The organism is Variovorax flavidus (genome assembly GCF_030317145.1).
In the GTDB taxonomy this organism is placed as follows: Bacteria; Pseudomonadota; Gammaproteobacteria; order Burkholderiales; family Burkholderiaceae_C; genus Variovorax; species Variovorax flavidus.
Genome location: NZ_JASZYE010000001.1, coordinates 56840 through 111335, shown reverse-complemented (window position 1 = coordinate 111335; position 54496 = coordinate 56840). Strand labels below are relative to the sequence as shown.

The following is a 54496-nucleotide window of genomic DNA, read 5'->3' as shown; positions in this document are numbered from 1 at the left end:
CCGGCCACTACGCCATTCAATTCGAGCCCGCCGATGCCCAGGGCAGCGGCTACACTTTGACCGCCATCCCCCAAGGCGACCAGGCCGCCGACCGATGCGGCGGCTTCACGCTCGGCCAGACGGGCCTTCGGGGACTTGCATCCGCCAGCGCTTCGGACGATCTCAAGGCAGAGTGCTGGAACCGCTGAAAGTCAGACCCTGAGTACGACCCCATCCGTGTCCCCCAGCCCGACCATTTCCGCCAATGAGGCGATGACCCTCGCCTTGTCACTCGCCCGCGCGGCCAGTACGACGGCGCCTCCGAATCCGGCGGTCGGCTGCGTGATCCTCGCGTCGGACGGCCGCGTCCTTGGCACCGGCCAGACGCAACGCGCGGGTGGCGCGCATGCCGAAGTCATGGCCTTGCGTGACGCCGCGGCGCACGGAGCGCCGGTGACTGGTGCGACAGCTTTCGTCACCCTGGAGCCCTGCTCGCACCACGGCCGCACCGGCCCCTGTTGCGATGCGCTGATCGCGGCCGGGATCTGGAAGGTCGTGGCGTCGATCGCGGACCCGAATCCGCTGGTCGGCGGCCAGGGCTTCGAGCGCCTGCGCGCAGCCGGCGTCGAAGTCGAGATCGGGCCCGGCGCTGACGAAGCGCGCCAGGTCAACATCGGCTTCTTCAGCCGAATGATCCGCAAGACGCCCTGGGTGCGCCTGAAGGCTGCGGCGTCTCTCGACGGCAAGACCGCCCTCGAGAACGGCACCAGCCAATGGATCACCTCCGAAGCTGCGCGTACCGACGGGCACGCCTGGCGGGCACGCGCCGGCGCGATCCTGACCGGCGTCGGCACGGTTATCGAGGACAACCCGCGCCTGGACGTGCGGCTCGTCGAAACACAGCGTCAGCCGCCCCTGGTGATCGTCGACAGCCATCTGCAGACACCGCCGGACGCACGCCTTTTCGACATCGACCGCAAGGTCTGGATCTACGGCGCCGTCCGCGACGAACCCAAGGCGGCGGCGCTGGAAGCACGCGGCGCCACGGTGACCTGCCTGCCCAACCCCCACCGCAAGGTCGACCTGGCCGCGCTGTTGCGCGACCTCGCCGCGCGCGAAGTCAACGATCTCCACGTCGAGGCGGGCCACAAGCTCAATGGTTCGCTGATGCGCGAGGGCCTGGTCGATGAACTGCTGCTGTACCTGGCGCCCAAGGTCATCGGCGACGGCCTCGGCATCGCGAGCCAGCCCCATGCGAGCGGCACGCTCACCGAACTGAGCGCCGCGCTGGCGCTCGAATTCCAGTCCTGCGAGCCCGTCGGACCCGACCTGCGGATCGTGGCGCGGGTGGCCGGCCGGGACCGCTTTTAGGGTTCGCCCGCAGGCGTCGCCCCATCTCTGCGAAAATGCGGAGATGTTCACCGGAATCATCACCGGCGTGGGGCGCATCGCCGCCGTCCACGACCTCGGCAGCTCTTCATCCCACGGCAAGCGGCTCAGCATCGCAGTGCCTGACGGCTATCTCGACGACGTGGGTCTCGGTGACAGCATTGCGCTCAACGGCGCGTGCATGACCGTCACCACGCTCGACCCCGCACAGCGGCTCTTCACCATCGACATCTCGGCCGAATCGCTCGACAAGACGGCCGGCCTGTCGGAAGAAGCGACACGCGTCAATCTCGAGAAGGCCCTGCGCGCCAGCGACCGGCTGGGCGGACACATCGTGTCCGGCCACGTCGATGGCATCGGCACCGTCAGCCGCTTCGAGCCGGTCGGCGAAAGCTGGGAGCTGCGCGTGCTCGCGCCGCCGGCTCTCGCGCGCTTCCTGGCCTACAAGGGTTCGATCACCATCAACGGCGTCAGCCTCACGGTCAACAGCGTGAGCGACAACCCGCAGGGCAGCGAAGTCAGCATCAACCTGATTCCCCACACGGTCGAGAACACGGCGCTCGGCAGCCTGAAGCAAGGCAGCCGCGTCAACCTCGAGATCGACACCGTCGCGCGCTATGTGGAGCGCATGCTCCAGGCCGGCGCCATTCCATTGCCACAGAAAGACAGTTCCTCATGAACGCATCCGTCACGCCGATCGGCGCCTCGCGCAACGGCCGTGCGCCGGCGCCGATTTCCCCGGTCGAAGAGATCGTGTCCGAGCTGCGGGCCGGCCGCATGGTGATCCTCGTCGACGAGGAGGATCGCGAGAACGAGGGCGACATCGTCCTCGCCGCCGATCACGTCACGCCCGAGGCCATCAATTTCATGGCGCGCCATGCCCGCGGCCTGATCTGCCTCACGCTGTCGCGCGAGATGTGCGAGCGGCTGCAGCTTCCGCCGATGGTCGCGCGCAACGGCGCCAAGCATTCGACGGCGTTCACCGTGTCGATCGAGGCGGCCGAGGGCGTGACCACCGGCATCTCCGCCGCAGACCGCTCGCGCACCGTGCAGGCTGCGGTGGCGCCCAATGCGGTCGCAGCCGACCTCGTCCAGCCCGGTCACATCTTTCCCCTGCAAGCGGTCGACGGTGGCGTGCTCATGCGCGCCGGCCACACCGAAGCTGGCTGCGACCTGGCCGCCATGGCCGGCTGCTCGCCATCCGCCGTGATCTGCGAAGTCATGAACGAAGACGGCACGATGGCACGGCTGCCTGACCTGCAGCTCTTCGCCGCCGAGCACGGCATCAAGATCGGTACCATCGCCGCCCTGATCGAGCACCGCAGCCGCACCGAATCGCTGATCGAGAAGGTCGGCTGCCGTGAGATCCAGACCGCGTGGGGCCCGTTCACCGCGCACGCCTTCAAGGACAAGCCCAGCAACGGAGTCCACCTGGCCCTGGTGCGCGGCAAATGGAATGCGGCCGACACGGTGGACGTGCGCGTCCACGAGCCGCTGTCGGTGCTCGACGCGCTGGAACTCAACCGCTCCATGCACTCCTGGAGCCTCGATGCCAGCCTTGCCCATCTTGCGGCCGAAGGCAAAGGCGTCGCCGTGCTGCTGAACTGCGGCGAAACCGGCGCCGAGCTGCTGTCGCAATTCGACGGCACCGCTCGCCCGGCACAGGCACCGGAACGCGGCCGCATGGACCTGCGCAGCTACGGCATCGGCGCGCAGATCCTGCGCGAATGCGGCGTTCACAGGATGAACCTCCTGGGCACGCCGCGCCGCATGCCCAGCATGGCGGCAGGCTACGGCCTGGAGATCGCCGGCTACATCACGAAAGACGAGAACTGATGCAACACGCAAACAAGGGCAGCGACGTCGCGCTCAACGGCACCGGCCTGCGCATCGGCATCGTCCAGGCGCGCTTCAATGAGGACATCACCGATGCGCTGGCCAAGGCCTGCCGCACCGAACTCGCGGCGCTGGGCGTCGCCGAAGCCGACATCGATCACCTGAGCGTGCCCGGCGCGCTCGAAGTGCCGGTCGCGCTGCAAGCGCTGGCCGAGCGCAACCGCTACCACGCACTGGTCGCGCTCGGCTGCATCATCCGCGGCGAGACCTACCACTTCGAATTGGTGGCCAACGAATCGGGCGCGAGCGTGAGCCGCCTGGCGCTGGACTACCGCATCCCGATCGCCAACGCGATCCTCACCACCGAAAACCTCGAACAGGCCATCGCGCGACAGACCGACAAGGGCCGCGATGCAGCACGTGTCGCAGTCGAGATGGCGCAACTGCTCGCCACCCTTTCATGACCGAAGACACCAAAGCATCCAGCGGCAAGCCGCGCCAGACCCGCACCGGGCTCACCAGCACAGGCGTGCGCAAGGCATCGGCCAAGTCGACGCGCAGCCGTGCACGCGAGTTCGCCGTGCAGGCGCTCTACCAGCATCTCGTGGGCCGCAACGACGCCGAGTCGATCGACCAGTTCACACGCGATCTCGCTGGCTTCCACAAGGCCGACGCGGCGCACTACGACGCGTTGCTGCACGGCTCGATCGAGGCGGCGGACCAGCTCGACGCCCTGATCGTCCCCCTGCTCGACCGCAAGCTCGAGGAAATCTCGCCGATCGAGCATGCGGTGATGTGGATCGGCGTATACGAATTCCAGAACTGCCTCGACGTGCCCTGGCGCGTGGTGCTCAACGAGTGCATCGAGCTTGCCAAGGAATTCGGTGGCACCGATGGCCACAAGTATGTGAATGCCGTGCTCAACGGGCTTGCGCCTCAGTTGCGCGCTGCAGAGGTCGAAGCCGATCGTGCCAGCGGGAAGGCGAAGCCATGAGGATCTCGCAGCGCGCGGAGCGCATCGAGCCGTTTTACGTGATGGAGGTCGCCAAGGCTGCCTCCAGGCTCGCACGCGAGGTCGCGCACACCGATCGGCCGATGATCTTCCTGAACATCGGCGAACCGGACTTCACCGCGCCCCCGCTGGTTCAGGAGGCTGCCGCACGCGCCGTGCGCGCGGGCGCCACGCAGTACACGCAGGCCACGGGGCTCGACCATCTGCGTGAGCGCATCAGCGGCTGGTATGCCCAGCGCTTCGGCGTCGACGTGCCGGCACGGCGCATCGTCATCACGGCCGGCGCATCGGCCGCATTGCAGCTCGCCTGCCTGGCGCTGATCGAAGCCGGCGACGAGATGCTGCTGCCCGACCCCAGCTATCCGTGCAACCGCCATTTCGTGACCGCAGCCGATGGCCGCGCCGTGCTGGTGCCGACCACCGCCGCCGAGCGTTTCCAGCTCAGCGCCGCCAAGGTCGAGGCCGCATGGACCGACCGCACGCGCGGCGTACTGCTGGCGTCGCCGTCGAATCCGACCGGCACCTCGATCGCGCCCGATGAACTGCGACGCATCCACGAGGTCGTGTCGCGCCGCGGCGGCATCACGATGATCGACGAGATCTACCTCGGCCTGTCCTACGACGATGCCTTCGGCCAGACCGCGCTCGCCATCGACGATCAGGTCATCAGCATCAACAGCTTCAGCAAGTACTTCAATATGACAGGCTGGCGCCTGGGCTGGCTGGTGGTGCCCGACGCGCTGGTGCCGGCGGTCGAGCGACTGGCGCAAAACCTCTTCATCTGCGCGAGCACGGTGTCGCAATACGCCGCCCTCGCCTGCTTCGAGGCCGACAGCATTGCCGAGTACGAGCGCCGCCGCGCGGAGTTCAAGGCGCGGCGCGACTGGTTCATTCCACAACTCAACGCGCTCGGCCTCCAGGTGCCGGTGATGCCCGACGGCGCCTTCTACGCCTGGGCCGACTGCAGTTCGTTCGCGGAAAAGCTCGGCATCGCCGGCAGCTGGGATTTCGCCTTCGAGGCCATGAAGCAGGCGCACGTCGCCGTCACGCCGGGTCGCGATTTCGGCTCGGCCGAGACCGGACGCTTCGTCCGCTTCTCGACGGCGAGTTCGATGGCGCACCTCGAAGAATCGGTCGCGCGGCTGCGTGCCTGGGCGGAAGCGGCCGTTCCCGCATGAGCTTCGCGCTGCCTGTTCGCGTCTACTGGGAAGACACCGATGCCGGCGGCATCGTGTTCTACGCCAACTATCTCAAGTTCATGGAGCGCGCCCGCACCGAGTGGCTGCGCTCGCTGGGCATCGCGCAAGGCAAGCTGCGCGAAGAGACGGGCGGCATCTTCGTGGTCAGCGAGACGCAGCTCAAGTACCACCGCCCGGCGCGGCTCGACGACGAACTGCTCGTTACAGCCGAGCTGCGCCAGATCGGCTCCGCGTCATTGATAATCGCGCAGCGCGTGCTATCAAAATCAGAGCAATCGGCCGATGAAGGCGTTGCTGCCGCCGAAGGCAGCCTGCTGTGCGAAGGCACGATCCGCATCGGCTGGGTCAATGCCGACACACTGCGGCCCGCGCGCATTCCTGGCCAAGTTTCGGGAACCCTCGAGCGCTACGCCGGCTCCATGTCTCAACCCCTCAAGCCATGAATCAAGACCTGTCGATCCTTTCCCTGCTGCTGCACGCCAGCCTTCCTGTGCAGCTCGTGGTGCTGCTCCTCATCATCGTGTCCGTCGCAAGCTGGGCCGCGATCTTCCGCAAGTACTTCTCCCTCAAGCGCACGCGCTCGCTCAACGATGACTTCGAGCGTGATTTCTGGTCGGGCACCAGCCTGAACGAGCTGTTTTCCTCCGCCGCGCAGAACGCCAAGTTCGCGGGCCCGATGGAGCGCATCTTCGCCTCCGGCATGCGCGAGTACCAGAAGCTGCGCGAGCGCCACGTGTCGGACACCGGCACCCTGCTCGACGGCGCACGCCGCGCGATGCGGGCGAGCTTCCAGCGCGAACTGGACGCGGTCGAGCAGAACCTCTCCTTCCTCGCCACCGTCGGCTCGGTCTCGCCTTACGTCGGCCTCTTCGGCACGGTGTGGGGGATCATGCATGCCTTCACTGGCCTGGCCGCGCTGGCACAAGTCACGCTGTCCACCGTGGCGCCCGGCATTGCCGAAGCGCTGGTCGCTACCGCGATCGGCCTCTTCGCCGCCATCCCGGCCGTGGTCGCCTACAACCGCTTCGCCCGGGAGATCGACAAGATCGCCATTGCGCTGGAAACCTTCATCGAAGAGTTCTCGAACATCCTGCAGCGCAACCTGACGGCCCACGTCAACCCGACGTCCGTCACCCCGGCCACGGGCCGCTGAAGCGGAGCACCTCGCCATGCCAGCCATGTCCTCCCGCGGCCGCGGCCGCCGAACGATCAACGAGATCAACATGGTCCCGTTCATCGACGTGATGCTGGTGCTGCTGATCATCTTCATGGTCACGGCGCCGCTCATCACGCCGAGCGTGATCAACCTGCCCAGCGTCGATCGCGCCAACAAGCAGCCCGACAAGCCGATCGAGATCGTGATCAAGAGCGACGACGAAGTGCAGATCAAGAAGGATCCGTCCACCGGCAGCGGCGGCAGCTCGATCCCCATGACGCAGATCGGCTCTGCCGCCAAGGCTGCGCAGGGTGGCGACGCAGAGCGCCCGGTGGTCATCAGCGCCGACAAGTCGGTCAAGTACGAAACCGTGGTCAAGGCGATGAACCAGCTCAAGCGCAGCGGCATCGAGCGCGTCGGCCTCTCGGTTCAGACGACGGGCGCGAAGTAAGGCATGTCGCTCGCCGCAGACCGTCCTGAATTCGCGCCGCCGCCGCAGCGCGGCACGCCGCGCGCCGTGCTGCTGGCGCTGATCGCCCATGCGCTGCTCATCGCCGCGCTGACCTGGGGCGTGAGCTGGCGGCGCGAGGCGGAAAACGACGCAGCCGAAGCCGAGCTGTGGTCCTCGACCGTGCAGCAGGCCGCGCCGCGCGCCGTTGCGCCGCCCGTGCCGACACCACCGCCTCCGGTGCCGACCCCGGCACCGCCCCCGCCTCCCCCTCCCCCTCCGCCGCAAGCGGTGAAGCCGCCTGAGCCCACGCCGCTGCCCAAGGCACCCGACATCGCGCTGGAGCGCGAGAAGAAGCTCAAGGAGCAGAAGGAACGCGAGCGCGAGCTGGAGCAGCAGCAACAGAAGAAGCTCGAAGCCGCGAAGAAAGCCGCGCAGGAAAAGAAGGAAGCCGAGGCCAAGCAACGCGCCGAGGACGAGGCCGAGCGCAAGAAGGCCGAGCAGCAGAAGCAGGCCGAATTGAAGAAGCGCCAGGAGGCCGAGGCAGCCAAGCAGCAAGCCGAAGCCGCCAAGAAGAAGGAAGCCGAAGCCAAGCAGGCGGCCCAGGCCGCTGCCGACCGCGCAGCCACGCTCAAGCGCATGCAGGCCATGGCGGGTACTGGCGGCGAAGGCGCTGCCGCGAAGTCATCGGGCCCCTCCGGAAGCTACGGCGGAAAGGTCGCCGCAGCCGTGAGACCCAACGTCGTGTTCCCGGATGCGGACCTTGTCAGCGGTAATCCAGGAGCAGAGTTCGACGTTCGCCTTGCTCCCGACGGCACCATCGTCGGCACACCTGCACTCTCGAAGTCCAGCGGCCTGCCGAATTGGGACGAAGCCGCGTTGCGCGCACTGCAGAAGACCGAGAAGCTGCCGCGCGATATCGATGGCACGGTGCCACCGCGGCTGATCGTCACGCTGCGACCAAAGCGCTGATTGGCGACCGGTCGCCCCCGGATTCCCTCCCCCTTCGGAAGGATTCCGGCACCGCGCTGATCCGGCAGCATGAACTCCTGAAGCACGACATCGCCGTCGCTGCCGACGGGCCCTGGCCCGCAGGAGAAACGCATGAGCGCTGGAGGCATGGAGCCCCTCTCCAAGGGGGAGGAATATCTTGGGGGCGCCTTCGGCGCGGGCGCCGTGCTGGTCGTCCTGCCCTGCGTGGCGCTCTACTTCGGCATCGACAAGATCAGCGCGCACCCGGCGGTCGGGCTGCCGATCCTCGCGATCTTCGGCATCATGATCCTGTTCGGCGCGCTGGCGCTGATCTCGACGCTGTTTGCCCGCCTCAACCTGCAGGACCGCACGCAGGCCCTGGGACTGCCCGAGGGCTCCATCCGTGCCGCCATCGCCCTGGCGCTGATCGTGCTGTTCGCGATCATCGCGATCATGCTGTACCAGGCGGTCGCCAGGGTGGTGATCATCCCGGACCTGGAGCGCTCACGCATGGAGGCCATGACCGCGGAGCGCGTGAACAGCGCCAACGTCATCGCGGTGGTCCCCAACTGCGGTCGAAAGCCGGTCGCCAATTGTCCCGAGGATGAATTGCGCTACTCGGTGCACATGCGCCAGCCCGCCAGCCAGGAATCTGCCGACCTCGCCAAGCAGTTGCTGATCCTGATCGGCACGCTGATGACCTCCGTCACGAGCTTCTATTTCGCATCACGCGCCCTCGAGCCGAAGCGCGAGCAAGGCAGCGGCGAAACGAGGGCACCGACGCCCTCGCCGCGCGGTCCCACGGCTGGCGACAGCGGGCCCGGCGCCGTCGCGGCTGCGCCGCCTCCGGACGGCACGGAAAACCACGTGGACGGCTGCGACGTCGAGATCAACACCTCCGACGCGACGCCGGACGATCAATTGCCCCCGGCCCGGGGCGGAGTGGCCTGACATGATCTTCTCGCTGACATGGCTGCCGGCCGTGCTCGAAGGCGCCGGCCTGAAGATCGCGCTGGTGCCGGGATGGGAGAGTCGTGGGCGCGCCGACATGGGCACGGTCGTCGGCGTGATCTGCCACCACACGGCGGGACCGCGCGCCGGCAACATGCCGAGCCTGAACCTGCTCGTCCAAGGCCGTGCCGACCTGGCCGGGCCGCTCTCGCAGCTCGGACTCGGCCGGGACGGCACCTACTACGTGATCGCTGCTGGCCGATGCAACCACGCGGGCGCGGGCACCTGGCAGGGCGTGACCACCGGCAACAGCTCCTTCATCGGCATCGAGGCCGAAAACACCGGCCGGCCGGACGATTCGCCGTGGCCCGAGGTGCAGATGGACGCCTATCGCCGCGGCGTTGCCGCCATCCTCACCCACGTGGGCCGCGGGGCCGAGTTCTGCGCGGGGCACAAGGAATATGCGCAGCCACCCGGCCGCAAGACCGATCCGGACTTCAACATGGAGGCCTTCAGGATCGCCGTTGCCGGCCTCATGAGCGGCGCCTCGGTGCCACGACCCTTGATACCGCGCACAGAACCCGCCCCTGCACCCGGCGTTGCCGCCAGACGCACGCTGCGCCGGGGCGACCACGGGGAACTGGTGGTGCAACTTCAGCAGAAGCTGCGGCTGGCTCCGCCGGAAGGGTTCTTCGGAGCAGGAACCGAGGCGGCCGTCAGGGAATTCCAGCGCCAGCACCAGCTCGTTCCCGACGGCATCGTCGGGCCCAAGAGCTGGCTGGCACTGGACGGCTCCGGCGCGTCAACCTGATCGCTTCCAGAACCTGGCGATCAGCGCATGCGCCGCGGCGGCGGCCAGGCCCCCGATGGCCATGCCGGCTGCAATGTCCAATGGATAGTGAAAACCGATGACCACCCGGGCAAAGCCCACGAGGCCGGCCAGCACCAGCAGCACGTACCCGATGGCCTTGCAACTCGCCGCCAGCAGGAACGAAAACGCCACCGCCGCGTACACGGTGGCGTGGCTGCTCGGGAAGGACGGGCCGAAACCGGGAGCCAGATGCTGATGGCCCAAGCCGCGCTCGACGGGCCTCGGTCGATCCCAGACCTCCCCGATGAGTTCGCAGGCGACGCTACCCAGCGCCATCGCCAACAACGCAGCAAGTGCCGGCCTGAGCAAGTGTTGCTTGCCGCGATGAAGCACCATCCCCGCGAGGAGCGCCAGAAGCACCCAGTGCGCATGGACCGCCAGGAAACGGCCAGCGTCGATCACCCATGCGTGCGCATCCTCGTCCGCATTCAACAGCAGGAACAATTGCTGGTCCGCTGGAATCATGGCGACGAAGCGCGTCAGTCGTAGACGATCGCGGCCTTCCCCGCATCCGCCTGCGCCATCCAGCTGGCCAGCGCCGCATCGGTCGGGAAGAACTTCGCGCGTTCACCCAATTGCAGTTCGACCTGCGCGCCACTTCGAGCGATCGAGAGACGCACGCCCAGCCCCTGCTGCAACTCGCCGTGCTCGCTCTGCTCGGTGCGCGGCGGAAAGTCCTTCACCATCCGGGCGATGTCCGGCGCCTTGCCGTTGACTGCCACGCGCAGGAACTTGCCGAAGCGGCAGCGCGCCGCCGCCAGCTCCCACACCTGCTGGACCTGGAAGCGCGCCTCGAAGCCGCCGCGACCGGGCTGCAGGCGCCCGCTCACGATCACCAGTTCGTCGTCCTTCAGCACGTTGCGGTTGGCGTTGAAGAGCGCCTCGTCGGCCGTTGCATCGATCGCACCCGACTTGTCGTCGAGCTTGAAGATGGCGAGACGGCCGCGCTGGCCGTTGATGACGCGGAAATCGCTCACGATGCCGGCGATGACCTGCTGTTCGCGCGTATCCATCAGGTCGTCGATCTCGCGCTTGCAGAAGCGCCGCACCTCGTGCGCGACTTCGTCGAAAAGGTGTCCCGACAAGTAGAAGCCGACCGCCGTCTTCTCGTAGGTCAGGCGCTCCTTCACGCCCCAGGGCGTGGCGTCGACCATGTCGGGTTCCTGCGTGGCCGAGCCATGCTCGCTGTCGCCGAAGATGTCGACCTGCGCGGCATTGGCTTCGGTCGCGACGGCGAATTCGTAGGCGCGGTCGACCGATGCGATCAGCGACGCGCGGTTCTGCTGCAGCGAATCGAAAGCGCCGGCCTTGATCAGCGCTTCGACGGTGCGCTTGTTGATGCGCTGGCGATCCACGCGCACACAGAAGTCGAACAGGCTCTTGAACGGACCGCCCGCTTCCCGCGCACGGACGACCGCCTCGACGGCGAGCTGCCCTGTGCCCTTGACTGCACCGAGCCCGTACCGGATGACCTTGTCTGTCACCGGCTCGAAGCGGTAGTTGCCGCGGTTCACGTCCGGCGGCTCGAAGGTGATGCCGAAGTTCTTCTGCGCATCCTCGAACAGCACCTTCAGCTTGTCGGTGTCGTCCATTTCCACGGTCATGTTCGCGCAGAAGAACTCGGCCGTGTAGTGCACCTTGAGCCAGCCGGTGTGATAGGCCAGCAGCGAGTACGCGGCCGCGTGCGACTTGTTGAAGCCGTAGCCCGCGAACTTCTCCATCAAGTCGAAGATTTCGTCGGCCTTCTTCTGGTCGATGTCGTTCTTGGCGGCACCCTTGCGGAAGATCTCGCGGTGCTCGGCCATCTCCTCGGCCTTCTTCTTGCCCATTGCGCGGCGCAGCAAGTCGGCGCCGCCGAGCGAGTAGCCGCCCAGGATCTGCGCGGTCTGCATCACCTGCTCCTGGTAGACCATGATCCCGTAGGTCTCGGAGAGCATGTCGGCCACCAACGGGTGCGGATACTCCACCGTCTCGCGCCCGTGCTTGCGCGCGACGAAACTGGGGATCAGGTCCATCGGACCCGGGCGGTACAGCGCGTTCAGCGCAATCAGGTCTTCGAGCCGCGTCGGCCGCGCGTCCTTCAGCATGCCCTGCATGCCGCGCGATTCGAACTGGAACACGGCCTCGGTCTTGCCCTCGGAGAACAGCTTGTAGGTCGGCACGTCGTCGAGCCGGATGTTCTCGTAGGCGAAGTTCTCCTGCCCCTTGTGGCGCTGGACGATGAACTCCTTCGCGATCTCCAGGATCGTGAGCGTCGCCAGGCCCAGAAAGTCGAACTTCACCAGGCCGACGGCTTCGACGTCGTCCTTGTCGTACTGGCTCACGGCCGAGTCGCTGCCCGGCTGCTGGTAGAGCGGGCAGAAGTCGGTGAGCTTGCCGGGCGCGATCAGCACGCCGCCGGCGTGCATGCCGATGTTGCGGGTCATGCCTTCGAGCTTCTGCGCGAGCTCGACCAGCATGCGGACTTCTTCTTCCTTCTCGATGCGGCCCGCGAGCTGCGGCTCCATCTCTATGGCGTAGTTGTTCTTGTCGTTGTCGGGCTTGGGTGACGGCGGGTACTGGATCGTCACCGGCTGGCCCGGCTTGTTCGGAATCAGCTTGCTGATGCCGTCGCAGAACATGTAGCTCATGTCGAGCACACGGCCCACGTCGCGGATGGCGGCGCGCGCGGCCATCGTTCCGAAGGTGGCGATCTGGCTCACTGCGTCGCGGCCGTACTTGTCCTTGACGTAGTCGATCACGCGGTCCCGGTTGCCCTGGCAGAAGTCGATGTCGAAGTCGGGCATCGAGACGCGCTCTGGGTTCAGGAAACGCTCGAACAGCAGCTTGTATTCGAGTGGGTCGAGGTCGGTGATCTTGAGCGCGTACGCCACCAGCGAGCCCGCCCCCGAGCCCCGGCCCGGCCCCACGGGGCAGCCGTTCTTCTTGGCCCAGTTGATGAAATCGCCCACGATCAGGAAGTAGCCCGGGAACCCCATCTTGAGGATGGTGTTGATCTCGAACTCCAGGCGTTCCACGTAGCGCGGGCGTTCGGCGTCGCGCTTGGCGACGTCCGGGTACAGGTGCGCGAGTCGCTCCTCCAGGCCCTCGAACGAGGCGACCCGGAAGTAGTCCGCGATCGGCATGTTGTTGGGCGTCGGGAAGTTCGGCAGCTGCGGCTTGCCGAGCACCAGCGTCAGATTGCAGCGCTTGGCGATTTCGACCGTGTTGGCGATCGCGCTCGGCACGTCGGCAAAGAGCTGGGTCATCTCGGCGGACGACTTGAAGTACTGCTCCCGCGTGAACTTGCGGACCCGGCGCGGGTTGCCCAGGATTTCGCCTTCGGAGATGCAGACGCGCGCCTCATGCGCCTCGTAGTCTTCGGCGGTTGCGAACTGCACCGGATGCGTCGCGACCACCGGCAGCTTGAGACGGGCGGCAAGCTGCACGGCAGCCACCACGTGCGGCTCGTCCTCGGGGCGCCCGGCGCGCTGCAGCTCGATGTAGAAGCGGTGCGGAAAAAGCCCCGCCAATTGCAGCGCGATCTCGGCGGCGCGTTCGGCCTGGCCCTGCAACAGCGGCGCTCCCAGCGGACCGGCCTGTGCGCCCGACAGCGCGATCAGACCGCCCTGGAGTTCCTCCAGCCAGGCCAGCTTGCAGGCCGCTTGCGCCTGTCCGCGGCCCACGTTCTGCGTCCAGGCGCGCGCGAGCAGCTCGGACAGGTGCAGATAGCCTTCCTTGTTCTGCACCAGCAGGACGATGCGCGTCAGAGCGCCCGGCTCGGCTCCCAGCCCCTCGACGAAGACCTCGGCGCCCAGCACCGGCTTGACGCCCTTGCCGCGCGCTTCCTTGTAGAACTTGACGGCGCCGAAGAGGTTGTTGAGATCGGTGATCGCCAGCGAAGGCTGGCCGTCGGCCGCTGCGGCCTTGACGACTTCATCGATGCGGTTGGTGCCGTCGACGACGGAAAACTCGGTGTGCAGGCGCAGGTGAACGAACATCCGCTCATTGTAGAAAGCGCGACCTCCACGATGTGATGTGACTCTCCCTAGCTTGCGCGCCCCACCTACAATCCCGCCCCGTGCAAGAGATTCTGAATATTGCGGCCTACAAGTTCGTCCCGATCGACGACGCCGCCGAACTGCGTGAAGCGCTGCGCGCGCAAACCCATGCGCTCGCGCTCAAGGGCACGATCCTGATCGCCCCGGAAGGAATCAACCTGTTCCTGGCGGGCACGGTGGACTCCGTGCGCGCTTTCCTGGCATCCATGCGCGCGGACGCCCGTTTCAGCGACCTGGAGGCCAAGGAGAGCTGGTCCGCCACGCAGCCCTTCCGCCGCATGCTCGTGAAGCTCAAGCGCGAGATCATCCGCATGGATCATCCCGCCATCCAGCCGGCCGCCGGCCGCGCGCCCGGCGTGGATGCGCCGACCCTCAAGCGCTGGCTCGACCAGGGCCACGACGATGCCGGCAAGCCGGTCGCCCTGCTGGACACGCGCAATGCCTTCGAGGTCGACTACGGCACCTTCGAAGGCGCCATCGATTGGCGCATCCACAAGTTCACCGAATTCCCCAAAGCCTTGCAGAAGCATCGCGACGACCTCGCGGGCAAGACGGTGGTCAGCTTCTGCACCGGCGGCATCCGCTGCGAGAAGGCCGCGATCCTCATGCGGGAAGTCGGCGTGGCCGACGTGCTGCAACTCGAAGGCGGCATCCTCAAGTACTTCGAGGAGGTGGGCGGCGCGCACTACGCGGGCGAGTGCTTCGTCTTCGATGGCCGTGAATCGCTCTCGCCCGACCTGAAGGCACGCGCGAGCGGCGTGAGCGCCCGGGCCGCCGAGGACCCGGACATCCTGATCAAACGCTGAAGTTCAGACCGGCGTGGTGCCGGTGTCTGCAGCCGTCTGCACCTGGAAGGGATGGCCCGGCAGCGGAATGAATTCGGTTTCGCCGGGCACATGGCCCATGCGTTGAGCGGACCAGTCGGCGCCGGCTTCGAGAATGCGTTCGCGCCGGCTCGAAACGAAATTCCAGGTGATGAAGCGTGGGCCGTCGAGCGGCTCGCCACCGATCACGACGACGCGGACGGCGCCTTGCGCAGTCAGCACGCCGCCTTCGGCATCCGGCAGCATCGCCATGGTGTGCTGCGCCACCGCATCGCCGTCCAGCGAGACATCGCCGTCGACGGGATAGACCGCCAATTCTGGCGCCAGCGCCGGTAGCTCGAAGCGGGCGCCTGCCGGCAGGGCCAGATCGAGATAGACCGTCTTCGACAGAGTCGCCACTGGCGAACGCGCCCCGAAGGCCTCGCCCACCAGCACGCGGACTTGCACGCCCTGCACTTCCAGCGACGGAATGTCCGCCGCGGCGGTGTGCGCAAAGCTCGGCTCGACCTCCTCGTGTGCCTGAGGCAACGCGGCCCACAGCTGCAGGCCGTGGTTCACGTAGGTCGCATCGAGCAGGCGCTCGGGCTTGCGCTCGGAATGCACGATGCCGCGCCCGGCGGTCATCCAGTTGATCGCGCCGGGTCGGATTTCCTGCACGCTGCCGAGGCTGTCGCGATGCATCATCGCGCCCTCGAAGAGATAGGTCACGGTCGCGAGACCTATGTGCGGATGGGGTCGCACGTCGTGCTCCGAGCCGGGTTGCTCGGTCGCCGGCCCGAAGTGGTCGAAGAACACGAAGGGCCCCACCGAGCGCCGTTTCGCCGCCGGCAGCAGGCGCCGGACCTTGAAGCCCCCGCCCAGATCCTTGTCATGCGGTTGCAGCAGCTGTGATGCGGTCATCGTGGTTTTCCGGCAGTTGAGTTTCGGGTGAGCTTATCGCTTTGATCTTGCGACTTCGGCCACGCGTTCGCCAAACGCGCGCGCGGTGTCGAGGTCGCCCCGCGCCATTTCGGCCGGGCTCGCGTCGGTAGGCGAGGTGGTCAGCAGGCCGTTGTAGCCGCCGACGTAATTGATCGAATCGCGCTTCGCCGCCTTGTCGTTGCTCGGCATGATGCCGAGGCTGACCCACAGCCCGCCGTGCTGCATGGCGAGATGCCAGAGGTAGGTGAGCGTCGCGTCCTTGTCGCCGTTCATGGCCGCGCTGTTGCTGAAGCCGGCGAACAGCTTGTCCTTCCAGCCCTGCGTGTACCAGACCTTGGACGAAGCATCCGCAAATTTCTTGAACTGCCAGCTCGCGCCGCCCATGTAGGTGGGCGCGCCCATGATGATTGCGTCCGACGCCGCGAGCATCTCCCAGCCTTGCGCCGGAAGATTCCCATCGGCATCGATCGCCAGCAGATGAGCGCCGGCTCCGTCGGCGACCGCCTGCGCAACGCGCTGCGTGTGCCCGTAGCCCGAATGAAAAACGACAACGATGTCAGGCATCGATTTTTCCCAGTGAATGATCACCACCGATCGTACGGCGTCTCAAGCCGAAAACACTACGGACCGGCTTGGCCGGTCCGCAGGTGGTGTTGCACGCTCAACGGGAGTGGGCCACGCGACACGAAGTGCGCGCGGCCTGGGGCTTACTTCCTGTCAATGCTGAAGCGGCCGGCGCCGAGCGCCGCGATGGCGAGCAGGCCACCGGCGATTGCGATGTTCTTGAAGAACATCAGCTGGTTGATGTACGCCTTGTCAGCCGGCATGGCCCAGTAGTTGTGGAAGAACACCGCCGTCGCGACCGTGAACACGGCCAGGATGATGGACACGATGCGCGTCTTGTAGCCGACCAGCAGCAACAGGCCGAGACCGAGTTCCACGGCGATCGCGATGACCGCGCCGAGTTGCGGCAACGGCAGTCCGACCGCGCCGATGTAGCCGACGACACCGGCGAATCCCGCGATCTTGCCGAAGCCGGCCGGCACGAAGAGCAGCGCGATCAGTACGCGACCCAATAGCGCCAGCGTGTCTTGCGCGGCGCCGGCGGTTGCCGGGGCGGCAAAGTTGTTTGCAGTGGTGGTGGACATTGGATGGACTCCTGGGTTGAAAAAAAGTTGAACGGCACTAGGCCGCGAGATCGAATACCAGCACTTCGGCATCCTTGCCGGCTGCCAGCGTCAGCTGCGATTCGCCTTCCAGCAAGGCGGCATCGCCTGTAGCGAGCTTCGCGCCATTGGCCTCGAGTTCGCCGCGAACCAGGTGCACGTAGCTCTTGCGCTTCGGGTCGAGCGTCAGGCTGGCCTTCTCGTCGCCGTCAAGCAGGCCGGCGAAGAGGCGTGCATCGGCATGCACCAGCACCGAGCCCTCGGCCCCGTCCGGCGAGGCGACCAGCCGCAGCTTGCCGCGCTTTTCGGCTTCGGAGAACGTCTTCTGCTCGTAGCCCGGCGCGATGCCGCGCACGTTGGGTTCGATCCAGATCTGCAGGAAATGCGTGTCCTCGTCGGCCTTGTGGTTGAACTCGCTGTGCATCACGCCGCGGCCGGCGCTCATGCGCTGGACGTCGCCCGGAGGAATGGATTCGACATTGCCCATGCTGTCCTTGTGAGCGAGCTCGCCGGACAGCACGTAGCTGATGATTTCCATGTCCTTGTGGCCATGGGTGCCGAAGCCGGCGCCCGCGGCAACGCGATCTTCATTGATCACGCGCAGGTTGCCGAAACCCATGTGGGCCGGGTCGTAGTACCCCGCAAAGGAGAAGCTGTGGAAGGAACGCAGCCAGCCGTGATCGGCATAACCGCGTTCCTGGGATTTGCGGACTTGCAACATCGTTGAACTCCTGCCCTCGTCTCGAGGGCTCTTCGAAATGCCGCGCCCTGTGCGCAGCGGATGTGTGGAACTTTAGGGCGGCGACCCTGCGTCAGAAGCAACGGCATTTGATGGCATCATTCAAATTATTTGATCGATCGAACCACCATGCCCACTGCACGCGAGGTCCTGACGCCCGATGCGCTGTCGATGCTGCAAACCGTGGCGAGCACCGGAAGCTTCGCCGCTGCGGCCCGGTCGCTGAACGTGGTGCCGAGCGCCCTGAGCTACCGCGTGAGGCTGATCGAGGACGCGCTCGACGTGCTGCTGTTCGACCGAAGCGCCCGGCAGGCACGCGTGACGGAAGCCGGCCTGGAGCTGCTGCGCGAGGCCTCGCGGCTGCTGGGCGAAATCGATGCCGTGGCCAACCGCGTCAAGCGCGTGGCCACGGGTTGGGAGCCGATGCTCACGATCGCGGTCGACAGCGTCATCGCGCGCGACCCGCTGCTGGATCTCGTCAACTCCTTCTACGCGCTCGACCCGCCGACACGGCTCAAGCTGCGCGACGAAACACTGCTGGGCACCATCGAGGCCCTGACCAGCGGCGAAGCCGATCTCGCGGTCGGCGCCGTGCTCGACGCGGCCAGCCTGGCCTTCACCGCGACGGGCATCCGCAGCCGGCCGCTGGGGGAACTGGGCTTCGTCTATGCCGTTGCGCCGCACCATCCGTTGGCACGGATCGAGGAACCGCTGAGCGACGAAGTGCTGCGCCAGCACCGCGCCGTGGCCGCAGCCGATTCGTCGCGGGCGGGCCCGAGCATGACCGTCAACCTGGTCGGCGGGCAGGACGTGCTCACGGTGCCGACCATGCAGGCCAAGCTGGCCGCGCAGCTCCATGGGCTGGGGGGCGGATTCCTGCCGGAGCCGATGGCGCGCCCGTACATCGAGGCCGGTCATCTGGTCGAACGGCGCACCGAACGCGTGCCGCCGGTCGCGACCATGCATTGCGCATGGCGTGTTCGCACGGCAGGCCAGCCGGGACGCGGCATGCAATGGTGGCTCGAACAGTTCGAACACGAAGGTACGCGTCGCGCACTTCTCGAGCGCCACCGCGGCCGATGAGGCCGCCAACCCGGTTAGAGTGCTTCGACTGCCACACCAACATGAGACTGCCATGACCATCCGACCCGCTGCCGACCGCCACCGATCCAGCACATCGCGCCACTACGCCGTCATCGGCGCAGGCATCGCCGGCGTGGCGTGCGCCCGCACGCTGCTACAGGCAGGTCACCGCGTCACCGTGTTCGAGCGCGAAACCGGCGCCGGAGGCCGCATGGCGAGCGAATCGACGCCCTTCGGCCGGTTCGACAGCGGCGCCCAGTACTTCACCGTGCGCGATCCGCGTTTTCAGCGCGCGCTCGAAACCGCGCCCCAGGTCTGCAAGCCCTGGAGCGCCAACCTCGTGCGCGTGCTCGACGCCCACGGCCGCGTCGCCGAAGCCGCCCTGCCCGCCCTCGAGCGGCATTGGGTCGCGCAGCCGGGCATGGACGCGCTGGTCGCGCATTGGGCTGTGCCGCTGGGCGACTCGCTCGTGACGCAAACGCAAGTGACCCACATCGAACGCGACGCGCTCGACGCCCGGCGCTGGCAGTTGCGCACCGCGGGCGTCGATGATTCGACGCACGTCTATTCCGGTTTCGATGCGGTGCTGCTCGCAGTACCGCCATCCCGCACGCGGGCCCTGCTCGACAACGGCAAGCTGTCGCAGGAGATCAGCCAGAAGATCGAAGCGGTCCGCATCGCACCGTGCTGGACCTTGATGATCGCCTTCCCGCAGGCCAACCAGCCGACGATGTCGCACCTGGGCCCGCAATGGAATGCCGCGCGCAGCACGCATCACCGTGTGGCGTGGCTCGCCCGCGAGTCGTCCAAGCCCGGCCGCGACCGCATCGAGCGCTGGACCCTTCAAGCCAGCGCAGCCTGGTCGCAAGAACATCTGCGCGACGATGCGCCGAGAGTCGAGGCCAAGCTGCTGCGCGCCTTCGCCGAGATCACCGGCATCCGCGCCGAACCCTCGCACGCGCAGGCGCGATGCTGGGCGGAGGCCCAGACACAGGTGCCGGTCGGCAAGCCGCATCTGTGGGATGCCAAGGCACGCATCGGCGTCGCGGGCGACTGGTGCACCGGGCACCGCGTCGAGGACGCGTTCCTGTCGGGCCTGACGCTGGCGCTCAAGGTCGCCTGACGCAGCTCTCGCGGTGATGCTTCGGATCGGCCGGTTCGCGCCCTCGCCCACGGGACCACTGCACGCGGGATCGCTGGTGGCGGCGCTCGCCAGCTGGCTGGATGTGCGGGCGAGAGGCCCGCAGGCCCGCTGGCTCGTGCGGATCGAGGATGCAGACACTGAACGCTGCCTGCCTGGCATGGGAGAGGAAATCCTCGAGCAGCTCGCCGCGTGCGGATTGACGCCTGACGACACGCCCGTCTGGCAGACCCGGCGCACTGGGCTGTACGACCGGGCTCTCGACAGGCTCAGGACTGCCCAGTTGGCCTACCCCTGCGGCTGTTCGCGCAAGGACATCGACGAGGCGCTGGCACGCAGCGGCATCGTGCATGCGCGCCACGGCGAACGCGTCTACCCAGGCACCTGTCGCGATGGCCTGCATGGAAAGCCGGCGCGCGCATGGCGCTTCGCCGCCGCCAGGTTCCAAGCCGACCGGGGTCCCGCTGCATTGCACTGGACGGACCGCCGCCTCGGCAGCCAGGCGCAGGACGTCGCCCAAGAAGTCGGAGATTTCGTCCTCAAGCGTGCCGACGGCCCCTGGGCCTACCAGCTCGCGGTGGTGGTCGACGACGCCGATCAAGGCGTGACCGACGTCGTGCGCGGCGAGGACCTGGCGGACAACACGGCGCGCCAGATCCTCCTTCAGCAAGCGCTTGGCGTGCCGACGCCGAGCTACCTGCACACCCCGCTGGTGCGGGGCGCCGATGGCGACAAGCTCTCCAAGCAAAACGGCGCCACGCCCCTGAACACCGCCACGCCATCGGATGCGCTGGCCGCCCTGGACTCGGCCGGGCAGGTGCTGGGATTGACCGCCACGAGCGCATCATCGGCAGCCGAAGCGCTCGCGGCCTGGGTGCCCCAGTGGCGCGAACTCTACAATCCGCGGCCGTGATGACCAGCCCCACTACCGACCTCCCCCGCGATCCGCCGGACGACATTCCGGCCGGCGAAAAACCCACTGGCGAGGCGCATCCGCTGCATCGCCGCCTGAAAAGCTTCGTCAAGCGCGGCGGGCGCACGACCGAAGGCCAGGCCCGGGCCTACGAGCAATTCGGGCCGCAGTTCCTGCTGCCCTACAGTGCCGCCCCGCTCGACTTCGACGCCGCCTTTGGCCGCAAGGCGCCGACCATCCTGGAAATCGGCTTCGGCATGGGCGAGGCCACCGCGCACATCGCCGCACTGATGCCGGAGAAGAACTTCCTCTGCTGCGAAGTGCACGAGCCCGGTGTCGGCGCGCTGCTCAAGCGCATCGGCGAGCAGAACCTGCAGAACATCCGCATCTGCGCGCATGACGCCGTCGACGTGCTGGACCACATGCTGCTGCCGGCGACGCTGGCCGGCGTGCATGTGTTCTTTCCGGACCCATGGCACAAGACGCGGCACAACAAGCGGCGGCTGATCCAGTCACCCTTCGTTCGCAAGCTGGCGGAACACCTGGCGCCGGGCGGCTACCTGCATTGCGCCACCGACTGGCAGCCCTACGCCGAGCAGATGCTCGAAGTGCTCTCGCAGGAGCCGCTGCTGCGCAACACGGCTGAGGCCTACGCGCCCAAGCCGGTCTATCGCCCGTTGACCAAGTTCGAGAACCGCGGTCTCAAGCTCGGCCACGGCGTCTGGGACGTGGTGTTCGAGCGCGCCTGAGCAGCGTGCTCAGTGCAGCAGGATCGGATTGCGCTTTTCCGCTTCAAGCCGCTGCTGCCCGCGCACGGCCTCGCACTGCACGTGCGGCACGAAGGCAGGCTTCAGGCATTGAGCGGCCATGCATCGCGCTGCCGCGATGAAGTTCAGGCCTGCGCAGGCTGCGCCCGGCTCGACGGGTTCGCGCGGCACGGAGCGGACTGCTGCGACCGGCCTTGCCATCTTCTCCTTGTGCACGAGCGCAGGAGAAGGCGGCGGCAGCGATGAAGCCGACACCGGCTCGGCCTTGTACACCGCGTCCGGCCCTGCGAGCAGCCACCCCGCTGCCGATCCCACGGTCAGTGCGACGACCAGCGCCCCCAAGGTGAACCACACGCCCCTGCTCGGTTCGGCAACCTGAGCCGGGGCCGGCGTTGCCTTCCGTCGCCGGGACGACGCCGGTGGCCCTGACACCTCCGTCCGTGCAGGACCCGACGCTGCGAGCCCCGGCGGCAGCGGGTTCACGCACTCGATGCAGAACTTGGCGATACCGCGGTTCTCGGTGTCGCAAATCGGGCATCTCACCTTCATGTCGGCTGGCGATCAGTGGGTGAGGACGGGAAAGTTCTCGGCTTCGTCGGCCGCAAGGCCTTGCGCCGCCAGCACGTTCTTTTGCGCCGCCATGATGAGCGCTGCACGGTAGGCCGAGCGGCTCGCGATCTTGGTATGCGTGATGAGCGCCTGCCACTCGCGTTCGAGATCCTGCCGCGACCGATCGGCCGGCTTGCCCATCAGCGCCTGGCTGACATCCACCAGCGCGGCCGCGGAGCTCAGGCAGATGTTGATGGCGGACTGCGCGGCACTGGTCCGGAAGCGCTGTTCCTCGTTCAGCGGATCGCCACCCAGGGCTTCGAGGGGGACGTTGGCGGTGGGCCCGTGATAGGGGATGCCTTGGAGTTCGCTGTCGGCGTGGGCGAGCACCTTCTCGATGGTGGCCAGCGCGTTCTCCAGCAGTGCGATATCGATTGACTTTGGCTTCATTTCATCCAGCCGGATGGATTCCGGTCCGGCAGGAATGGTGACAGCGGATGGCACTTTCGCACTGTGCAAAAAGCCACACTGAACATACAAAAGTTTACAACTTCTGTCTCATCGACGTCCCGCCGAGGCATGTCCTGGCCGTCAAGAGGCGCGTTGCCGTGACTTTCTGCCTTCTGCTGCGGCACTGAAGTTGCTACATTTTTTTGTCAATTACAACGAAAGGTATCCGATGAACCTGTCACGCAGGACCTGGCTCGGCAAGGCAGGCGCCGCACTGTTGCTCGGCGGCGGGCTGCATGCGGGCCGGACGAGCCATGCCCAGACCACGGCGCGCGCCACGGCCTCGGCAGCGCGCACCGTGGTCCTGGGGCAATCGGTCCCGTTGACCGGCGCGGCCAGCGAGATTGGCCTGGCATTCGCCGCGGGTTGCCGGCTCTATGCGAACGAATTCAACGAAAGCAACGCCAGCAGCGGCGTCCAGCTCAAGCTGGTGCAGCTCGACGACGGCTACGACGCAGGGCGCGCCGCGGCGAACGCCCGCACCCTCCTCACTGCCGACAAGGCGGACATGCTCTTCGGATTCGTCGGGACCGCCAGCAGCGAAGCCGGCGCGGCCGTTGCGGCGCAGCAGGGCTCGATGCTGTTCGCGCCCTTCGCGGCGGGGGACAACCTGCGGGCGACGAGTCATCCCAATGTGTTCCACGTCCGGCCCAGCATGGCCGACGAAGCCTTCAAGATCGTGCGCCAATGCGCGACCGTCGGGCAAACGCGCATCGCGTTGATCGGTGACGACGACGCGATGGGCCGCGCCGGCCTCGCAGCGGTACAGCAGGCGGTGGCCGATCTCAAGCTCGCGCCGCTGGTTGCGACCGCACTGGTGCCCACAACGGGCGACAAGGCGGATGCTGCGCTCGCGGAAGTGCAGAAGCAGGCGCCCCAGGCCATCGTCCTGGTGTCGCTCTCGGGCACCACGGCCAACGTGATCCGCAAGCTTCGCAAGAGCGGCTACGCAGGAGCCTTCATGGCGTTCTCGATCGTGGGCATCGATCCGCTCTACACGGCGCTCGGCAAGGACATCGGCGGCATCGTGATTTCGCAGGTGGTGCCGTCGCCGCGCCCCTCGGCGATCCCGATCGTCAAGGAATACCTCGCCGCCGTCGACAACTCCGACCAGACGCCGTCGTATGAAGGCCTCGAAGGCTTCATCGCCACCAAGGCCGCGGGCGAAGCCATCAAGCGGGCCGGACGCGGCTTCACGTCGGCAACGCTTCAGCGCGTCATGACCGGCATGACGGACTACGACGTGGGCGGCTTCCGCATCAACCTGCGGCCGGGCCTGCGCGATCCGGGGCGCACCATCGACCTCATCAGCATCACCAAGGACGGGCGCGTGCTTCGCTGAGGCGAAGACCTACCCGGCGCTGCCCAGCCGTTGCAGCGCATCGAGGGAGAGCAGCTCGATCCGCCCGTAGCCGAGCGTGATCACGCCTTCGTGCGCCAGCGCGTTGAGTTCCTTCGACAAGGTCTGCCGCGTCACGCCGAGCATCATCGCCAGCGCCTCCTGGGGCAGCACCACGCTGCGGCGCGGATCGGTCGATTGCGTCGCGTCGCCCCGCGCGAGCGCCAGCAGCCGACGCGCCACGCGGGCGCGCAATCCGCGCAGCGTGGCGTCCTCCATCAACCCGTAGAGGCCGCGCACGCGCGCTGCCAGCAATGCGGCGATCGCACGCGCAAAGGCCGCGCCCTGCATTTGCTGCGCGAAGGCCTCGAAGGGAACGGCCAGCAGGTCCAGCGCGGACAGCGCCGTCGCATCGTGCGTGCGCGGGGAGCCGTCGATCAGGCTGATCTCGCCGAACCAGTTGCCGGGCTCGAGCACCGCGAGGATGGCTTCGCGGCCGTCCTGCCGCAGCGTCGAGATCTTGATCGTCCCTGCGGCCAGTCCGAAAAAGGCCGCGCCCGCCACGTGCACCGGATCGCCCTGCCTGAACACCATCGCACCGCGCCGCAGGTGGATCAGTTCGGCCGCCCCGAGAAGTGTTTCCCGCTGGGCGCGCGGCATGGAGGCGAACCACGGATTGGCTTCCACCGCCGCGCGATGCGCAGCGGACAGGCGTAGTCTGGGCAATGAAGGCATTTCCGGGGGTTAACGAGGGCGCTGCATTGTCAAATTCTTGACAGTTGAGCGTCAAGCGCAGGTCTACAGTGGCCGCACACAAAGGAGACACCACGATGAACGCAAGAGCGAAATTCGTCCGCATGCAGGACAGCACCCGCGAAGACTGGCAATTGATCGGCGGCGAATTCATGCAGTTCGCAACCGGCCTGCCCGAGCGCGTGATCAAGCACCTGCAAATCCTCGAAGGCGACTACGGCGGCTTTCCCATCGACCGCTACACCCACTCGCTGCAGACCGCCACGCGCGCGCTGCGCGATGGCCGCGACGAGGAGTACGTGGTCTGCGCGCTGCTGCACGACATCGGCGACACGCTCGGCACCTTCAACCATCCCGACATCGCCGCCGCGATCCTCAAGCCCTTCGTCAGCGAGGAAAACCACTGGATGGTGCAGCACCACGGCATATTCCAGGGCCACTACTTCTTCCATCACATCGGCCTCGACCGCGACCTGCGCGAGAACTTCCGCAGCCACCCGAACTTCGAGCGGACCGCCGAGTTCTGCGAGCTCTACGACAACCCGGCCTTCGATGCAAAGGCCGAGACCTTGCCGATCAGCGAATTCGAGCCGATGCTGCGGCGTGTGATGGCGCAGCCCCGCCAGAGCATCTACAAGTCCGCGCTGAAATCCGAAACGGCCGCGGCCTGATTCCACTCATCCCACCCAGGAGACCTCGATGAACGCCACCTCCCAAAGCGAAATCCAGAAACTCGTCAGCGCCGAAGAATGGCAGTTGCGCGTGGACCTCGCGGCCTGCTACCGGCTGGTCGCGCTGTACGGCTGGAGCGATCTCGTCTTCACGCACATCAGCGCGCGCGTGCCGGGACCGGAGCATCACTTCCTGATCAATCCCTACGGCCTGATGTTCGATGAGATCACCGCGTCGAGCCTGATCAAGGTCGACAAGGACTGCAACAAGGTGATCGACTCGCCCTACCCGGTCAATCCGGCGGGCTTCGTGATCCACAGCGCCGTCCACGCGGTGCGCGAAGACGCGCAGTGCGTGCTGCACACCCACACGCGCGCCGGCATTGCGGTGAGCGCGCAGAAGAACGGCGTGCTGCCGATCAGCCAGCAATCGACTTTCGTGCTGGCGTCGCTGGCCTATCACGACTATGAAGGCGTGGCTTTCCGCGACGACGAGAAGCCGCGGCTGCAGGCCGACATGGGCAACGCCAACTTCCTCATGCTGCGCAACCATGGCCTGCTCACCGTCGGCAAGACCATCGCAGATGCCTTCCTGAGCATGTACACCTTCGAGAACACCTGCCAGATCCAGATCGCCGCGCAAGCCGGCGGCGGCGAGTTGACGCAGGTCGATCCGCGCATCGTCGAAGGCGTGGGCCATGCGATGAAGGTGCAGACCGGCGGAATGGGCGGTGCCTTCGTCTGGCCTTCGCTGATCCGCAAGCTCGACCGGGTCGACCCCAACTATAAGAACTAGCCCCCAGGCTTGCTCACTTCGTGTAGCCGCCTACCCCCTGCCGGGGGCGCCGGCTGTGCGGCCCGGCGGAGCCGGTTCCGCGCCGGCTCACGAGGGGCCGCTCAGGACAGGCGGGTGCTCGTCAAATGTCGAGGCCGGCGGCGTCGGGAGAGTCGTCGTCCCGGGCCTCTTCAGCGGCCCTGCAGTACTCGCGCAGCTTGAGCAGCGCGTGGTACATCGCATCCCTCTCGTCGGGGGTCAGCACCCGGATCGCGGCGGCCTGGCGTCGGCGCGCGATCGGGATGGCCTCGGCATGCAGCGCCTTGCCGGCGGGCGTCACGATGCAGTAGATCTTCTTGCGCGGCGTGTTGCCTTCGGCCTGCAACTCGACCAGGCCGCGCCCTTCCAGCAACTTCAGCGTGCGGCTGACCAGCGCCTTGTCGGAGGTCGACTGGCGCACCAGGTCGCTGAATGCCACGCGCTCCGCGTGCGCCACCAGAGACAGCACGCGCCACTCCGATACCGACAGGCCGAACTGCTCCGCATACGGCAGCGTGATGGTGCGCCGTAGCGCGTTGCCCACCTGACTCATCATCGTTGTGATGAAGGCATCGACCGTCAGGGTCGTGCCTGCCTCGTCCAGCGCCGTCCAGGGCGAGGCGGACTGCCGGGCGTCCGGCGGAGATGAGGGAATGCTTTTGTCTGTCATGGGGATCGCATTGTTCCATGCTGGTGCATGGGCCCCAATTCAACATAAAAGACAAATAATTCAAATACTGTCAATAGGTGTTTGCGGCAAGTTGATGCATCAATAATAGCTTCACAATGAGCGTTCGCTAGTGAATCAATGTTTCACTAATGAATCGCCCAAGTCATTTCCCGTTGCCAGCCACCATGCGTCGCTTTGCGACTCGCATGGTCCCTTCCAGGAGCCAGTGATGTTTTCGACCCGTCGCCAAGTCCTTCTCGCGGTCACGATGGCGGCATGCGCCATGACCGCCGGACATGCCATCGCCCAGCCGGACTACCCGTCCAAGACCGTCAGCGTGATCGTTTCGTATCCGCCGGGCGGCGACACGGACGCCATTGCGCGCCTTTTCGCCGACAAGCTCTCGCAGCGGCTGAAGCAGACGGTGATCGTCGACAACAGGCCCGGCGCTGGTGGCGCGCTCGGCAACAACTTCGTGAGCCGCGCGCCTGCGGACGGCTACACGCTCCTGTTCACCCCCAACCCGTTCACAACCGCGCCGCTGGTGATGAAGCTGTCGCCCAGCGCGAGCTACGACGTGCTGCACGGCTTCGAGCCGATCGTCAACACGGCCACCCAGCCGCTGGTGCTGGTTGCCAATCCGGGTCTCGGCGTCAAGACGCTGCCGGAACTGATCGCGGCGGCCAAGTCGGGCAAGCCGGTGACCTACGCCAGCCCTGGCGCCGGCTCGCCGATGCACATCGTCGGCGAATGGCTCAACCGCGCGGCCGGCGTGAAGATCACGCATGTGCCCTATCGCGGCGTAGGCCCGTCGGTGACTGACGTGGTCGCCGGGCACGTCGACACGGCCTGGGTCACCTTCGGCGCGGTCCGCCAGTACCTGCAGAACGGCCGCCTCATCCCGCTGGCGATCGGCGACGCACAGCGCTCCAAGCTGGCGCCGAACGTCCCGACCCTGGTCGAGCTGGGCTACAAGGACGTGGTCGTGGGGTCCTGGAACGGCTTCTTCGCGCCCAAGGGAACGCCGGCACCCATCGTCAAGCTCCTGAACGAGAACCTCAACGAGATCCTGAAGTCGCCCGAAGTGGCCGAGAAGCTGGCCGTGTTCGGCGCCCTGCCGGCCGGCGGCGCGCCGGATGTGCTCGGGAAGATCAATTCCAGCGACTACACCGTCATGGGCAAGGTCATCAAGGACCTGGGCATCAGCGCTGAATAAGGCTCGCCCCCAGGCTGCGGCGCACTTCGTGTCGCTTCGCCTACCCCCTACCGGGGGCAACACCGGCGGACCGGCCGAGCCGGATCCGCGGTGTTTCACCAACGGGCCTCGCTGCGCTTGCCCTGGTGCGGACAGGAGGCCAATTTCTTGGCATTGACTATGAGTCATTCTTCGAATACCCAGACTTCCGGCGCATCGACGCTGGGGACTGATATTCCCCAGGTCACGGCGCGGGCCAAGGTGCTGGGGCGTGCGATGTATGCGGGCGACATCAAGGTCGCGGGCATGTTGCACGGCAAGGTGCTGCGGAGTCCCTATCCGCATGCGCGCATCGTGTCGATCGACACCTCCGAAGCGCTGGCGCTGCCGGGGGTGAAGGCGGTGCTGACCGGTGCCGAGGCGCCGCGCACGATGTGGGGGGTGCATCACAAGGAGCGGCGCATTCTGGCCGAGGGCGTGGTGCGCTTTGCTGGCGAGGAAGTGGCGGCGGTCGCGGCCACGACCGAAGAGATTGCGCGGGACGCACTGGACCTGATCCGCGTCGAGTACGAGGAACTGCCGGCGATCCTCACGCCCGAGGAGGCGATGGACGAGGAGGCGCCGGGCGTGCATCCGGAGCGCAACAACGTCGCGCACGAAATCCGCTTCGAGCGCGGCGATGTCGACAGCGGCTTCGCCTCGGCCCACGTGGTGCACGAGGCCACCTACTACGCACACGCGCAGTACCCGGGCTATCTGGAGCCGATGGGCACGGTGGCGAGCATCGATCCGGATGGGCGCCTCGTGGTCTGGACCTCGACCCAGTCCGTCACGCAGGCGCGGCTGCGACTGGCGGCGGCGCTGGAGCGTCCGATCTCCAGCATTCGCGTCATCCAGGCGACGACCGGCGGTGGCTTCGGCGGGAAGATGGTGGAAGACGCCAACAACCTCATCGCCGGCCTGCTGGCGGTGAAGACCGGCAAGCCGGTGCGGCTGGTCAACAACCGGCTCGAAGACTTTCTGGCGGCCTGCTCCAGCGTGCCCGAGCGCATCACGCTCAGGCTGGGCATGGACCGCGACGGATTGATCGTGGCCAAGGACGTTCGCATCGTCGCCGAATGCGGCGCCTACAGCGGGCTCTCGGGCGAAGTGATGCACGTCACCGCCATGCGCAGCGACAACATGCACCGCAACCCCAACGTGCGCTCGCACGCCACGCTGGTCTACACCAACAATCCGCCGCACGGCGCCTTCCGCGGCTTCGGCGGCACGCAGATGCAGTTCGCGCTCAACAGCCACATCCACACGATGGGCGAGATGCTCGAGCTGGACCCGGCGCTCATCCACAAGCGCAATGCGATCCGCGTCGGGGAAGTCTCCATCCACGGATGGAAGATCGGCAGCACAGGCCTCGTGGAGTGCATCGACCAGGCCATCGACGCCATCGGCTGGGAGAGCAAGCGCGCATCGCCGAAGACGCATGGCGTGAAGCGGCGCGGCGTCGGCATGGCAGCCGCCATGCACGTCAGCGGCAACCGCACCATCGGCAACTGGGACGGCTCCACGGTGATCGTGAAGATCAACGAGGACGGCCGCGTGTTCATCATGAGTGGCGAATGCGACATGGGCCAGGGCGCGATGACCATGCTCAGCCAAGTGGTGGCGCACGAGCTGGATCTGCCGCTGGCCCACATGCACGTCGTGCCGCCCGACACCGACACCTCGCCCATCGCCATCGGCTCGCTCGCATCGCGCGTGACGATTGCCGCGGGCAATGCGGCCATCGTCGCGGCACGCATGGCGCGCGACAAGCTCTTCGCGCTCGCATCGAAGCAATGGAGCGTGCCGGCCGAGCAACTGAAGATCGGCGGCGGTGCCGTGTTCGTGGGCGACGCGCCCGAGCGCCGCGCCACCATCGCCGAACTCGCCAGGCTGCACATCTGGACGCATGGCGGCGAAGGCATCCAGGTCACCGGCACCTGGGACGCCCAGACCGTCATGCATGACGACAAGGTGTACGGCAACATCGCGCCGGCCTATTCCTTCGCTGCCCAGGCGGTCGAAGTCGAGGTCGACACGGAGACCGGCCAGGTCACCGTGCTCGACAGCTACGTGGCCGACGACTGCGGCAAGGCGCTGAACCCGATCGCGATCCACGGCCAGACCAATGGCGCCACGGTGCAGGCCTTTGGCTGGACGCTGTACGAGCAGATGCAGGTCGAGGGTGGCCGGCTGATGAACGGCAACTTCGCCGACTACACGATGGCGACCGCCGACGCCGTGCCGCTGCTGCGCGGTGGCTTCGTCGAATCGAACGACCCCAACGGCCCCTATGGCGCCAAGGGCGCGAGCGAGACGGCCATCCTCCCCGGCGCGCCGGCCATCGCCAACGCGGTGTATGACGCCATCGGCGTGCGCATCACGGAGTTGCCGATCACGCCCGAAAAGATCCTCGCCGCACTGCGCGAGCGCAAGGAAGAGGAGACACGCCATGCGTGATTTCGACTATCTCGAACCGACCACCGTCGACGAGGCCAGCCGCATGCTGGCCGACCTGGGCGATGAATGCCGCGCCATTGCCGGAGGAACCGCGCTGATGCTCGGCATGCGCCAGCGCATGCTGACGCCGACGCACCTCGTCTCCCTCGCGCGGCTGTCGCCGCTGCGCGGCATCGACTTCGACGAGCGCCGCGGGCTGCGCATCGGCGCGCTCTCGCGTCATGCCGACGTGGCGAACTCGCCCGTCGTGCGCGCGCACTACCCCGTGCTCGCCAGCATGGCCTCCCGGGTGGCGAACCCGCAGGTGCGCAACCAGGGCACCATCGGCGGCAACCTCTGCTATGCCGACCCGTCCACCGACCCGCCGGGCTGCCTCATGGCGCTCGATGCCCAGGTCGTGCTGGGCAGCAGCCGCGGCGAGCGCGTGCTGAGCATCGAGGAGTTCCTCGTCGACTACTACGTCACGGCACTGGAGCCGGATGAGATGGTGGTCGAGATCCGTGTGCCACCGCCTGTGGCCGGCACTTCCGGCGTGTACACGCGCTTCCTGCGCACCGCCGCCGAGCACCGGCCGCTGGCCAGCGTGGCGTTGATCGCACGGCGCGACGGCGCACTGTGCCGCGAGGCCCGGATCGCCGTCGGTGCATCGACACCGATCCCCACCCGGCTGCGGCGCGCGGAGGCTTTCCTTGAAGGCCGCACCGTCACGGCAGGCATCGCGGCTGAAGTGGCCGACATCGTCGCCGCCGACATCGAACCGGTGTCAGACACGCGCGGCTCGGCGGATTTCCGCCGCGACATGGTGCGCATCGTTGCGCGCCGCACCGTGGCCGAACTCTTCGGCCTCGAATTGAATGAAGGGGCAACGCAATGACCCAGCACCGTATCGAATGTTCAGTCAATGGCGAGGCGCAAAGCGTGGACGTGCCGGCGCGCCGGCTGCTCTCGGATTTCCTGCGTGACGACCTGCACCTCACGGGCACCAAGCGCGGCTGCGAAACCGGCATCTGCGGCGCCTGCTCGGTGCTGGTCGATGGCGAGGTCGTCAAATCCTGCCTGATGCTCGCCGTCCAGGTGCAAGGCCGCGAGATCACCACCGTGGAAGGCCTCGGCCAAGGCGACGAACTGCACCCGCTCCAGGAGAGCTTCATGCAGTGCGGCGGCCTCCAGTGCGGCTACTGCACGCCGGGCTTTCTCATGACTTCTTGCGCCATGCTCAAGAACAACCCCGACCCGACGGTCGATGAAGTGCGCCACGGTCTCAACGGCAATCTCTGCCGCTGCACCGGCTACACCCAGATCGTCGAATCCATCCTGACCGCCGCGGAGAAGATGCGTGGAAATTGAAAAGACATTGACAGTCGCGGCCCCGCCGCAGCGCGTGTGGGCCATGCTGCTCGACCCGCAAGTGATGGGCGGCTGCGTGCCCGGCATGCAGTCCATCGAGGTCGTGAGCGACGTCGAGTACGTGGCGCTGATGCACGTCAAGATCGCCTTCGTGAGCGCCAAGTTCAAGCTGCGCACCACGATCGTGGAGCAGCGCGAACCGAGCTATCTGCGCGCCGAAGGCACGGGCGAGGACGCCTCCGTGGCGAGCTCGCTGAAGCAGCAGAGCGAGATTTTCCTGACGCCCACCTCCGAAGGCGGCACGGAGTTGCGCATCAAGGTCAAGGTCGACGTGCTCGGTCGCCTGGGCACCTTCGGCCTGAGCGTCATGAAGACCAAGGCCGATCGGATGTGGGAGGAGTTCGGCACCAACCTCGCCGGGCGCATCGATGGCGGGGCGGAGCCCAAGCCTGTCAAGGCACCGGCCGCTGCGCCGGCTCCCACGGCAGCCAAGCCGGCGGCTGCGTCCGGCAAGGCCGTCGCCCAGGCTGCTCCTGCAAGGCCGGTGGAGGCTGCGACCGCCTACGCACCGGTTTTGTCGGACAGTGGAAAGCGCATGCCCGAGGCAAGCACATCCGGCGCGCCTGCACCATCGGTTCAGGTCAGCGAACCGGCAACCGAACCGGGGTGGTGGTCACGCCTGCTGGGCGCCAGGCCCGCCCGTTCCGCGAATGTGTTGGCCTCGGGGCAATTCATCCGCATCGAAGTGCGCCAGCTCGACAAGACCGTCAGCATCGACTGGCCCCTCGAAGGCGCCGATCAATGCAAGGACTGGCTGCGGGATCTGATGAAGTAGCAGCAGCGCGCGGGGTGTCAGGCCGGCGTCGCGCTGATGCCTGTCACCTGCAGCTTGCGTTCGCGCAGCCACAGCAGGAAGCCGCAGGCAAACACGATCAGCTGGGTGCCGATGAGCAGTGCGAATCCGGCGAAGAAGCCTGACGCGGCACCACCGGACGCGCCTTGGCCGCCCGACATCAGGGTGATCACGGCGCCCATCAAGGCCGGCATGAAGCCGGCAACCAGGCTGCCGGTGCCGTTGACGACACCGAAAGCGCTGGCGACATGTTCCGGACGCGAGCAGTACTGCACCGTGCTCGGAATCGCGGGGCTCTGCAGGCCCCAGCAGAAGTTCGCTGCGATCAGCGCGTAGGCCGCCAGATAGCGGTCCTCCGTGCAGATCGCGAGCAGCACCGACAGCGCGACGCCGGCGCTCGCCACCATGAAGATGAAGGGCACGCGCTGGCGCTCGATCTTGTCGATGATCACGCCGCCCACCAGCACGGCCACGACGGTCGCGTACTGCGGCAAGGATGCCAGCCAGCCCATTTCCTTGAGCGAAAAGCCGCGCGCCTCCTTCAGGTAGGTCGGCAGCCAGTTGCTGCTACCCCAGAGGTAGGCCAGCGTCGCAGAGGTCAGCACCGTGATCAGCACCAGGTAGCGCGTTTGCAGCGCCCCCTTCACGATGTCGCCCACGTGCGCCATCGCTTCGCCGACGGACTTCGGCTTCTTCATGCTGGAGTAGACGGCCGGCATCCGCACGAAGGCCAGCACCAGCGGAATGCCGAGGGCGATGTTGATCAGCCCCAGCACGTAGAACGAGATCTCCCAATGGAAGCTGGCGAGCATGAAGCCGATCAGCGGATAGCCCAGCGCCAGGCCCAGGCCCGTCCCCATGTTGACGAAGGAGTTGGGCTTGCCGTTCTCGTGGCTCTCGAAATGCGCCTTGATGTACGACGAGGCCAGCGAGAACAGGGGGCCCTCGGAAATGCCGAGCAGCACGCGCGAGGCGAGCAGCATTCCGTAGCCGTCGAACCACGGCGTGATGAAGGTGACGACGCCCCACAGGCTCAGGCCGGCGATCAGGCTGCGCCGCACGCCGAACAGCGCGGCGCAGAACGGCGTCAGCACGAAAGCCGACACCCCGTAACCGACCATGAATGCCGTCGCCAGCAGTCCCTGACTCACGCGGTCGTCCCTGCTGATCCCGATGTGGTGGAGGAACGCCGGGTCGGTGATCAGCACCGCGATGTTGATCCGGTCGACATAGGAGATGGCAACGATCACGAACAACGTGATGACGCCATACCAACGAAATGCTCTGGCTTGCATTGCTTCTCTCCTTCGATGGAGGCTCTGACGCTTCAGAAGGCGTGGCGGAAGCCGAACTCGGTCCCCGTCGACGCGCTGTTGGGTGAAGTGAGGACGCCGCCGAGCGAAGCCGACGCGCCATCGCTGTTCGAGATGCGCGCGACGGTCAGGTATGCCGCGCTGCGCTTCGACAGGTTGTGGACGTAGCCCAGCGCGACCTTCGATGACGTCGGCTTCGGCAGGTTGCTGGCGAGTTCGCGCTCATAGCGCGCATACGAGAACTTGATCTCGCCCGGACCGATCGGGAGGCTGAAGCCCACCAGCGCACCCTTGCCATCGACCGTGCCCTGCGACTCGTCGTAGTACTCGGCCATGAGCTTCAGGCTCATCAGCGCTTCGAAGGTGTAGTAGGCGCCCAGGTTCGTGACACGCAGGTCGCCCGTCGCGTACTGGGTCTTGCCCGTGGCGATCGCCACGTTGAAGGGACCGTTGAGATAGCCGACGCGAACACCCGCGTAGTTGCCATCGTCCTGGATGGAAACGGGAACGGGGCCCGGCAGCACGGCCATCGAATCGTTCTCACCGGTCGCCACCATCACCTGGCCATAGAAGCCGCCCAGATTGGGAGGCAGGAAGTAGCCGACGCTGTTCGACGCGCGCGTGCCCGTCGGTGAACTCAGGCCGCCCAGGCCGGAGAAGTAGATCTGGTTGGAGCCGATACCCCCGCCGGTGCCGAAGGGATCGAACAGCGCAGTGTTCCAGAACGTCGGCGTGTAGTCGCGGCCCAGGCGCACTTCGCCGAAGGGGCCCGAGAGGCTGACGGTCGAACGGCGCGACCAGGTCAGGCCGCCGGAACCGGTGGAGCCGCTTGCCTGGTTGTTGGTGTTCGTGAGGTAGCCGATGCCGGAGTCGTTCTGCAGGCCGGCTTCGAGCCAGAAGCTCGCGGCAAAGCCGCCGCCGAGGTCTTCCGTGCCCCGGAAGCCGAGGCGGCTGAAGGTGTTGGAGCTGTTGGTCATCTGCCATTTGCTCGACGAGATCGGGCCTGATCCCGTGGTGTAGGCGATGCCGGCGTCCAGCACGCCGAACAAGGTCACGCTCGACTGGGCGCAGGCCATCGACGCGGCCGCGCATGCGGCCGCGGCCACAAGAGTCTTCTTCATTGATTTTTTCTTTCGGGGGAGATCTAAATGTCGAGCACGAGCGGGCCGCGTTTGCACCCCGATACGCAAATCATCATGGTCTTGTTCGACGCACGTTCCAGCTTGGTCAGGATGCCGTCGTGGTGGTCGATCTCGCCGTCGAGCACCTTGGTTTCGCAGGCGCCGCAGACGCCTTCCTTGCAACTGTGGTCAGGGTTGAGGCCGGCGTCGATCAGGCTGTCGAGGATCGACTTGCCCGGCGGTACTTCGACGGTCTTGCCGCTCTTCGCGCACTCGACCATGTAGCTCTGCGTGGCGCTCGGCGTCTCGACGTGGACGGCTGCGAAACGCTCGATGTGGGCGTGCGGGTAGGCGAGTTGTTCGCAGGTCTTCTCGAAGCCGTCGAGCATCGGCGTGGGACCGCAGCAGTAGTAGTGGCTGTCGGCGCCCTTGCCGGCCAGCAGTTCCGCCAGATTGGGTGGTCCGCCCTTCTCTTCGTCGAAGTGCCAGGTGAGCTGCACCGACCTCTCGGCTGCCAGCGCGGTGATGGCTTCGACGAAGGCGGCCTCCTTGCGGGCACGTGCGCAATAGAGCAGCTCGACCGGCTTGCCGATCGCCACCAGGCGCTGCAGCATGCACCAGATGGGCGTCACGCCAATGCCGCCGGCCACCAGCACCGAGCGCTCGGCGCCCTCTTCGAGCTTGAAGTTGTTGCGCGGCACCGAGATCGGCAGCGTCATGCCAACGCGCAATTGCTGGTGCACATAGCGCGATCCGCCGCGGCTCTTGCGGTCGTTCAGCACGCCGACCACGTAGCGCTGGCGATCGGTCGACGGATTGCACAGCGAGTAGCTGCGCACCAGTCCGTTGGGCAGGTGCAGGTCGATGTGGGAGCCGGCTTCGAAGGCGGGGAAATCCACATCCGGCGTGGCCGGGCGGAACTCGACGCTGACGATGCCGTCGGCCTCGTAGCGCATCGTGTGCACCAGGGCGTTCAGCGTGGGGGAAGACATGGCGGGAACCTCGAGGAATTCAGTTCAGTGGGCCGTGCGCAGGTCGACATCGAGCCGCGCGAAAGCGTCGATCTCGACGCGCAATTCAGGAAACACGAGCGCGCTGACCGCGACCAGCGTCGATGCCGGATACGGTGCCTGCGCAAAGAAGTCGCGCCGCGCGCGACCGACTTCATCCTTGTCCGCGATGTCGGTCACGTACACCACGAGCTTGACGATGTTGTGCACGCCGCCGCCGGCAGCTTCCAGCAGTGCCCGGACCTTGCGCAACACCACCAGCGTCTGCTCGTAGGCGCCCAGCGGGGCACCGGACTGCGCCGCGTCGCGGGAGGCCGGATGGGCTGTCTGGCCCGACAGCACCACCTCCTGCCCCACGACCAACGCGTTGGACCAGGTGGCGTGCGCCAGATCAGGCACCGCCTCGCAGGCGACACGACGCACGGTGCAGGTCATGACGCGTTCGCGCCTTCCAGTTGCTGCTGCGCCAGGCCGCGCAGGTGGCGACGCAGACGCACGATGCCGAGGTCGTGCTGGTAGAGCTGCTCGTGCTTGTTGGCATCGGGCTCCATGTTCTCGATCAGCACGCGATCCTGTTCGAGCACATGCCAGTGGCGCGCTTCGAGGCGGTTCTTGTAGAGGAAACGCCAGGTGTCGCGCTCCCAGCCGACCGGCAGCTTGCGCACGCGCCAGTGGAAGGCACACGACAGCGTCGGCGAGATCGGCGTGTAGCTGCCGACGATGATGAAGTTGCCGCCGGGGCCGCCGGTCTTCGGATAAGGGATCTCCAGGCGCATCCAGTGCAGCCCCGTGTCGGACCATTCGGTCCAGTCGAAGTTGACGTTGCGCTGGCCTTCCTTCTCGAACACGAAGCCGGTGTCCGTCGCACGAATGCCGAACTTGGCCGTGGAGTCGCCTTCCGCCATTGAGTGCGATTGCTTGTGCAGGAAAGTGCCGTGCATGGGGTCCATCACGTTGTCCAGCACGTAGCGGTAGTCGCCCTTCCACTCCGCATAGCAGAGGAAGCTGGAGTACTCCGCGTCGTCGGTCAGTTGCTCGGGCAGCACCAGCGGCGGCGGCGTCTCGACCGACTCCTTGGAGTTGTAGAGCCACACGGCGCCGGCGCGCTCCTCGACGTGATAGAAGCGCGTGGCCTGCGAGCCTTCGAGCTTGCAACCGGGACTGCCCGGCACGCGGGTGACGACGCCGTCACAGCGGACTTCGACGCCGTGGTACGGGCAGGACAGGCGATCGCCGAGGATCACGCCCTGCGACAACGGCGCGCCACGGTGCGGGCAACGGTCTTCGAGCGCATGCAGCTTGCCGGTATGGTCCCGCCAGAAGGCGAACTTGCGGCCGAGGCGGCGGAGCGAGACGGGCGATTCCTTGATGAAGCTCGTCGGGCAGATCGGGTACCAGAGATCCTTCAGGCCGATTTCGAGCAATTGGTCGACCGGGTCATCGTGGGGAGTGGTCATGATGGTTCCTCTTGGAATGGGGGACTGGGGGCGTCGCGACGGCTCAAGCGCCGAGGGTGGCCATTTCTTCGCGGTAGATGGCCTCGGTCCAGAGCTTTCCGCTCGGGCTGGCGAGGCCGCTCTGGTTGAGTTGCTCGACCAGGCCCGCGAGATCGTGGATGCCGGCTGCAAAGGCGCGCTCGATCGCGTCGCCGAGCAGGTCCTCGTAGGTGGTGGGGGTGCGCTGGCGCGCCTGGTGGGGATCGAGATAACGGTCGGTCATGGTTCGCTCCATCGAAAAAAAGTAGGTCTTGCGGAATTGCAGTTGTCGCTCTGGCCAGGCCGGTCTCACTGGCCGCCGTTGCGAACGCGCTCGCGGATACGCTCGCGCACCGGAATGAAGTCGTAGGTGGGGTAGCACTCGGTGCTGAACACGCCCCATGCGCGGCGCTCGAGTTCGAGATTCACGAGCGGCAGCTTCTCGGGCGGCAACTCCAACGTGAGGATCTGCCCGAGCCCCATGGCCACGGTCCACGAGACGACACGCGTGCCCTCCGGAGGGAAGGACTCCCACCAGTCGCTCGCTTTCATGCGCGACTGCACGTCGTCCAGCGTCAGGCCGGGGTGGTGCTTCATCACGATGGTGAGCAGCATCGTCTGGGAGGCGGCGGGCGACGTGGTCATCTGGCTCTCGCTTACGCCGCTTCGGCAGCGACAGGCACGGCCCACGCGTCGTAGCCGTAGACCCAGTCGGCGTTGCCGCCTTCGCGCAGCCAGTTGTTGCCGCGTGAACCGAGTTGCACCTGGCTTGCGCGTTCGATGCGAGCCTGCTCGTAGCGCTGCAGGGCCGCGGCAGCATCGACCATCGCGACGCCTTCGAGGTGACGGGCCAGCACGACGGCGTCTTCGATCGCCATGCCGGCGCCCTGCGCCATGAAAGGCAGCATCGGATGTGCCGCATCGCCCAGCAATGCCATGCGACCCTTCGCCCAGGCCGGCATCGGGTCGCGCTCGTACAGCGCGGTCTTGAGCACGGTGTCGCAGGCATCGAGCAAGGCACGTGCCTCGGGGTGGTAGGCCACGTACTGCTCGCGCAGTTCGTCGACGCTGCCGGGGGCGGTCCACGATTCGAGATGCCAGGTGTCTTGCGGCGTGGTCGCGAAGATGAAGATGTCCTTGCCGCGGTTCAGCGGGAAGGTCACGATCTGGCTTTGCGGATTGGGGCCCCACCACTTGGTGAAGGCGCCGAGATTGGGCACACTGGCCACGCGCTCGGCCGGCACCACGGCGCGGTACGCGACGATGCCGGTGAAGCGCGGGCTCTCGGCACCGAACATGGCGGTGCGCACGGCCGAGTGGATGCCGTCCGCGCCCAGCAGCATGCCGACGCGGGCGCTGCTGCCGTCTTCGAAGTCCACGCTCACGCCATCCTTGTCCGCCGCGATGGACTTGGCCCGCTTGCCCAGCGCAACGCGCTCGGCGGGGAACATGTCCGCCAGTGCGGCCAGCAGGTCGGCACGGTGGATGGTGAGCTGGGGCGCGCCGTAGCGCTCCTCGGCCGAGTCGGCCATTTCGAGCCGCGACGTTTCCTCGCCGGTGTCGTAGGTCCGGCTGATGCGGTGCGTGGGGCGCGCGGCCGTCACGCGGGCAGCTTCGCCCACACCCAGGCCGTCGAGCGCACGCACGGCATTGGGCGTCAGGTTGATGTCGGCGCCGACGCGCGCGAACTGTTTCGCCTGCTCGAACACGACCACGTCGTGCCCCGCGCGCTGCAGTGCGATGCCGGCGACCAGGCCGCCGATGCCGGCACCGACGATGCCGATGGTGGATTCGTTTGTCTTCAAGTCTGTCTCCTTCACGTCTTGCTTATTCGGCGACGATGTTGCGGGCCTTGATGATCTTGGCCCACACTGCCGTTTCGTCCCGCATCGCGGCGGCGAATTCGGCCGGCTTCATGGCGGCGCTGGTCATGCCTTGCGCCTGCAGGCGCTCGCTCACATCGGGCTGGGCCAGGATCTCTGCGGCATCCTTCGCAAGCTGCTGTGCGATGGCCGGCGGCGTGCCGGCGGGCGCGAGCAGGCCGTACCACGACGTGACGTTCACGCCCTGGATGCCCTGCTCCGACAGCGTCGGGATCTCCGGCGCAACCGGGCTGCGCTTGGCTTCGGTCACGCCGAGCGCGACCAGCTTGCCGCTCTTGATGAAAGGCAACGTCGCAGGCAGGTTGCTGAACATCAGCGGCACCACGCCACCGAGCACGTCGTTGAGCGCGGGGCCAGTGCCCTTGTACGGCACGTGCAGAAGGTCCACGCCGGCCTGTTGCTTGAACAGTTCGCCCGCGAGATGCAAGCCGCTGCCGACGCCGGGCGATGCGTAGGACAAGGTGTTGGGCTTGGCCTTGGCCTGCGCCACCAGATCCTTGGCGGTCTTGATGCCGGCGCCGGGCGACGCGACCAGCACGTTGGGCGCCTTCGCCAGCATGGTGACCGGCACGAAGTCCTTCTCGACGTTGAACGGGAAGTTCGGCATCAGGGTCGGGTTGATCGTCAGGTTGCCCGCGGGAACCACCAGCAGCGTGTGCCCGTCGCCCTTGGCACGCTTGACCTTGTCCATGCCGATGTTGCCGGCGGCGCCCGCCATGTTCTCCACCACGGCCGCCTGGCCGTAGCGCTTGGCCAGGCCGTCCGACAGGACGCGCGCCAGCGTATCGACCGGCCCGCCGGGCGGGAACGGCGAAATGATGGTGAAGCGATCGCTCGACAGTTGCTTGTGCACGTCGGTCTGGGCCTGCGCCGAAGTGACGGCCGCGAAGGCCATCAGCGCAGTGCCGAGGATGCGAAACAGGGAGGTGCGTCGTTGCATGGAAAGGTGCTTCATTTTTTTTCGGTCAGGAACTTGCCTTGAGGGCCTTCGACGTTCTTCTGGCGACGGGTGTTGCCGTCCAGACCGCCATCGACGGCCCATTCCGCAAACACGGTCGGACCGGGTTCGAACTCGCGCGGCTGCCACTCGGCTGTCAGTTGGTCTTCGTCGGCGTAGTACTCGATCAAGCCACCGGCCGGATTCTTGAAGTACCAGAAGTACGCCGACGACACGGGATGCCGGCCCGGCCCGAGTTGCGTTTCCCAGCCCTTGCGCGAGAAGTGCAGGCCACCGCCGAACACTTCGTGGATGTCACGCACCGTGAACGCCACGTGGTTGAGCCCGCGCTTGCCCGAGGGGATCTGCAGCAGGAACAGATCGTGGTGGCCGCCATCCGGTGCGCAGCGCATGAAGGCGCCGCGATTGGGATAGCTGTCCGACGACACGAAGCCGAAGCGCTCGCGATAGAACGCACTCGTCGCCTGCACGTCGCTCACGAAGAACACCACGTGGCCCACTTCGATGGGCGTGGCGCGCTCGTAGATCGGTGCGGGCTGGTTGATGCGGAGCTTCGCGTTCCAGGTGTTCATTGCGCCGCAGTCGATCTCCACGGCGTGCTTGCGGCTGACCTGGAAGCGCACGGCCATGCCATTCGGATCGATGCAGCCGATGCGGCGCGCGCCGTCGACGATGCTGTCGACGAAGCCGGGATCCTTGGCAATCGCGGCGGCATAGCGGTCGAGGTCTGCACCGCTCTCGACGCCCCACACCACTTCGCGCAGCGTGGGCCCCTCCTCCATCGCCGGCGGAAGACCGGGCTTGTCCAACGCCGCGACGACGACCCGGCAGCCATTCAGGCACTCGAAGACGAGTTCGTCAGCGGCCTCGGACTTCAGGGTGAGGCCCCAGTCCTGGAAGAAGCCGCGGCAGGTGGGGAGGTCATCCGCCCCGTAGGTGATCTGGTCAATGCCCAAAACGCTCATATCAGTCTCTCCATTCAAGAAATACCGCGGAACCGGCTTCGCCGGGCCGCTGGTATTGCCCCCTGCAAGGGGGTTGGCGGCCACACGAAGTGGGCAAGCCTGGGGGTGTTCATGCCTCCGCCCAGGGCAGGGGCTGCTCGTTGGTGCCCCAGTACATGCTCTTCTGCTCCATGTACTGGAAGATGCCTTCGCGGCCCTTCTCGCGGCCGAGGCCGCTGTCGCGCCAGCCGCCGAAAGGCGTCGAGACGGAGAACTGCTTGTAGGTGTTGACCCAGACGGTGCCGGCCTGCACCGCACGGCCCAGGCGCCAGGCGCGCTTGAAGTCGCGGCTCCACACGCCGGCGGCGAGTGCGTAGACGCTGTCGTTGGCCTGCGCGATCAGTTCTTCCTCGTTGTCGAAGGGCATGGCGACCAGCACCGGTCCGAAGATTTCTTCCTGGCTGATGCGCGCGCTGTTGGTCAGGCCTTCCAGGATGGTCGGCGTATAGAAATAGCCCTTGTCGAACCCATTGCCATGCGGACGCACGCCGCCCGTGCGGATCCGGCCGCCTTCGTGCACGCCGAGTTCCACATAGCGCTCGATGCCTTCGCGGTGGCGCGCCGTGATCAGCGGGCCCATCTGCGTGTTCTCCGATGCCGGATCGCCAACACGCAGTGCATTCGCGCCTTCGGCGAGCCGCGTCAGGAACTCGTCGTAGATCGAGCGCGCGACGAACAGGCGCGAACCTGCGATGCACGATTCGCCCGACGAGCTGAAGATGCCGTAGAGCACGCCGTTGACGGCATGGTCGAGGTCCGCGTCTTCGAGCACCATGGTCGGCGACTTGCCGCCCAACTCCAGCGACACCGGCATCATCTTGTCGGCCGCGATGTGGGCGATGTGCTTGCCGGTGGTCGTGCCGCCGGTGAAGGACACGCGCTTGACCAGCGGATGCTTGGTGATGGCGTCGCCGATCACCGAACCCTTGCCCGGCAGCACGCTGACGATGCCCTTGGGCACGCCGGCTTCTTCGCAGATGCGCGCGAGTTCGAGCGCCATCAGCGGCGTGACTTCGGCGGGCTTGACGACCACCGCGTTGCCGGCCGCGAGCGCAGGCGCGAGCTTCTGTGCTTCGCTCGCGATCGGCGAGTTCCACGGCGTGATGGCTGCGACGACGCCCATGGGCTCGTGCACGCTCATCGTGACGAAGGCGCCGCGCGACGGCGTGATGGTTTCTTCCAGCGTCTCCAGCGCGGCGGCGAAGAACTGGAAGGTGCCGGCGGCGCTTGCCACCAGGTTGCGCGTCTCGTTGATCGGCTTGCCGTTGTCCAGGCGCTGCTTCTGGGCCAGCGATTCGCTTTGTTCGCGAATCAGGTGGGCCACACGGTGCAGGACCGCTGCGCGCTCGTGCGGCAGTTTCTGCGCCCAGCCGCTCGTCAGAAAGGCGTGGTGCGCGCGCGTGATGGCCTCATCCACATCGGCCAGAGTCGCGGCCCGCAGGCGCGCGATGGGCTCGCCGGTGGCCGGATAGAGGCTCTCGTAGACGTCGCCGCCGCCCAGGCGCCATTCGCCGGCGATGTTGAGGGGGAGCAGTTCGGAGGAAATCATGGGGTGTCTCGTTTCAGATCGCGAGGGCTGCCACGCGGTTGCGCAGTGCGCGCACGGCGCTGTAGACCGTGAGCGCGGATGTCTTGGGATTGGCCGCCAGCGGCTTGTTGCGCATGGTCAGTTCGAAGTCGCCAAAGGCGCCTTCGGCTTCGACCGTGTGGATGTTCTCGGTGACGGCCGGATCGGCGATCAGGCGCACGAAGGTGCGGTCCAGGCCTAGCCCGGCCAGCGACACCGTGGCTGCCACGTTGGCGTTCTTCGGATAGAGGGTGGCAGCCTCGCGGGCGCTGCCTTCGAAGATCACGGTCTCGCTGGTCAGCGCGCCCAGGTCGCGACCCTCCTCCGCTGGCGTACCCAGCCACGCATGCGGTGGCTTGCGGCCGGTGTAGCGCACGGTTTCGAGTCCGCCGACCCGGGCTGCAGCCAGCGCGTCGATGGCGCCGATGGCACCGGCAATCAATTGCACCTGCGTGCCGCCAGCGACGGCGGCGGCTTCGAGTTCTTCGGCGAAGCCCTGGGCCGAGAGCGCGCCCACGGAGGCGACGATGCAAGGCGTGCCGCGTTGCAGCGCCGGCAGCACGTGTGCCTTGATCGCAGCGTGGCCCGCGGCTTCGACCACGAGGTCGATGCCTTCGGCGGGTACGGACGACACGACCTGCGCGCGCGGTGCGAGCCGCTGCGCGGTGGCCTGCGCCGAAGCCAGTGCATCGGCCGGCACGACGATGGCCTTGATCTCCAGGGCGGCATCGCCCTGCAGCAGTTCCAGCACCGAGGTGCCGATGGCACCGCAGCCGATGAGCGCAATGCGCGTGATGGAAGACATGCGAGGCGCTCCGCTCACTTGGCCGTGCCGAGTGCAGGAATCTGCGTGATCGTGTTGGTCGGCGGGCCCGCGAAGGTGCTCTTGAAGCCGCCGATGGACAGCATGTCGATCTCGAGCAGGAAGGGACCGTCGGTGGACAACGCCTGGTCCAGGCGCGCCGGCAGGTCGTCCAGGCTCTGCACGCGGGCGTGCGGGAGCGCGATCGACTTGCACAGCAGGTCGTAGTCGGGCGTGTGCAGTTCGGCGTAGCAGCGGCGGCCGCCGTACTGCACGTCCTGGATGTTCTTGATGACGCCGTAGCTCTTGTCGTTCATGAGCACGATGACCATGGGCGCCTTCTCCTGCACCATGCAGGCCAACTCGCCCAGGTTGAGGATGAAGCCGCCGTCGCCGGCCAGGCAGAAGGTCTTGCGGCCCGAGCCTGTGACCGCGGCGCCGATGGCCGCGCCGATCGCCATGGGCATGCCCTGGCCAATGCCGCCGCCCGTAGCGTGCACGCCGGCGCTGGGTTCGAAGATGCGCAGTTCGCGGTTGCCCCAGGTGCTGTTGGAGACCGTCACGTCGCGCACCCAGTTGAAGTTGCGGCCTGCCACGGACTGGATCTGGCGAACGAGTTCGGCGTACGGGCCAAGGCCGTCACGCAACGTCGCCACCGCCTGGTCGTGTGCGGCGCGCAGGTCAACCAGCAGCTTGGGATCGGCCTTGTACTTCGCGGCTTCGAGGCGATCGGCCAGGCCTTCGAGTGCCAGCGCGGAGTCGCCGCAGACGAAGGCTTCGGTGGCGTAGCAGCGGCCTTCGGCAGCGGCGTCGGCGTCGATGCGGTACAGGGGGCGCGGGAGCTTCAGTTCGTACTTGAGCGTCTCGTTGCCGCGCAGGCGCGAGCCGACCACGAGCATGGCGTCGCAGGTCTGATAGAAATTCTCGACGGGCTTCTGGATGTTGTAGGCGCCGAGCGAGCCGGCATCATCCTCCGGCACCGTGCCGCGGCCTTGCGTGGTGGTGACCACGCCGAAGCCGAGCTTCTGCAGACGCCGGATCGCTGCGCCGGCATGACGGGCGCCACCACCGACCCACAGCAGCGGGCGCTTGGCCTTGGTCAGGCTTGCGGCCAGCGCATCGAGGCCCGCCACGGAAGGCACGGCGCGTTCGATGGGCAGCGGCGACAGGTCGACCGGCATCGTGGTGAGTGCGGACTGGATGTCGATCGGGATCTCGACGCTGACGGGGCCGGTCGGCGCGGTCATCGCCACTTGCACCGCGCGCTTGAGCGTGCCGAGCACGTTCTCGACGCTGCGCACGCGGAACGCGGCCTTCGAGATGGCCTTGAGCATCGTGAGCTGGTCGGGCGCCTCGTGGATGTACGACATGCCCTTGTCGATGTAGGGCGTCTCGATCTGGCCCGTGATGTGCAGCAGCGGTGCGCCGGCGGTCAGCGCCTCGACCATGCTGCCGGCGATGTTGCCCGCGGCGGGGCCGGTGCTGGTCACGCACACGCCGAGGCTGGCGGTGGAGCGTGCATAGGCGTCGGCCATGTTGCCCGCGCCCGCCTCGCCCCGCGCCGAGATGAAGCGGATGGCGCCGCGCTGCGCGAACGCATCGAGGATCGGCATGTTGTGGATCGAGATGACGCCGAACGCAGCCTTGACGCCGCATTGTTCGAGGAAGGCCGCGACGACTGCGCCGACGGTCACGGTGTTGTTGGGGTTATGCATGGCGGGAATGGCCTCCGGAGATGTCGATGTGGGCACCCGTCGTGTAGGAAGCGAGGGGCGAAGCGAGGAAGAGAATCGCGCGAGCGGCTTCGATCGGAAGTCCCAGGCGACCCAGCGGAATGTGTTTGCTCTGCGCGAGCTGGCTGCTCCACGCGGCCCAGTCGAGTTCGGTCTGCTCGCGGGCGTCGAAGCGACGGCGCCACTGCCCTGACTCGACCAGGCCGATCAGGATGCCGTTGACGCGCACGCCCTGCGGTGCGAACTCGGTGGCCATCGAGCGCACCAGGTTCAGCAGGCCGGCGCGTGCCGCGGAGGTCGCGACCATGTGCGGCTCGGGTTGGCGCGCGAGGAGTGAGTTGGCACAGACGATGGCCGCATCGCCGAGCACCGCACGCTGCGCCGCAAGCTGCGGCAGGAAGGCACGCGTCGGATTGATGACCGAGAAGAACTTCAGGTGCAGTTCTTCGGTCCATGCCGTGTCTTCGGTGTTGGCGAAGGTGGAGACGCGCCCCTGGCCGGCGTTGTTGATCAGCATCGAGGCCGGACCCAGCGCGGCCTCGCTCTCGGCAGCGAAACTCTGCACCGAGGCTGCGTCGAGCACATCGCAGGTGCGCGCGAAGATCCTGGCCTGCGGCCGGGCCTCACGCAGGCCGGCAACGGCGCGATCGAGCCGCTCCGCATTGCGGCCGCACAGGGCCACGGCAGCGCCGCAGTCCAGCAACAGCTCGACCGTTGCGAGGCCGATGCCGGAGGAGCCACCGGTCACGACGGCCACGCGGCCGGCCAGCGCATCGGCGGCGAAGAAGGAGGGAGAAAGGGTCGGCGTCGTCATGTTCTTGGTGCCCGCGGGCTCAGGCGCGTTGGCCGCCTCTCAGCGGAACGACCTTGCCCGAGGGCGAATAGTTGAGGAGGCCCGAGATGGCATCGGCGGTGTCGCGCACGCGCTGCACCATCTCCTCCATGCGGGCTTCGTCGATATGGCCCGAGGTGATGGTGGCGCCCAGCGCGGCCACGATGTGGCCGCTGTGGTCGCGCACGGGCGAGGCGATGGTGGAGATGTTCGATTCGAAGAAGCCCTCGCCCAGCACATAGCCGCGCGTGCGGTCGGCCTGGACCATGTCGAACAGTTCGTTGACCGTCTTGGGCGTGCTCGGCGAGAAGGTTTCGAGCTTGTCCTCGGGGTAGAGCGCACGCAGCTGGGTCAACGTCAGGTCTTCGAGCAGGATGCGACCGAGGACCGTGGCATGCGCGGGCAGGCGGGTGCCTACGGTGACCGAGCTGGCAAAGGGCGTCGGCGGTGCGACCTTCGCGACATAGACGATCGAGCGCCCATCGCGCACCACCAGGTTGCAGGGCGTGCGCAGCTCTTCGCACAGGCGCTGCAGCAGCGGCGTACCGAGCTGGGTCAACTCCAGCGAGGCCAGGTATTCGAAGCCGAGGCGCAGCACGGCCAGCCCCAGACGATAGTCGCGGCCGCCTTCGGTCTTCTCGAGGAAACCCATGCTTTCGAGCGTCGTGAGCAGACGGAACACCGTCGAGCGCGGCAGGTCGAAGCGGCGCGCGAGTTCGGGCGCGGAGAGCGTGCGGTTCTCGCGGCTGAATTCGCAGAGGACGCGCAGTCCACGTTCGAGTGCCGGGACGTTGTAGCGGTCCGCCCCTTCTTCCATCGCATCGTTGCCGGTCGTGTTCATAAGTCTCCGTTTGATTTGTTCTGGGTGCGTTCAGGCAGACAGCGCATCGCGCAGGATCGCGGCGACGGCGGCAGGCTGCTCCACGTAGCTCGCGTGGCCCGCGCCTTCGATCAGTTCGAGCGAAACGCCACACTTCTGGGCGACCTCGGCACAGCCTGCCGGAGAGGTCACCACGTCGAGCGCGCCACAGGCGACGCGCACCGGCATCGCGGGCGGCAGGTCGGCCAGCAGGTCGCCGCCGCACAGCAACTCGACCGCCTGCCGATAGCCGGCATCGTTCAGCCGGGACATGTTCCAGCGCACCCATTGGCGCGCCGTTTCGCTCGCGTTGTCGGACAACAGCCGGCCCGAGCGCTTCGCGGCCATGCCGACGATGCCGAGCTGGCCCAACGTGTCCATCCGTTCCGAATGCACGCGTTCACGAGCGTCGGCGCGACCGGGCGTGCCGTAGCCCGCCGCGGGGCTGATCAGCACCAGCCGACGGATGCGCGTCGCCAGCGCCGAGCCTGCACGCGCGGCCGAAGCAGCAGTGAGCGCACCGAGCGAATGACCGACCAGCACGCAGGATTCAATCTCCAGCGCATCGAGCAATCCGTGCAGACGCGCGGCATAGTCCACGGCGGTAGGAACCGCGGGCGCGACGGGCGTGGACTCGCCGTAGCCCGGCGCGTCCCATGCAATCAGCCGCGCGCGCGGTGCGAGCAGCGACGCCGTATCGAGCCACGATGCCGCGCCGGAACCGATGCCATGCAGGCACACCAGCGCCGGGCCCGTGCCGCATTCGCGCACGGAAACCACCGCACCGCCGCCCACCGGCACGCGACGCGCCGGAAAGCGCGCATCGAGCCGGTCCAGCTCGGAAGGCGGTGGCGTCATGGCGTCAATGGCAGATGCATGGGTCATTGGGTCAACGATTCATTCAAGAGATACCGCGGAACCGGCTCCGCCGGGCCGCTGGTATCGCCCCCTGCAAGGGGGTGGGCGGCCACACGAAGTGGGCAAGCCTGGGGGTGATGCTCTATCTTTTGATCTTGGCGAGGGGGTGGTCGGCCGGGTAGGTCGGCGTGACGGGCTTCTTGGCGCCGAGCATCACGCACATCAGCGCGTCTTCGTCGCCGATGTTGATTTCCTCGCGGTACACGCCGGGCGGCACCGAGATCAGGTCGCGGTCGGTCATGATGGTTTCGAAGCGCTCGCCGTCCTTCTCGAGAACGACCTTGAGCTTGCCGCGGATCAGGAAGAACACTTCCTCCACGTCCGTGTGCAGGTGCGGCGGGCCTTCGTGGCCGGCGGGGATCACCATCGTGGAGAAGGTGAAGTTCTCGGCCGGCACGGTGTTGACGTCCTTCGCGACGCCGGTGCCGCCGGTGCCGACATAGCGCATCTGGGCGCGGCGGAACTTGGGGTCGAAATCGGCCTGGAACTTCAACGCATCCCAGTCGTACTTGCGCGTCGAGTAGCGCGCGATGCGGGTGTTCATCCACGCTTCGAGGCTGGCGCCTTCCGGGCGCTCCCAGGAGGGTGCAGTGCTGTCGATGTTTTGTTGTTCGGACAAATCGCTCATCGGGAAACTCCTTGGTCGAGAAAAATCAATGCATCACAAAGCCGCCGTTGACGGCGAGCAACTGGCCTGTCATGAAGCGCGACAGACCGGACAGGGCGAAGAGAACCGCGCCGCAGACGTCGACCGCCTGCTGTTCGCGCGGGATGGAGCGGCCTTCCAGGTACTTCTGATGCCGCGCCAAGGGCACGTATTCGGTGGCTTCCACCAGCGTGAGGCCGGGCGCCACGGCGTTGACCGTGATGCCATCGCCGCCCCACTCGCGCGACAGCGAACGCGTCATGGAGATGACCGCGCCTTTGCTCGATGCGTAGGCCAGCAGGTTCGGTGCGCCCCACAGCGCGGTGTCGGACGCGAGGTTGACGATGGCGCCGCGGCCGCTCTGCGCGAGGGCGGGCTGGCACGCGCGGCTCATGAGCCAGGTGCCGCGCACGTTGACGTCCATCACGCGGTCCCACATGTCGATCTCGAGCGCGTGCGCGTCGCGTCCGCCCGAGTTGGTGATGGCCGCGTTGTTGACGAGGCCGTCCAAGCCGCCGAGCAGCTTGACCGCATCGGCAGCGCCCTCCGCGATCGACGCCGGATCGCACAGGTCGACGGTCAGGGCGTGCGCCGTGAAGCCGTCTTCGCGCAGCGCCTGCGCCTCGACCTGCGCGAGGTCGGCAAGGATGTCGGCGAGCACCACGCTGGCGCCCGCCTTCGCGATGCACTTGGCAAAGGCGAGCCCAAGACCGCGCGCGGCGCCAGTCACGAGCACGCGACGGCCTGCCAGCAGGTTCGACGGCAATTCAGCGAGCAGAGCCTGCAGGCTGGCGGGATCGGCGGTGGTGTTGACTTGGGTCATGTGATCAGTCCGCCTGGATGCCCAGTTCCTTGATGATCCGGCCGAAGCGCTCGAAGTCGGCGGCATTGGTCTTGGCGAGCGTCTCGGGGGTGCCGCCCAGCGGCAGCGCGCCCAGGACGGCCATCTTGGAGGCAACGTCCGGCATCTTGAGGATCTCGTTGAAGTGGCCGTTCAGCGTCTTCACGATGTCGGCGGGCATGCCCTTGGGCCCGAACAGACCGTGCCAGGCGGTGACTTCGACGTCCTTGTAGCCCAGCTCCTGGAAGGTCGGCACGTTGGGTGCGAGCGGCGACCGCTGGTGGTCTGCCACGGCCAGCACGGCCATCTTGCCGTTGGGCAGGTAAGGCGCGACCGGGCCCAGCGTGATGTAGGTCAAGGGCACATGGCCGCCGAGCACGTCGTTGACGGCCGGCGCCACGCCGCGGTAGGGCACGTGGCGAATGTTCAGGCCAGCCGCCTTGTTGACCATCTCGCCGAGGATGTGCATCGGCGAGCCGCTGCCGGGGCTGGCGTAGGACAGGGGCTGCGCCTTGGCGGCGGCCGGCAGGTCCTTGAAGTTCTTGATGCCGGAGGCGGTGCTGGCCACCAGGGCCAGCGGCAAGGTGCCCGTCTGGATGATGGGCGTGAAACCGTTCAGCACGTCGTAACTCGACGAGCCGTTGGTCTTCAGGACGAGCTGCGCAATGGAGAACGTGCTGGGCGCCAGCAGCAGCGTGTAGCCGTCCGCGGGCGCCTTGGCGACGTAGCTGCTGCCGATGACACCGCTGGCGCCCGGCCGGTTGTCGACCACCACGGGCTGGCCGATGCGGGTGGACAGCTTCTCGGCGAACAGGCGCGCGAGCGCGTCGGTGTCGCCGCCGGCCGGATAGGCCACCACCAACGTGACGGGCTTGCTCGGGAAGCCCTGGGCCCAGACCGGAGCGGCTGCGCTTGCGGCCGCTATCGAGAGGGCGAGAGCCAGAGCCTGGCGACGTGTCTGCTTCATCATGGTCGTTGCGATCCGTGGAGGTGTAATTGAGTGCCGGGTCCGCCAAAGTGCCGACGCCGACGGACCGACTTGAAGCGCGATCCACCTGCCTCGGTTGTTTCACTAATAAAACAGTGGTTTATCAATGGAACGGTTGACGAAGAATAATCTGGAAACCTTCGTCATAGATAGGTAAAAACCCTATCTTTTACGTCCACTTACTTGGAGACGATGGAGACATGAAGCGATTCGTACCTGCCCTCGCTCTCGCCCTCCTCGCCCCGGTCGCCGCCCCTGCGCTGCACGCCGCAACGCTCGAGACGCGCACGTACACGGTGGAGATCACGCCCCTGTGCGGCGAGCGCGTGACGGATTGCGAGCAGTTCGCCTATGCCGACACCCACAAGCGCACCGGCAGCCACCTCAACATGGTCGGCAAACCGGGGCAGCGCCCCTGCCCGCCCGGCAACGCGCCCTGCAATCCGATGGGCTGGCAGTTCCACGACGGCAACGCCAGCTACTTCGTCGGGCAGGACGGATGGCTGATCGTCACGCAAGGCAGCAAGACGATCCTTCGCGAACAGGGCGCCTGGCGCGAGCGCTGAGCACACATCGCCTGAGTAGCGCCTGACATCCGGGGGCGGGACATACCCCGACGGCGATGACGGCTGTTCGACAGCTTGTCTTCCTACGATGAAGGACTGCGCCCGACGCGGCGATCCGTTCCTCCAAGGAGACATCCATGAGCACAGCCACCCTGGCCCCCGGCCACGCCGCGCCCCCTCAAAGCACCTCCAAGCTCGGCGCCGTGCTGCGCGTGACCAGCGGCAACTTTCTCGAACAGTTCGACTTCTTCCTGTTCGGCTTCTACGCCACCTATATCTCCAAGGCCTTCTTTCCCGCGAGCAGCGATTTCGCTTCGCTGATGCTGACCTTCGCCGTCTTCGGCGCGGGCTTCCTGATGCGGCCTCTGGGCGCGATCATCCTCGGCGCCTACATCGACGAAGTGGGACGACGCAAGGGTTTGATCGTGACGCTGGGCATCATGGCCAGCGGCACCGTGCTCATCGCCTTCGTGCCGGGCTACGCGACGATCGGCGCGCTCGCACCGGTCCTGGTGCTTCTGGGCCGGCTGCTGCAGGGCTTCTCGGCCGGCGCCGAACTGGGCGGCGTCTCGGTGTATCTCTCGGAGATGGCCACGCCCGGCCACAAGGGCTTCTACACCGCCTGGCAATCGGCCAGCCAGCAGGTCGCCATCGTGCTGGCCGCCGCACTGGGCTTCGCGCTCAACGAAGTGATGGCGCCGACCGCGCTGGCCGACTGGGGATGGCGGATTCCGTTCTTCGTGGGCTGCATGATCATCCCGTGCATCTTCGTCCTGCGCCGCTCGCTGCAGGAGACCGAGGCCTTCCAGGCGCGCAAGCACCATCCGAGCACGCGCGAGGTGTTCCAGTCCATGGTGCGCAACTGGAGGGTCGTGCTGGCCGGGATGCTGCTGGTCGCGATGACCACCACGACCTTCTACCTGATCACCGTCTACACGCCGACTTTCGGCAAGACCGTGCTGCACCTGAGCGCGAAGGACAGCCTGATCGTCACGCTGCTGGTCGCCGTCACCAACTTCATCTGGCTGCCGATCGGCGGCGCGCTGTCGGACCGCATCGGGCGCAAGCCGCTGCTGCTGGCGGTCACCATCCTGGCCATCTTCACCGCCTACCCCGCGATGCACTGGCTCGCCGCGGCGCCGAGTTTCGGCCGCATGCTGGACGTGCTGCTCTGGTTCTCGTTCCTGTTCGGCATGTACAACGGCGCGATGGTCGTGGCCCTCACGGAGGTGATGCCGGTGGAAGTCCGCGTGGTGGGCTTCTCGCTCGCCTACAGCCTGGCGACGGCGGTCTTCGGCGGCTTCACGCCCGCCATCTCGACCTGGCTGATCGAATCGACCGGCGACAAGGCCGCGCCGGCCTACTGGCTCAGCTTCGCCGCGGTCTGCGGGCTGGGGGCGACATTGGCGCTCTATCGCAAGGGCCGACGCCCGGCGGTCGCCTAGCGCGGCAGAATCGGGGGATGAGCACCACCCTCCCCGCGGCCGTGGTTTCGGCCTTCACGCCCACCGGCGCGCTGCGCGCCTCCATCAATCTCGGCAACCCGATCCTCGCGAACAGGGATGCCGCCACCGGGGAGCCGGCCGGCGTCTCGATCGATCTCGCGCGTGAGTTCGCGCGGCGGCTCGGCGTTGCCATCGAACTCGTGGTGTTCGAGAAGGCCGCCGCTTCGGTCGACGCGGTCCGCAACGAGCAGGCCGACATCGGCTTCTTCGCGATCGATCCGCTGCGCAGCGAAGGCATGCAGTTCACGGCGCCCTATGTGCTGATCGAGGGCAGCTACCTCGTTCCCGCCGGCTCCCCAATCCAGCGCAACGAAGACGTGGACCGCGATGCCCACCGGATCGCCGTGGGTGCCGGCAGTGCCTACGACCTCTTCCTCACGCGCGAAATCAAGCAGGCGCAGATCGTGCGCGTGCAAGGCGCCAAGGGAGTGATGGAGAGCCTCCGTGCAGGCCAGGTCAACGTGGCAGCAGGCATCCGCCAGGTGCTCGAAGCCGAAGCCCGGAAGGCGCCGGAGTTGCGGCTGCTCCCGGGACGCTTCATGGTGATACAGCAGGCGATGGGCACGCCCTCCTCGCGCGGCAGCGAAGCCGGTGCGGCGCTCAGCGCATTCGTCGAGGAGATGAAGGCGAGCGGTTTCGTGGCCGATGCGCTCGCCCGGCATCGCATCCAGGGTGCCAGCGTGGCGCCCGCGGGCCGCCATCCCGCGTAGCGCCTGCGCGCAATCTACAAACGCATTTCCGCCAGCAACTGCTGCGGCGTCCAACGCGTCTTGCGCTCCGGCCAGGCCTCCAGCAGTTCGACCATCTTCGCGCTGAGCGGGGCGTGCACGCCGTTCGCCTCGGCGAGTCGCACCACTTCACCGCACAGGGCATCGATCTCCGTGCGCCGCCCGAGCGCCAGATCGTCGGCCATGCTCGAACGCGCCTTGGCATCGATTCGCAGCATGCGCGCCGCGACCAGCCGGAACAGCGGCGTCGGCAGCCGAAGAATGGCCGGCAGGCGACGTGCCGGCACAGCCGCGAGTTGAGCCGGCGCAATGCCGGCCTTGCCCAGCGCGGCAAGTGCCTCGTCCATCAACGCGGCGAGGCAGCGGCGGTAGCCACGCTGCAGCAGCTCGTCGCGCAAGGGCAATCCCGACAGCGCGTTGACCGGGTTGTTGAGATTCAGCAGCAGCTTGCCCCACTGAATCGGCAAGAGATCGGGATGAAGATCGATGGGCACGCCCGCGCGCTCGAACACCGCGACCCATCGCCGCAGCGCAGGGTCATCCTTCGCGGCCAGCCGGCCGACCGTGCCGCGATGGAAGGCGCCGGCGCCGATCTCCGCGACGTTGTATGGGACCATCGCGGGAAGGATGTTCAGCTTCGGCGCGGCTTGCGAAGCCACAGCAGCGTTCGAGATGCCGTTCTGCAACGACAGGACCGGCGTGCCCGCAGGCAGCACGGCGCCCAGTTCGGCGGCCGCTTCCTCGGTGGCGCCGCTCTTGACGGTCAGCAGCACCAGGGCGGGCCGCACGCCTGCCGGCACCTGATCCGACAGCCGCAGGATGTCCGGCGAAACCTGGCGGCGCGTGCCATCGAGATCGGTGAGCGTCAGGCCATGCAGAGCAACGTCGCCCAGCACACGCGGGCGACCCACGAGTGCGACCCGAACACCCGCCGCCGCCAGACTGCCGCCGATGAAGCACCCGATGGTGCCAGCCCCCATGACGAGGACATCGGCAGCCAGCTCGTCGCTCATCCGTTCGATTGGAGACGTTCGGCAACCCAGCCCTGCACCGACTTCAGTGCGGCCGGTACGCCGGCCGCATCGGTGCCGCCGGCCATTGCCATGTCGGCCTTGCCGCCACCCTTGCCGCCGACCTGCT

The 54496-nt window shown here is 67.0% G+C and carries 60 protein-coding genes (2 of these 60 cut by a window edge); 29 read left to right on the top strand and 31 right to left on the bottom strand.

Annotation, left to right across the window (positions count from 1 at the left end; genetic code table 11):
• The 13 genes from QTH90_RS00560 to QTH90_RS00500 all read left to right on the top strand — a co-directional run.
• Positions 1 to 188 carry the 3' portion of a type IV pilin protein gene (locus tag QTH90_RS00560; RefSeq protein ID WP_286662606.1) on the top strand. The gene continues 247 nt to the left of window position 1, outside the view, so the window shows 188 of its 435 coding nt (coding positions 248-435); the start codon falls outside the window, past its left edge; its stop codon occupies positions 186 to 188.
• 64 nt (positions 189 to 252) lie between these two features.
• Positions 253 to 1350 (top strand): bifunctional diaminohydroxyphosphoribosylaminopyrimidine deaminase/5-amino-6-(5-phosphoribosylamino)uracil reductase RibD, encoded by a 1098-nt coding sequence (gene ribD / locus QTH90_RS00555; protein WP_286662605.1) that lies wholly within the window; start codon positions 253 to 255, stop codon positions 1348 to 1350.
• A gap of 43 nt (positions 1351 to 1393) precedes the next feature.
• Positions 1394 to 2047: a riboflavin synthase gene (locus QTH90_RS00550; RefSeq protein ID WP_286662604.1), complete on the top strand. Its 654-nt coding sequence runs from the start codon at positions 1394 to 1396 to the stop codon at positions 2045 to 2047.
• The gene (gene ribBA / locus QTH90_RS00545; RefSeq protein WP_286662603.1) at positions 2044 to 3204 is read left to right on the top strand and encodes a bifunctional 3,4-dihydroxy-2-butanone-4-phosphate synthase/GTP cyclohydrolase II; all 1161 of its coding nucleotides are present in this window, start codon (positions 2044 to 2046) and stop codon (positions 3202 to 3204) included. The genes QTH90_RS00550 and ribBA overlap by 4 nt, the downstream gene beginning before the upstream one ends.
• Positions 3204 to 3668 carry a 6,7-dimethyl-8-ribityllumazine synthase gene (gene ribH / locus QTH90_RS00540; protein ID WP_286662602.1) on the top strand — a complete coding sequence of 155 codons (465 nt, stop codon included), beginning with the start codon at positions 3204 to 3206 and terminating at the stop codon, positions 3666 to 3668. The genes ribBA and ribH overlap by 1 nt, the downstream gene beginning before the upstream one ends.
• A complete protein-coding gene (gene nusB, locus QTH90_RS00535; RefSeq protein WP_286662601.1) occupies positions 3665 to 4198 on the top strand; it encodes a transcription antitermination factor NusB in 534 nt (177 codons plus the stop codon). The genes ribH and nusB overlap by 4 nt, the downstream gene beginning before the upstream one ends.
• Positions 4195 to 5394, top strand: coding sequence for a pyridoxal phosphate-dependent aminotransferase (locus QTH90_RS00530; protein WP_286662600.1), 1200 nt, complete (start codon positions 4195 to 4197; stop codon positions 5392 to 5394). The genes nusB and QTH90_RS00530 overlap by 4 nt, the downstream gene beginning before the upstream one ends.
• Positions 5391 to 5858 (top strand): tol-pal system-associated acyl-CoA thioesterase, encoded by a 468-nt coding sequence (gene ybgC / locus QTH90_RS00525; protein WP_286662599.1) that lies wholly within the window; start codon positions 5391 to 5393, stop codon positions 5856 to 5858. Before QTH90_RS00530 ends, ybgC begins: the two co-directional genes overlap by 4 nt.
• On the top strand, positions 5855 to 6568 hold the full coding sequence (gene tolQ / locus QTH90_RS00520) for a protein TolQ (RefSeq protein ID WP_286662598.1): 714 nt from the start codon (positions 5855 to 5857) through the stop codon (positions 6566 to 6568). Before ybgC ends, tolQ begins: the two co-directional genes overlap by 4 nt.
• Before the next feature lie 16 nt (positions 6569 to 6584).
• Complete coding sequence (locus QTH90_RS00515) at positions 6585 to 7022, top strand: ExbD/TolR family protein (RefSeq protein ID WP_286662597.1); 438 nt, start codon at positions 6585 to 6587, stop codon at positions 7020 to 7022.
• Between the two features lie 3 nt (positions 7023 to 7025).
• The gene (gene tolA, locus QTH90_RS00510) at positions 7026 to 7991 is read left to right on the top strand and encodes a cell envelope integrity protein TolA (RefSeq protein ID WP_286662596.1); all 966 of its coding nucleotides are present in this window, start codon (positions 7026 to 7028) and stop codon (positions 7989 to 7991) included.
• A gap of 132 nt (positions 7992 to 8123) precedes the next feature.
• Positions 8124 to 8942, top strand: a complete 819-nt coding sequence (locus QTH90_RS00505) for a hypothetical protein (protein WP_286662595.1) — start codon at positions 8124 to 8126, stop codon at positions 8940 to 8942.
• Between the two features lies 1 nt (position 8943).
• On the top strand, positions 8944 to 9753 hold the full coding sequence (locus tag QTH90_RS00500) for a peptidoglycan recognition protein family protein (RefSeq protein WP_286662594.1): 810 nt from the start codon (positions 8944 to 8946) through the stop codon (positions 9751 to 9753).
• Here the strand turns inward: QTH90_RS00500 and QTH90_RS00495 are convergent.
• On the bottom strand, positions 9745 to 10278 hold the full coding sequence (locus QTH90_RS00495) for a phosphatase PAP2 family protein (protein ID WP_286662593.1): 534 nt from the start codon (positions 10276 to 10278) through the stop codon (positions 9745 to 9747). The genes QTH90_RS00500 and QTH90_RS00495 overlap by 9 nt on opposite strands.
• A gap of 14 nt (positions 10279 to 10292) precedes the next feature.
• The gene (gene dnaE / locus QTH90_RS00490; protein WP_286662592.1) at positions 10293 to 13793 is read right to left on the bottom strand and encodes a DNA polymerase III subunit alpha; all 3501 of its coding nucleotides are present in this window, start codon (positions 13791 to 13793) and stop codon (positions 10293 to 10295) included.
• An 80-nt stretch (positions 13794 to 13873) separates the two neighbouring features.
• Between dnaE and QTH90_RS00485 the strand changes: the two genes are divergently transcribed.
• Positions 13874 to 14659, top strand: a complete 786-nt coding sequence (locus QTH90_RS00485; protein ID WP_286662591.1) for a sulfurtransferase — start codon at positions 13874 to 13876, stop codon at positions 14657 to 14659.
• 3 nt (positions 14660 to 14662) lie between these two features.
• Here the strand turns inward: QTH90_RS00485 and QTH90_RS00480 are convergent, their stop codons facing one another.
• The 4 genes from QTH90_RS00480 to QTH90_RS00465 form a co-directional block, all read right to left on the bottom strand.
• Positions 14663 to 15577 (bottom strand): pirin family protein, encoded by a 915-nt coding sequence (locus QTH90_RS00480; protein ID WP_286662590.1) that lies wholly within the window; start codon positions 15575 to 15577, stop codon positions 14663 to 14665.
• Between the two features lie 33 nt (positions 15578 to 15610).
• Positions 15611 to 16162 (bottom strand): flavodoxin family protein, encoded by a 552-nt coding sequence (locus tag QTH90_RS00475; RefSeq protein WP_286662589.1) that lies wholly within the window; start codon positions 16160 to 16162, stop codon positions 15611 to 15613.
• A 143-nt stretch (positions 16163 to 16305) separates the two neighbouring features.
• Entirely contained in the window at positions 16306 to 16746 is a 441-nt protein-coding gene (locus QTH90_RS00470; RefSeq protein ID WP_286662588.1) for a DoxX family protein, read from the bottom strand.
• Between the two features lie 37 nt (positions 16747 to 16783).
• Positions 16784 to 17485 carry a pirin family protein gene (locus tag QTH90_RS00465; RefSeq protein ID WP_286662587.1) on the bottom strand — a complete coding sequence of 234 codons (702 nt, stop codon included), beginning with the start codon at positions 17483 to 17485 and terminating at the stop codon, positions 16784 to 16786.
• Between the two features lie 147 nt (positions 17486 to 17632).
• Between QTH90_RS00465 and QTH90_RS00460 the strand changes: the two genes are divergently transcribed.
• The 4 genes from QTH90_RS00460 to trmB are packed head-to-tail and all read left to right on the top strand — an operon-like array spanning position 17633 to position 21389.
• A complete protein-coding gene (locus tag QTH90_RS00460; protein WP_286662586.1) occupies positions 17633 to 18586 on the top strand; it encodes a LysR family transcriptional regulator in 954 nt (317 codons plus the stop codon).
• Between the two features lie 52 nt (positions 18587 to 18638).
• Positions 18639 to 19709 carry an NAD(P)/FAD-dependent oxidoreductase gene (locus QTH90_RS00455; RefSeq protein ID WP_286662585.1) on the top strand — a complete coding sequence of 357 codons (1071 nt, stop codon included), beginning with the start codon at positions 18639 to 18641 and terminating at the stop codon, positions 19707 to 19709.
• Positions 19710 to 19725: 16 nt separating this feature from the next.
• Positions 19726 to 20640 carry a tRNA glutamyl-Q(34) synthetase GluQRS gene (gluQRS, locus tag QTH90_RS00450; protein WP_286664429.1) on the top strand — a complete coding sequence of 305 codons (915 nt, stop codon included), beginning with the start codon at positions 19726 to 19728 and terminating at the stop codon, positions 20638 to 20640.
• Positions 20640 to 21389 carry a tRNA (guanosine(46)-N7)-methyltransferase TrmB gene (gene trmB, locus QTH90_RS00445; RefSeq protein ID WP_286662584.1) on the top strand — a complete coding sequence of 250 codons (750 nt, stop codon included), beginning with the start codon at positions 20640 to 20642 and terminating at the stop codon, positions 21387 to 21389. The genes gluQRS and trmB overlap by 1 nt, the downstream gene beginning before the upstream one ends.
• A 9-nt stretch (positions 21390 to 21398) precedes the next feature.
• Here trmB and QTH90_RS00440 read toward each other — a convergent pair whose 3' ends face one another.
• Together QTH90_RS00440 and QTH90_RS00435 are read right to left on the bottom strand one after the other, a co-directional pair.
• Complete coding sequence (locus QTH90_RS00440; RefSeq protein WP_286662583.1) at positions 21399 to 21761, bottom strand: hypothetical protein; 363 nt, start codon at positions 21759 to 21761, stop codon at positions 21399 to 21401.
• A 207-nt stretch (positions 21762 to 21968) separates the two neighbouring features.
• Entirely contained in the window at positions 21969 to 22406 is a 438-nt protein-coding gene (locus QTH90_RS00435; protein ID WP_286662582.1) for a hypothetical protein, read from the bottom strand.
• A gap of 229 nt (positions 22407 to 22635) precedes the next feature.
• On the opposite strand from QTH90_RS00435, the gene QTH90_RS00430 reads away from it, so the two are divergent.
• Positions 22636 to 23808 (top strand): ABC transporter substrate-binding protein, encoded by a 1173-nt coding sequence (locus tag QTH90_RS00430; protein WP_286662581.1) that lies wholly within the window; start codon positions 22636 to 22638, stop codon positions 23806 to 23808.
• A 9-nt stretch (positions 23809 to 23817) separates the two neighbouring features.
• On the opposite strand, the gene QTH90_RS00425 is transcribed toward QTH90_RS00430, so the two are convergent.
• Positions 23818 to 24465 carry a Crp/Fnr family transcriptional regulator gene (locus QTH90_RS00425; RefSeq protein ID WP_286664428.1) on the bottom strand — a complete coding sequence of 216 codons (648 nt, stop codon included), beginning with the start codon at positions 24463 to 24465 and terminating at the stop codon, positions 23818 to 23820.
• A gap of 170 nt (positions 24466 to 24635) precedes the next feature.
• Between QTH90_RS00425 and QTH90_RS00420 the strand changes: the two genes are divergently transcribed.
• Both QTH90_RS00420 and QTH90_RS00415 read left to right on the top strand, forming a co-directional pair.
• The gene (locus QTH90_RS00420) at positions 24636 to 25229 is read left to right on the top strand and encodes an HD domain-containing protein (RefSeq protein ID WP_286662580.1); all 594 of its coding nucleotides are present in this window, start codon (positions 24636 to 24638) and stop codon (positions 25227 to 25229) included.
• A gap of 28 nt (positions 25230 to 25257) precedes the next feature.
• The gene (locus QTH90_RS00415) at positions 25258 to 26025 is read left to right on the top strand and encodes a class II aldolase/adducin family protein (RefSeq protein WP_286662579.1); all 768 of its coding nucleotides are present in this window, start codon (positions 25258 to 25260) and stop codon (positions 26023 to 26025) included.
• 121 nt (positions 26026 to 26146) lie between these two features.
• Here QTH90_RS00415 and QTH90_RS00410 read toward each other — a convergent pair whose 3' ends face one another.
• Complete coding sequence (locus tag QTH90_RS00410; protein WP_286662578.1) at positions 26147 to 26713, bottom strand: MarR family winged helix-turn-helix transcriptional regulator; 567 nt, start codon at positions 26711 to 26713, stop codon at positions 26147 to 26149.
• Between the two features lie 268 nt (positions 26714 to 26981).
• On the opposite strand from QTH90_RS00410, the gene QTH90_RS00405 reads away from it, so the two are divergent.
• From QTH90_RS00405 to QTH90_RS00385, 5 genes are all read left to right on the top strand, one after another.
• Positions 26982 to 27929 (top strand): Bug family tripartite tricarboxylate transporter substrate binding protein, encoded by a 948-nt coding sequence (locus QTH90_RS00405; RefSeq protein WP_286664427.1) that lies wholly within the window; start codon positions 26982 to 26984, stop codon positions 27927 to 27929.
• A 159-nt stretch (positions 27930 to 28088) separates the two neighbouring features.
• Positions 28089 to 30407 carry a xanthine dehydrogenase family protein molybdopterin-binding subunit gene (locus QTH90_RS00400; protein ID WP_286662577.1) on the top strand — a complete coding sequence of 773 codons (2319 nt, stop codon included), beginning with the start codon at positions 28089 to 28091 and terminating at the stop codon, positions 30405 to 30407.
• A complete protein-coding gene (locus tag QTH90_RS00395; protein ID WP_286662576.1) occupies positions 30400 to 31281 on the top strand; it encodes an FAD binding domain-containing protein in 882 nt (293 codons plus the stop codon). The genes QTH90_RS00400 and QTH90_RS00395 overlap by 8 nt, the downstream gene beginning before the upstream one ends.
• Positions 31278 to 31754 (top strand): (2Fe-2S)-binding protein, encoded by a 477-nt coding sequence (locus QTH90_RS00390; RefSeq protein ID WP_286566640.1) that lies wholly within the window; start codon positions 31278 to 31280, stop codon positions 31752 to 31754. The genes QTH90_RS00395 and QTH90_RS00390 overlap by 4 nt, the downstream gene beginning before the upstream one ends.
• Positions 31744 to 32589 carry an SRPBCC family protein gene (locus tag QTH90_RS00385; protein ID WP_286662575.1) on the top strand — a complete coding sequence of 282 codons (846 nt, stop codon included), beginning with the start codon at positions 31744 to 31746 and terminating at the stop codon, positions 32587 to 32589. Before QTH90_RS00390 ends, QTH90_RS00385 begins: the two co-directional genes overlap by 11 nt.
• Positions 32590 to 32606: 17 nt before the next feature.
• Here QTH90_RS00385 and QTH90_RS00380 read toward each other — a convergent pair whose 3' ends face one another.
• From QTH90_RS00380 to QTH90_RS00290, 19 genes are all read right to left on the bottom strand, one after another.
• Positions 32607 to 33902 (bottom strand): MFS transporter, encoded by a 1296-nt coding sequence (locus tag QTH90_RS00380; protein WP_286662574.1) that lies wholly within the window; start codon positions 33900 to 33902, stop codon positions 32607 to 32609.
• Positions 33903 to 33934: 32 nt separating this feature from the next.
• Positions 33935 to 35041: a porin gene (locus QTH90_RS00375; protein WP_286662573.1), complete on the bottom strand. Its 1107-nt coding sequence runs from the start codon at positions 35039 to 35041 to the stop codon at positions 33935 to 33937.
• Between the two features lie 23 nt (positions 35042 to 35064).
• A complete protein-coding gene (locus tag QTH90_RS00370; RefSeq protein ID WP_286662572.1) occupies positions 35065 to 36033 on the bottom strand; it encodes a PDR/VanB family oxidoreductase in 969 nt (322 codons plus the stop codon).
• A 24-nt stretch (positions 36034 to 36057) separates the two neighbouring features.
• Positions 36058 to 36486 (bottom strand): RidA family protein, encoded by a 429-nt coding sequence (locus QTH90_RS00365; RefSeq protein ID WP_286662571.1) that lies wholly within the window; start codon positions 36484 to 36486, stop codon positions 36058 to 36060.
• Positions 36483 to 37508, bottom strand: coding sequence for a Rieske 2Fe-2S domain-containing protein (locus QTH90_RS00360; protein ID WP_286662570.1), 1026 nt, complete (start codon positions 37506 to 37508; stop codon positions 36483 to 36485). Before QTH90_RS00360 ends, QTH90_RS00365 begins: the two co-directional genes overlap by 4 nt.
• A 43-nt stretch (positions 37509 to 37551) precedes the next feature.
• Positions 37552 to 37770, bottom strand: a complete 219-nt coding sequence (locus QTH90_RS00355; RefSeq protein WP_286662569.1) for a recombinase-like helix-turn-helix domain-containing protein — start codon at positions 37768 to 37770, stop codon at positions 37552 to 37554.
• 65 nt (positions 37771 to 37835) lie between these two features.
• The gene (locus tag QTH90_RS00350; protein ID WP_286662568.1) at positions 37836 to 38171 is read right to left on the bottom strand and encodes a hypothetical protein; all 336 of its coding nucleotides are present in this window, start codon (positions 38169 to 38171) and stop codon (positions 37836 to 37838) included.
• Between the two features lie 11 nt (positions 38172 to 38182).
• Positions 38183 to 39331, bottom strand: coding sequence for an FAD-dependent monooxygenase (locus tag QTH90_RS00345; protein WP_286662567.1), 1149 nt, complete (start codon positions 39329 to 39331; stop codon positions 38183 to 38185).
• Positions 39332 to 39353: 22 nt separating this feature from the next.
• A complete protein-coding gene (locus QTH90_RS00340; protein ID WP_286662566.1) occupies positions 39354 to 40349 on the bottom strand; it encodes a Bug family tripartite tricarboxylate transporter substrate binding protein in 996 nt (331 codons plus the stop codon).
• A gap of 11 nt (positions 40350 to 40360) precedes the next feature.
• Positions 40361 to 41332 (bottom strand): VOC family protein, encoded by a 972-nt coding sequence (locus QTH90_RS00335; protein WP_286662565.1) that lies wholly within the window; start codon positions 41330 to 41332, stop codon positions 40361 to 40363.
• Positions 41333 to 41441: 109 nt separating this feature from the next.
• Positions 41442 to 42920, bottom strand: a complete 1479-nt coding sequence (locus QTH90_RS00330; RefSeq protein ID WP_286662564.1) for an aldehyde dehydrogenase — start codon at positions 42918 to 42920, stop codon at positions 41442 to 41444.
• Positions 42921 to 42933: 13 nt separating this feature from the next.
• The gene (locus QTH90_RS00325; RefSeq protein WP_444814660.1) at positions 42934 to 43743 is read right to left on the bottom strand and encodes an aspartate dehydrogenase; all 810 of its coding nucleotides are present in this window, start codon (positions 43741 to 43743) and stop codon (positions 42934 to 42936) included.
• 14 nt (positions 43744 to 43757) lie between these two features.
• Positions 43758 to 45455, bottom strand: a complete 1698-nt coding sequence (locus tag QTH90_RS00320) for a thiamine pyrophosphate-binding protein (RefSeq protein WP_286662563.1) — start codon at positions 45453 to 45455, stop codon at positions 43758 to 43760.
• Positions 45448 to 46287 (bottom strand): SDR family oxidoreductase, encoded by an 840-nt coding sequence (locus QTH90_RS00315; RefSeq protein WP_286662562.1) that lies wholly within the window; start codon positions 46285 to 46287, stop codon positions 45448 to 45450. Before QTH90_RS00315 ends, QTH90_RS00320 begins: the two co-directional genes overlap by 8 nt.
• A 19-nt stretch (positions 46288 to 46306) precedes the next feature.
• Positions 46307 to 47146 carry an IclR family transcriptional regulator gene (locus tag QTH90_RS00310; protein ID WP_286662561.1) on the bottom strand — a complete coding sequence of 280 codons (840 nt, stop codon included), beginning with the start codon at positions 47144 to 47146 and terminating at the stop codon, positions 46307 to 46309.
• A gap of 30 nt (positions 47147 to 47176) precedes the next feature.
• Positions 47177 to 48049 carry an alpha/beta fold hydrolase gene (locus tag QTH90_RS00305; protein WP_286662560.1) on the bottom strand — a complete coding sequence of 291 codons (873 nt, stop codon included), beginning with the start codon at positions 48047 to 48049 and terminating at the stop codon, positions 47177 to 47179.
• A 115-nt stretch (positions 48050 to 48164) separates the two neighbouring features.
• Positions 48165 to 48710 (bottom strand): cupin domain-containing protein, encoded by a 546-nt coding sequence (locus QTH90_RS00300; RefSeq protein WP_286566658.1) that lies wholly within the window; start codon positions 48708 to 48710, stop codon positions 48165 to 48167.
• A 25-nt stretch (positions 48711 to 48735) separates the two neighbouring features.
• Positions 48736 to 49551: an SDR family oxidoreductase gene (locus tag QTH90_RS00295; RefSeq protein WP_286662559.1), complete on the bottom strand. Its 816-nt coding sequence runs from the start codon at positions 49549 to 49551 to the stop codon at positions 48736 to 48738.
• Positions 49552 to 49555: 4 nt separating this feature from the next.
• Positions 49556 to 50536 carry a Bug family tripartite tricarboxylate transporter substrate binding protein gene (locus QTH90_RS00290; RefSeq protein WP_286664425.1) on the bottom strand — a complete coding sequence of 327 codons (981 nt, stop codon included), beginning with the start codon at positions 50534 to 50536 and terminating at the stop codon, positions 49556 to 49558.
• A 221-nt stretch (positions 50537 to 50757) separates the two neighbouring features.
• Between QTH90_RS00290 and QTH90_RS00285 the strand changes: the two genes are divergently transcribed.
• From QTH90_RS00285 to QTH90_RS00275, 3 genes are all read left to right on the top strand, one after another.
• A complete protein-coding gene (locus QTH90_RS00285; protein WP_286662558.1) occupies positions 50758 to 51123 on the top strand; it encodes a hypothetical protein in 366 nt (121 codons plus the stop codon).
• A gap of 137 nt (positions 51124 to 51260) precedes the next feature.
• Positions 51261 to 52568, top strand: coding sequence for an MFS transporter (locus QTH90_RS00280; protein WP_286662557.1), 1308 nt, complete (start codon positions 51261 to 51263; stop codon positions 52566 to 52568).
• Between the two features lie 17 nt (positions 52569 to 52585).
• Positions 52586 to 53338: an ABC transporter substrate-binding protein gene (locus QTH90_RS00275; protein ID WP_286662556.1), complete on the top strand. Its 753-nt coding sequence runs from the start codon at positions 52586 to 52588 to the stop codon at positions 53336 to 53338.
• Between the two features lie 14 nt (positions 53339 to 53352).
• Here QTH90_RS00275 and QTH90_RS00270 read toward each other — a convergent pair whose 3' ends face one another.
• Entirely contained in the window at positions 53353 to 54369 is a 1017-nt protein-coding gene (locus tag QTH90_RS00270) for a 2-dehydropantoate 2-reductase (RefSeq protein WP_286662555.1), read from the bottom strand.
• Positions 54366 to 54496: the end of an alanine--tRNA ligase gene (alaS, locus tag QTH90_RS00265; protein ID WP_286662554.1), read on the bottom strand. 2506 nt of this gene lie beyond the right edge of the window; the window shows 131 of its 2637 coding nt (coding positions 2507-2637); the start codon falls outside the window, past its right edge; it ends in the stop codon at positions 54366 to 54368. Before alaS ends, QTH90_RS00270 begins: the two co-directional genes overlap by 4 nt.

Coding starts and splice junctions, on each gene's coding strand:
- ribD (WP_286662605.1), top strand. CDS start 253: ATGACCCTCGCCTTGTCACTCGCCCGCGCGGCCAGTACGACGGCGCCT.
- QTH90_RS00550 (WP_286662604.1), top strand. CDS start 1,394: ATGTTCACCGGAATCATCACCGGCGTGGGGCGCATCGCCGCCGTCCAC.
- ribBA (WP_286662603.1), top strand. CDS start 2,044: ATGAACGCATCCGTCACGCCGATCGGCGCCTCGCGCAACGGCCGTGCG.
- ribH (WP_286662602.1), top strand. CDS start 3,204: ATGCAACACGCAAACAAGGGCAGCGACGTCGCGCTCAACGGCACCGGC.
- nusB (WP_286662601.1), top strand. CDS start 3,665: ATGACCGAAGACACCAAAGCATCCAGCGGCAAGCCGCGCCAGACCCGC.
- QTH90_RS00530 (WP_286662600.1), top strand. CDS start 4,195: ATGAGGATCTCGCAGCGCGCGGAGCGCATCGAGCCGTTTTACGTGATG.
- ybgC (WP_286662599.1), top strand. CDS start 5,391: ATGAGCTTCGCGCTGCCTGTTCGCGTCTACTGGGAAGACACCGATGCC.
- tolQ (WP_286662598.1), top strand. CDS start 5,855: ATGAATCAAGACCTGTCGATCCTTTCCCTGCTGCTGCACGCCAGCCTT.
- QTH90_RS00515 (WP_286662597.1), top strand. CDS start 6,585: ATGCCAGCCATGTCCTCCCGCGGCCGCGGCCGCCGAACGATCAACGAG.
- tolA (WP_286662596.1), top strand. CDS start 7,026: ATGTCGCTCGCCGCAGACCGTCCTGAATTCGCGCCGCCGCCGCAGCGC.
- QTH90_RS00505 (WP_286662595.1), top strand. CDS start 8,124: ATGAGCGCTGGAGGCATGGAGCCCCTCTCCAAGGGGGAGGAATATCTT.
- QTH90_RS00500 (WP_286662594.1), top strand. CDS start 8,944: ATGATCTTCTCGCTGACATGGCTGCCGGCCGTGCTCGAAGGCGCCGGC.
- QTH90_RS00495 (WP_286662593.1), bottom strand. CDS start 10,278: ATGATTCCAGCGGACCAGCAATTGTTCCTGCTGTTGAATGCGGACGAG.
- dnaE (WP_286662592.1), bottom strand. CDS start 13,793: ATGTTCGTTCACCTGCGCCTGCACACCGAGTTTTCCGTCGTCGACGGC.
- QTH90_RS00480 (WP_286662590.1), bottom strand. CDS start 15,577: ATGACCGCATCACAGCTGCTGCAACCGCATGACAAGGATCTGGGCGGG.
- QTH90_RS00475 (WP_286662589.1), bottom strand. CDS start 16,162: ATGCCTGACATCGTTGTCGTTTTTCATTCGGGCTACGGGCACACGCAG.
- QTH90_RS00470 (WP_286662588.1), bottom strand. CDS start 16,746: ATGTCCACCACCACTGCAAACAACTTTGCCGCCCCGGCAACCGCCGGC.
- QTH90_RS00465 (WP_286662587.1), bottom strand. CDS start 17,485: ATGTTGCAAGTCCGCAAATCCCAGGAACGCGGTTATGCCGATCACGGC.
- QTH90_RS00460 (WP_286662586.1), top strand. CDS start 17,633: ATGCCCACTGCACGCGAGGTCCTGACGCCCGATGCGCTGTCGATGCTG.
- QTH90_RS00455 (WP_286662585.1), top strand. CDS start 18,639: ATGACCATCCGACCCGCTGCCGACCGCCACCGATCCAGCACATCGCGC.
- gluQRS (WP_286664429.1), top strand. CDS start 19,726: ATGCTTCGGATCGGCCGGTTCGCGCCCTCGCCCACGGGACCACTGCAC.
- trmB (WP_286662584.1), top strand. CDS start 20,640: ATGACCAGCCCCACTACCGACCTCCCCCGCGATCCGCCGGACGACATT.
- QTH90_RS00435 (WP_286662582.1), bottom strand. CDS start 22,406: ATGAAGCCAAAGTCAATCGATATCGCACTGCTGGAGAACGCGCTGGCC.
- QTH90_RS00430 (WP_286662581.1), top strand. CDS start 22,636: ATGAACCTGTCACGCAGGACCTGGCTCGGCAAGGCAGGCGCCGCACTG.
- QTH90_RS00425 (WP_286664428.1), bottom strand. CDS start 24,465: ATGCCGCGCGCCCAGCGGGAAACACTTCTCGGGGCGGCCGAACTGATC.
- QTH90_RS00420 (WP_286662580.1), top strand. CDS start 24,636: ATGAACGCAAGAGCGAAATTCGTCCGCATGCAGGACAGCACCCGCGAA.
- QTH90_RS00415 (WP_286662579.1), top strand. CDS start 25,258: ATGAACGCCACCTCCCAAAGCGAAATCCAGAAACTCGTCAGCGCCGAA.
- QTH90_RS00410 (WP_286662578.1), bottom strand. CDS start 26,713: ATGACAGACAAAAGCATTCCCTCATCTCCGCCGGACGCCCGGCAGTCC.
- QTH90_RS00405 (WP_286664427.1), top strand. CDS start 26,982: ATGGCGGCATGCGCCATGACCGCCGGACATGCCATCGCCCAGCCGGAC.
- QTH90_RS00400 (WP_286662577.1), top strand. CDS start 28,089: ATGAGTCATTCTTCGAATACCCAGACTTCCGGCGCATCGACGCTGGGG.
- QTH90_RS00395 (WP_286662576.1), top strand. CDS start 30,400: ATGCGTGATTTCGACTATCTCGAACCGACCACCGTCGACGAGGCCAGC.
- QTH90_RS00390 (WP_286566640.1), top strand. CDS start 31,278: ATGACCCAGCACCGTATCGAATGTTCAGTCAATGGCGAGGCGCAAAGC.
- QTH90_RS00380 (WP_286662574.1), bottom strand. CDS start 33,902: ATGCAAGCCAGAGCATTTCGTTGGTATGGCGTCATCACGTTGTTCGTG.
- QTH90_RS00375 (WP_286662573.1), bottom strand. CDS start 35,041: ATGAAGAAGACTCTTGTGGCCGCGGCCGCATGCGCGGCCGCGTCGATG.
- QTH90_RS00370 (WP_286662572.1), bottom strand. CDS start 36,033: ATGTCTTCCCCCACGCTGAACGCCCTGGTGCACACGATGCGCTACGAG.
- QTH90_RS00365 (WP_286662571.1), bottom strand. CDS start 36,486: ATGACCTGCACCGTGCGTCGTGTCGCCTGCGAGGCGGTGCCTGATCTG.
- QTH90_RS00360 (WP_286662570.1), bottom strand. CDS start 37,508: ATGACCACTCCCCACGATGACCCGGTCGACCAATTGCTCGAAATCGGC.
- QTH90_RS00355 (WP_286662569.1), bottom strand. CDS start 37,770: ATGACCGACCGTTATCTCGATCCCCACCAGGCGCGCCAGCGCACCCCC.
- QTH90_RS00350 (WP_286662568.1), bottom strand. CDS start 38,171: ATGACCACGTCGCCCGCCGCCTCCCAGACGATGCTGCTCACCATCGTG.
- QTH90_RS00340 (WP_286662566.1), bottom strand. CDS start 40,349: ATGCAACGACGCACCTCCCTGTTTCGCATCCTCGGCACTGCGCTGATG.
- QTH90_RS00335 (WP_286662565.1), bottom strand. CDS start 41,332: ATGAGCGTTTTGGGCATTGACCAGATCACCTACGGGGCGGATGACCTC.
- QTH90_RS00330 (WP_286662564.1), bottom strand. CDS start 42,920: ATGATTTCCTCCGAACTGCTCCCCCTCAACATCGCCGGCGAATGGCGC.
- QTH90_RS00325 (WP_444814660.1), bottom strand. CDS start 43,743: ATGTCTTCCATCACGCGCATTGCGCTCATCGGCTGCGGTGCCATCGGC.
- QTH90_RS00320 (WP_286662563.1), bottom strand. CDS start 45,455: ATGCATAACCCCAACAACACCGTGACCGTCGGCGCAGTCGTCGCGGCC.
- QTH90_RS00315 (WP_286662562.1), bottom strand. CDS start 46,287: ATGACGACGCCGACCCTTTCTCCCTCCTTCTTCGCCGCCGATGCGCTG.
- QTH90_RS00310 (WP_286662561.1), bottom strand. CDS start 47,146: ATGAACACGACCGGCAACGATGCGATGGAAGAAGGGGCGGACCGCTAC.
- QTH90_RS00305 (WP_286662560.1), bottom strand. CDS start 48,049: ATGACCCATGCATCTGCCATTGACGCCATGACGCCACCGCCTTCCGAG.
- QTH90_RS00300 (WP_286566658.1), bottom strand. CDS start 48,710: ATGAGCGATTTGTCCGAACAACAAAACATCGACAGCACTGCACCCTCC.
- QTH90_RS00295 (WP_286662559.1), bottom strand. CDS start 49,551: ATGACCCAAGTCAACACCACCGCCGATCCCGCCAGCCTGCAGGCTCTG.
- QTH90_RS00290 (WP_286664425.1), bottom strand. CDS start 50,536: ATGAAGCAGACACGTCGCCAGGCTCTGGCTCTCGCCCTCTCGATAGCG.
- QTH90_RS00285 (WP_286662558.1), top strand. CDS start 50,758: ATGAAGCGATTCGTACCTGCCCTCGCTCTCGCCCTCCTCGCCCCGGTC.
- QTH90_RS00280 (WP_286662557.1), top strand. CDS start 51,261: ATGAGCACAGCCACCCTGGCCCCCGGCCACGCCGCGCCCCCTCAAAGC.
- QTH90_RS00275 (WP_286662556.1), top strand. CDS start 52,586: ATGAGCACCACCCTCCCCGCGGCCGTGGTTTCGGCCTTCACGCCCACC.
- QTH90_RS00270 (WP_286662555.1), bottom strand. CDS start 54,369: ATGAGCGACGAGCTGGCTGCCGATGTCCTCGTCATGGGGGCTGGCACC.